Source organism: Paraburkholderia sp. BR10141, assembly GCF_056155635.1.
The window spans coordinates 1-55,010 of record NZ_JBMIQH010000024.1 but is presented as its reverse complement, the minus strand read 5'-3'; the positions used below and the strand labels follow the sequence as shown (position 1 = coordinate 55,010).

Below are 55,010 nucleotides of genomic sequence, written 5' to 3'. Positions count from 1 at the left end.
GGCGCCACCCGTCTTCCGCCGTACCGGCCGCAGCCGCATGCGTGAAGGGATCGCGAGCCGCCGCTCCCGGAGCCACCGCCAGCGGCACGGCGGGCAGCGCATCGTACACACGCAACGTTGCCGAGACCGACAAACCGGTTCCCGTGCGCCGGACTGCAAGCTCGGATGGCACCGTGAGCGCCGGCTCGCGCGCCAACCCTTCGAGCAGTCCACGCAGTTGCGCGAAGCTGCCTTGCGCGACCAGCTTGATCGACCGGGACGCCTCGGCTTGTGCGCCGCTCGCAACGCCAGGCTCCAGCGCATGCAGCACGAGGCCCGATTGCGCGGCGAGCTGCGAGATGCGGCGAATATCGTCGGCGGAATTGCCGGCACGCGGCGCACCCGAAGCCGTTCGCGCCGCAGCGTCGCGCAGCGCGGGCAGGCGCGCCAAGACTTGCTGCGCATCGCCGTAGCGCTTTTGAGCGGCTTGCAGCTCGGCGCGAGCTGCATTCACACCGAGTGGATCTCCGACGATGCAGGCGACGCCCGCGGCGGCGAGAGCCAGCACGGCAATCATCGACGCGACAGCCCGGCGGCGGCGCGTGCTCCACGCGTGAAGCGGCGGCCATCCGCGCAATGCGCTGCCCCTGCCTGACTGCGGCGAAACAAGCCCCCGCTCCTGTCCAGCGTGCGCAGGCATCGTGCTCATGTCGCCTCCTTCGCGGCGGCGCCGCTCGACGCTCGGGACGCCTCGCGCACTCGCGGTGCGCCGCCCTGCGGCACAGTGCTCGCGCCTTGCCAGACGAGATGAGCTGCCACGCGAATCGGTTCGCCATCGGGCACACGCTCGCGTGCAGCGCCAGCCGGCACGCCGCGCTTGAGTTCGCGCACGCTCAAGGCCTCGACGTCGGGCAGCGAGCGTAGGCGTCCGAGCCAGGCCGCAGCCGCCGATTCGTCCGCCGCGCTCGCCTGTAGATCGGTTTCATCGGCGGACTGCGCAAGCTGCTGCAAGCCGACGCCTGGAGCAGGCTCACTCGCCAACGCGTCCGCAAGGGCGAAAAAGCGCGCCGTCGCCTGCGCGTGCTGTCGGGCGAGTCGATCGCCGATGCGGCGCGCTTCGATCTCCCGCGTGAGGCGCTGCGCCTCGGCGAGCGGTGCGCGCCACTGCGCCAGTGGCCGCTCCAGCGCCTCGCGCCGAGCCTCGAGCGTGCTGCATTCGATGCGCTGCCAAAGCACGACACCCAGCGCACACGCGCATCCGCCAAGCGCCGCGGCGCCCCATTCGAGCAGGCGCCAGCGGAGCCTCCTGCGGATGGCGCGGCGCCGCCACGGCAGCAAGTTGAAACCGCCGACGGCCCGGCCCGGAAAGCCGCGCACAGCGCGCGCGAGCGTCATTCCGCCACCCCGCGCAGCGCGAGCCCGAAGGCCACCGCGCACGCCGGATCGTGCAACAGCGTCGCCGCGAGCGGCCACTCGACGTCGGCCAGCGGTGCGCATTCGAACGGCAGCACTGGCGCACCCAGCGCGTCGCCGATGTCGGCCATCGTGAAGTTTGCGCCGCGAAGCATGGCAAGCTCGCCCGAGACCTGCACGCAGCCGGCCTGCTCGCCGTCGACGAGGTCGTGCAGCGCCTCCACGAGATCGGCATGTTCGAGCGCGGGAAAGCGCATGTGCCGGATGACCGAGTCGTCGACGAGCAACCAGCCGTGCACGCCTTCCGGGCCGACCCAGATCGCCACCCAGGGTTCGTGCGGCGGCAACTCGTACACCGCCGCGTGCCGCATGGCGCGCAACGCGGCGTGCGCCTCGCCGTCCACGGCGCACAGCGTGATGCCCGCCATTGCCGCGCATTCGATGCGCGATTCGAGATGCTGCCGCGGCGTCGCCGCGATCGTCACCTGTGCTTCGCGGCTGCGCGGGGTGGCCGGCAGCACGCTCCAGTCGACCGCCAGCTCGCCGCGCTCCACGCCCGCCGTGCGCTCCGCCTCCGCCAGCACGAACGGCTCCAGCGCTGCGTGAATACCCGATTCGTCCATCGCGCCCGCCGGCGCCAGACGCGCAAGCGGCACGGTCGCGACGAGCGTCGCGCTCGTGGGCAGCGCCATGGCGCAACGCAGCGACGCCGCCGCGCTGGCGCGCGGCAACTCGCCAAACACGCAGCGAAGCGCCGCGACGATGGCCGCCCGGTCGACGATCTCCGCGCCGGCGAGCGCCTCGCGCGCGAGCGGCGCGCTCGCCAGCCATTCGAGGCGGACCGGCCCCGCCCCGACAATGCGCTGGCTCAACACCACCAGCGTGACCCCGCGCGCGCTTAAATCCACACCCGCGGCAAACCGGCGAGCGCCCAACAACAGCGGATTCCCGAAACCCATCGCATCCCTCCCGTACGTCCGCGCGCCGCAAACCGTTCGCAGCGCGTCGATGGAGAAATTGTGCGAATCGCGGTGGCGCACGAATACTCGGCCGAACGGCCAACGGTCGCCGCCAGCGCTATCCACGCGCCAGGGGCGCGTCTACAGTGCGAATATCAGCAGAGGCGTCAGCGGACGCATCGACAGAAACAGCGGATCGCGTGCTCGCCCGCGCCGTCCATGTAAGCGTATCGAAAGCCAGCGGGCGAGCGGCGGCTATAATCGCGGGACTGTTTTTCTGGTGTTCGTATGCAAGATCAGCTTCCTTCGTCCGTACCGCCTTCCACGCCGCCCGAGCCGCCCCGGCGGCGCAAGCGCCCGTGGTGGGCCACGCTGCTGATCGCCTTTTTCGGCCTCATTTTCGCCGGCGTGGTGTGTGTGGCGCTCGTACTCGGCTACGCGCTCGTCGTGGCGACACCGAACCTGCCGTCGCTCGAGGCGCTCACCGACTATCGCCCGAAGGTGCCGCTGCGCATCTACACGCGCGACCATGTGCTGATCGGCGAATTCGGCGAGGAGCGGCGCGACATCGTCCATTTCAAGGACGTGCCGGACAACCTCAAGAAGGCCATTCTCGCCATCGAAGACGCGCGCTTCTACGATCACGGCGGCGTCGACCTCGCCGGCATTGCGCGCGCGGGCTTTGTCGCGCTCACCAATGGCCATGCCACCCAGGGCGCCAGCACGATCACCATGCAGGTGGCGCGCAACTTCTTCCTTTCGAGCGAAAAGACCTACACGCGCAAGATTTACGAGATGCTGCTCGCCTATAAGATCGAGTCGAAACTCTCGAAGGATCAGATTCTCGAGGTGTACATGAATCAGATCTATCTGGGCCAGCGCGCATATGGCTTCGCGAGCGCCGCGCGCGTGTACTTCGGAAAGGATCTGAAAGATCTCACACTCGCCGAGTGCGCGATGCTGGCCGGGCTGCCCAAGGCGCCGTCGGCCTACAACCCGGTCGTCAATCCGAAGCGGGCGAAGGTGCGCCAGGAGTACATTCTCCAGCGCATGCTCGAGCTGCATTACATCACCCAGCAGCAGTACGACGAGGCCGCGGCGCAGCCGCTCGTCGTCAAGGGTGCGGGCAAGGAATTCAGCGTCCACGCCGAGTACGTCGCGGAAATGGTGCGCCAGATGATGTACGCGCAGTACCACGAGGAGGCGTACACGCGCGGACTGAACGTCGTCACCACCATCGACTCCGCCGATCAGGATGTCGCCTATCGCGCGCTGCGCAGGGGACTGATGGACTACGAACGGCGCCACGGCTATCGCGGGCCCGAGGCGTTCATCGACCTGCCCACGGACAGCGACGAGCGAGAGCAGGCCATCGACGACGCGCTCGTCGAGCACCCCGACAACGGCGAACTCGTGGCGGCGGTCGTCACGGCGGCGAGCCCGAAGGAAGTGCGGGTCACGTTCATGGACGGCAACACCACGAGCGTCACTGGCGACGGGCTGCGCTTCGCGCAGTTCGCGCTCTCCGCGCGCGCGCAGCCGTCGCAGAAGATCCGGCCGGGCGCGATCATCCGCCTCGCGCGCAACAACGCAGGCGACTGGTCGATCACGCAGCTGCCGCAAATCGAAGGCGCATTCATCTCGATCGTGCCGCAGGACGGCGCGATCCGCGCGCTCGTGGGCGGCTTCGACTTCAACAAGAACAAGTTCAACCACGTCACCCAGGCGTGGCGTCAGCCGGGTTCGAGCTTCAAGCCGTTCATCTACTCGGCGTCGCTCGACAAGGGGCTCGGGCCGGCGACGGTCATCAACGACGCGCCGCTCTTCTTCAGCGCCGCCGAAACGGGCGGCCAGCCGTGGGAGCCGAAGAACTACGGCGGCGGCTTCGACGGCCCCATGAGCATGCGTACGGCGCTCATGAAGTCGAAGAACCTCGTGTCGATCCGTATCCTCAACCACATCGGCACGAAGTACGCGCAGCAGTACATCACGCACTTCGGCTTCGACGCCGACCGGCATCCCGCCTACCTGCCGATGGCGCTCGGCGCGGGTCTCGTCACGCCCCTGCAGATGGCCGCCGGCTACTCGGTGTTCGCCAACGGCGGGTATCGCGTGAATCCGTATCTGATCGCCGAAGTCACCGACCAGCGCGGCATGGTGGTCGCCCAGGCGCAGCCGCTCGTGGCCGAGCAGAACGCGCCGCGCGCCATCGACCCGCGCAACGCGTTCATCATGAACAGCCTCTTGCAGAGCGTCGCGCAGCGCGGCACGGGCGCGAAGTCGAACGTCCTCAAGCGCACCGACCTGGGCGGCAAGACCGGCACGACCAACGACTCGCGCGACGCGTGGTTCGCGGGCTATCAGCACACGCTGGCCGCGATCGCCTGGATCGGCTACGACAACCCGCGCAGCCTCGGCGACAAGGAAACGGGCGGCGGTCTCGCGCTGCCGGTCTGGATCGACTACATGCAGAAGGCGCTCAGCGGCGTGCCCGAGTACAAGATGGCGATGCCGGACGGCATCGTTACGCTCGGCGACGAGCTCTACTACGCCGACGCCACGCCGGGCCACGGCTTCGTCTCGACAGTGGGCATCAGTCAGGCGGCGCTCGAGGCGTCGGCTGGCGGCGCATCGGGCGCCGACGATGCCGGTGCAGATCCGACGCCCGAGCACGTGAATGCGAAGGAGAAGGAAGACATCATGAATCTGTTCCGCGGGCACTGAGGCACTCCGCAGCAATGGCCATGAAAAAACCCCAAGGGTCGGATCTATGTCCAACTCTTGGGGTTCAGTTCACAGTCTTGCGACTCGCGCCCGTTTCTTTTATGAGCTCACGCTTGGGCGCTTATGGCTCGAACCGTACCGGCTCGCCCGCCTGCTCCGTTGCATAGGCCGTGAGCGCCGAGAAGAATTCGGTGCCCGTGCGCGTGTCGCGCCATTTGTCGTCGATGAAGCGATAGTGGAAACCGCCCGCCTTCGCCGCGATCCAGATTTCGCGCATCGGCGGCTGCAGGTTCACGATGATCTTCGTGCGATTCTCGAATTCGAGCGTCAGAACGTTGCCGCTGCGCTCGAGTTCGATGTCCGCTTCGGCCTCGTCCACGGCCCGCTCTACGGCCGCCAGCACGGCCTCCGCGCGGCTCAGGTAGTCATTGTCTGGCATGCTAAACTCCACCGGTTATTCATTCAGGGACAATTATGCGTGTCATTTCCCGGACGCGCGCAGCGGCCCCCAGCGCATGGACGCCCCGCGCGATTCTAGCGGCTTTTGCGATCGGCGCCGTCGCGCTCGCAGGCTGTGGCCAGCGCGGCGCGCTCTACATGCCCACCGTGCCGCCGCTTCCGCCCAAGCCCAATTTCGAAACCACGCAGCCGGAAACCGGCGCGACGCCCGCGAGCGCTCCCGAGTCTGCATCGGCGCCCATCGGCACGATTCCGGACACCTCCGGCACGCCGCTGTCGTTGTCCCCGGACACCGAACTCGGCACCCCACCCGCGACCACCGGCAGCCCGCAGGCGGCTTCCGACGCCACGCCAACCCAGTAAAAACGCTCGCATGACCCAGTCCGCTTTTCACCGCGATAACGGCACGCTCTTCGTAGAAGGCGTCTCGGCCGCAGATCTCGCCGCACAGTACGGCACGCCGCTTTATGTGTATTCGCGCGCGGCGCTCACCGCTGCATGGCACGCCTACGCCGACGCCTGCGCCGGCCGCCGCGCCAAGGTGCACGTCGCGGTCAAGGCGAACAGCAATCTCGCCGTGCTCAACGTGTTCGCGCGCGAAGGCGCGGGCTTCGACATCGTTTCGGCGGGCGAGCTCGCCCGCGTGCTCGCGGCAGGCGGCAAAGCGCAGGACGTGGTGTTCTCGGGCGTCGGCAAGACCGCCGGCGAAATGCGCGAGGCGCTCGAAGCGGGCGTGAAGTGCTTCAACGTCGAATCGATTCCCGAACTCGACCGCCTCAACGAGGTGGCGGGCAAGCTCGGCAAGAAGGCGCCGGTTTCGCTGCGCGTGAATCCGGACGTCGATCCGAAAACGCATCCGTACATTTCCACCGGCCTGAAGGCGAACAAGTTCGGCGTGGCATTCGACGAAGCGCGCGCGACCTATCGCGCGGCCGCGGCCATGGCGCACCTGGACGTGGTCGGCATCGACTGCCATATCGGCTCGCAGATCACCGAAATCGCGCCGTATCTCGACGCCATCGACAAGCTGCTCGAACTCGTCGACCAGATCGAAGCCGACGGCGTGAGCATCCGCCACATCGACGTGGGCGGCGGCCTCGGCATCACCTACGACGACGAAACGCCGCCCGACATCGGCGAGTTCGTGCGCACGGTGCTCGACCGCATCGAGGCGTATGGCGCAAAAACGGGCAAGGCGCGCGAGGTGTACTTCGAGCCGGGCCGCTCGCTCGTGGGCAATGCGGGCATCCTGCTCACCACGGTCGAGTTCCTGAAGCCAGGCTCGGAGAAGAACTTCGCGATCGTCGACGCCGCGATGAACGACCTCGCCCGTCCCGCCATGTACGACGCGTATCACGCGATGGAGCCGGTCGTTGCGCGCCAGTCGGCACCGCAAACCTACGACGTGGTCGGCCCCGTGTGCGAAAGCGGCGACTGGCTGGGCCGCGCACGCTCGCTCGCGATCGAACCGGGCGACGTGCTCGCGATCCGCTCCGCGGGCGCCTACGGCTTCGTGATGAGCTCGAACTACAACACGCGTGCGCGCGCCGCCGAAGTGATGGTCGACGGCAAGCGCGTGCATCTCGCGCGCGAGCGCGAAAACGTGGCGGAGTTGTTCGCCAGTGAGCGCGTGCTGCCGGACTGAGTCTTTCGTCCGCCCCCCATGAAAAAAGCGACGCCTCGGCGTCGCTTTTTATTTGCCTGCCTGCGTGCTCTGCACCTACGCGGCGCCCGCATCCGCGCGCGCGGCACGCCAGCGCGCAAGCAGCCACACGGCCGCGCGCCAGCCGAGCAGCGCCAGCATGATCGCGCCGTAGAGCTTGGGCAGCACGAGGTCGTGCTTGCCCGCCTTCATCCACCAGAAGTGCAGGATCGCCAGCACGCCGATCGCGTAGATGAGCCGATGCAGCGTCTGCCAGCGGCGTCCGAGCCGGCGCGCCATCGCGCGCGTGGACGTCACGGCGAGCGGAATGAGCAGCACGAACGCGGCAAAACCCACCGTGATGAACGGCCGCTTGCCCACGTCCTTGAACATCGCGGCGACATCGAACCACTTGTCGAACCAGATGTAGGTCGTGAAGTGCAGCGTCGCGTAGAAAAACGCGAAGAGGCCCAGCATGCGTCGAAAGCGGACCAGCGTATTCCAGCCCGTGATTCGTCGCAGCGGCGTGACCGCGAGCGTGATGCAGAGGAATACCAGCGTCCACAGGCCCGTGGAACGCGTGATGAACTCGATCGGATTCGCACCGAGCCCGTCCGTGAAGCCGAACAGCACGAGGCGCGCAAGCGGATACAACGCCGTGACGAACACCGCCACCTTCGCCCACGGCAGCCAGCGCGGGCCCGTCACGCTCGCCACACCCGCCTTTCGCGCAGGGCGCGCCTGGCCCGCCCCCACGCGCGCGGCGGCCTGTGGTGTCGTCGTCGATTCCATCTCTCGCTCCATCAAGCTCGTTGCTCAGAAGTTCTTGCGCAGATCCATGCCCTGATACATCGACGCGACGAGGTCGCCGTAGCCGTTGTACATGAGCGTCTTGCGCTTGGGCTGGAAGAAGCCGTCTTCGCCGATGCGCCGCTCCGTGGCCTGGCTCCAGCGCGGGTGATCGACGTTCGGATTCACGTTCGAATAAAAGCCGTATTCGTTCGGCGCGTACTTGTTCCAGCTCGTGGGCGGCTGGTTCTCGACGAAGCGGATCTTCACCAGCGACTTCGCGCTCTTGAAGCCGTACTTCCACGGCACCATCACACGCACGGGCGCGCCGTTCTGGTTCGGCAGCACCTGGCCGTAAAGGCCGACCGTGAGCAGCGTGAGCGGATTCATCGCTTCGTCCATGCGCAGGCCTTCGGAATACGGCCAGTCGAGAATCGGCTCGGCGAGACCCGGCATTTGCGAGGGGTCGGCGAGCGTGATGAACTGCACGTAGCGCGCGTTGCCCGTGGGCTGCGCGCGGCGGATCAGTTCGGAAAGCGAAACACCGATCCACGGCACGACAATCGACCAGCCCTCCACGCAACGATGCCGGTACACGCGCTCTTCGAGCGGCGCGAGCTTGAGAATCTCGTCGATGTCATAGACCTTCGGGTTCTTCACCTCGCCCTCGACGCTGAGCTTCCACGGACGCGGCCGCAGCGTGTGCGCGTTTTGAGCCGGATCGCCCTTGTCGGTGCCGAACTCGTAGAAGTTGTTATAGGTCGTGATGTCCTTGTAGGGCGTGACCTTGTCGAGCGCGACGAACTTCGTGTTCGTCTGCGCGGCGAGCTTCTGCGCCTTCGGGTCGCCGGGGGCGTATTCCGCAAGCGCCTCTCTTGCACCGAACGGCCCCGCAATGCCGCCGAGCGCAAGCGCGCCCGCTGCCCGCAGAATGCGCCGACGCTGTTCGTACACCTTTTGCGGCGTGATTTCGCTCGCGGGGATGTCGTCACCGTTGAGCAAGATCCTGCTGCTCCGCTTGATCCACATATCGCTGCTCCTGCTTCTTGCGTGGCGTGCGCCGCCAGCACATTGATCGTATCTCGACCCGTCCAGCCGTGCTGTGCACGACGTGGATCGACGGGATGACCTCAAGCGGGCAAACGCGCAATTCGCAGAAAACTTCCCGGCGGACGAAAAAAAACCGTCGGAGCGCGAGGCATCCGACGGTTAGTTCGTCTTGCAGGCCGATTCGGTTACAGCTTGCCGTAGCTGTGCAGGCCCGAAAGGAACATGTTCACGCCGAGGAATGCGAAGGTCGTGACGAGCAGCCCGGTAAGTGCCCACCAGGCCGCCACGCCGCCTCGCAGGCCCTTCATGAGGCGCATATGCAGCCAGGCGGCGTAGTTGAGCCACACGATCAGCGCCCAGGTTTCCTTCGGGTCCCAGCTCCAGTAGCCGCCCCAGGCCTGCGCCGCCCACAGCGCGCCGAGAATGGTCGCGATGGTGAAGAACGCGAAACCCACGGCGATCGACTTGTACATGACGTCGTCGAGCACCTCGAGCGCGGGCAGACGGTCCGCCAGCACGCCGCGCTCCTTCATGATGTACGCCACGCCCACCATGGCCGAAAGCGCGAAGCTGCCGTAGCCGATGAAGTTCGCCGGCACGTGGATCTTCATCCACCAGCTCTGCAGCGCGGGCACGAGCGGCTGGATCTGCTGCGCGTCGCGCGAGATCGAGTACCACATCAGGAAGCCCACGGCCGCGCTGATCACGAGCAGCACGAACGCGCCGAGCGCGCGCGTGTTGTAGTGCCTTTCGTAATACAGATAGAAGAGCGCGGTGATGAGACTGAACAGCACGAACACTTCGTAGAGGTTCGAGATGGGAATGTGCCCGACGTCCGCGCCGATGAGATAAGACTCGTACCAGCGCACCATCAGGCCGACGAAGCCCATGAGCACCGCCGCCCATGTGAGCTTCGAGCCGATCGAGCCGCCCGAGGGCGAGCGTGAGAGCAGGCCGATCCAGTAGAACAGCGTGGCGAGCACGAACAGCGCGCTCATCCACAGAATGGCCGACTGGCTGGAGAGGAAATACTTGAGAAAGAACGCCTGATCCGCGCGCGCGAGGTCGCCCTGGTAGATCTGGATCGCGAACAGCGCAAGCACCGCGATACCGGCCATGAGCAGCCGCGCCGGTTTCCAGCGCCAGCCCAGCACGACGAGCGCCGGCGTCGTGCCGCACAGCACCAGCTTGTCGTAGTAGTTCATATGCGCGTGGTAGCGCGAGAGCGCGAAGCCCGCGCCCGCCACGAGCGCCAGTGCGAACAGCCAGTCCACCGCCGTCAGGCGGCGCAGGAAAGGGCGTTCGTCGAACAGGACGTCGGCGAGCGGATCACGGGCAGTCGCGGCGCCGTGCGCCACAGCGGCATTGGCCACCTGCGCACGTTCGGCGCGGCGAGCCTTCGCGGAGGAGGAAACCTGAGACAAGTCCATGGGCTTACCGGTGTTGATCGTGAGTGGCTGCAATCACGTGCGTGAATCAGGGCGCACGGTCCGTGCCGCTGCCGTTCGTGTCGCCCGCATCGTTCGTGGCGCCCGTTTGCGGCGCCGCGCCTAGCGCACGGCCGACCGCATCGCGGGTACGGGCGAACTCCTTCTCGAAGTCGAGGGTACGGCGGGCGGTCGACATCGCCATGATGACGTCGACGCCGTGGTCCTGACCGTCCTGCCCCTTCCGGTCCTTCAGCCAGAACCACAGACGCCGCTCACGCACGTAGAACATCGAGAAGATGCCGAGCACGAGCAACAGGCTGCCAAGATACACGACTTTCTTGCCCGGCGCGCGCGTCAACTGAAATACCGAAGCTTGCACCTGCTTGAATGAATCGAGCTGTAGATAGACAGGAGATCCATACAGGAAGCTGTCGGATATCGCGTTGATCGAGTCCTGCACGAAGCGCGCGGCGTCGGCATCGGGCTTCAGATCGGGCTCGCCGGCCTGCTCGCGCGCGAGCTGCCAGAGATCCCATGTCGCACCCTCGAGCATGCGCAGCAGGAGGCTCGCGGCCTTTTCCTGCTGCTCCTTCGGCACCGACTTGTCGATGAACGCGGCCACGGCCTGGAAGCCGCCAGCGGCGCCTGCAGCAACCGCAGCACCTGCCTGCGGCGCGTCCGAGCCCGCGAAAAGGGTCAAGACGCGCTCGGCGCTGTCTTCGAGATGCTGTTGCAACTCGCGGTTCGAATCGGGGACGGAGCGCGCGGCGAAACGCTTCGCGGCCTGCGCGCGCAAGGCGGGGTCCTCGAAAGCCGCGCGCAGCATCATCCACTCCTTCGGCGTGCCGCCGGTGTCGGCGGGAATACGCAGGTAGCGGAACGGATCGTCGGGATTCTCGCGCATGCCCGCGAGGAACATGCGGTCGCCGCCGCCCACTTCCACGGGCAGCATGTAGTTGTTGTACTCGCGCGCCTGGCCGTTCTTGTCGCGCACCTTGTACTGCACCGAGGGGCCGACGTTATGCAGATCGAGCGGCTTCGAGCTCTTCGCACCGGAGCCGAGGCGCTCGTCGAACGCTTCCTTGAGCGACTGGTGGGCCACACCGCGCGCGTCGTTCGCGCCGCTGCCGTTCGAGATGTTCTCGACGTTGATCGCCCGGAAGTCCGCGAATTCGATCGTCTGCCCATCCACGCCCGGCACCGTCTGGCCGGCGGGCACCGCGAGGGGCGCCGAATTGCCGATCGTGCCGCCGAACGGGAAGTGCTTCGCGCTCGCTCCCGACATGGGCCACGCCGTCATCGACATCTGCGAGCCGCCGTCCTGGAAGCTCGACTGATAGATCGACACGCCGTCGTACTCGAACGGCTCGTTCACCTCGATGCGCGCCGGAACGCGCTGGCCCGTCTTGTGGTCGATCACGACGATGTCGCTCGCAAAGAGCTTGGGCATGCCGGTCGAGTAGTAATCGACGATGAACTTGTTGAGCTGGATGGAGAACGGCAGGTCCTGGATCAGCGAGCCGTCGGGCTGGTTGAGGATGGCCGTGGAAACGAACTGGCCCTCGGGCACCCAGGCGTAGCCGCGGAACGTCGGGTTCGACTGCGAGAGCCGATGCTCGGGCGCAATGTCGTTGATGACTGCGTTGCTGCGGATGGGCGTCTTGTCGAACAGCCACATCTGGAATTTGATCGGCAGATTGCTGTCGAGCAGGCCGCCGAGGCAGATGATCACGATCGCGAGGTGGGCGAAGATATAGCCGATCTTCGTGAGCGCACCGCGCTTGGCCGCGATGAGCGTGGCCCCATCGCTCTCGCGCGTGACGAACCGATAGCCCATGCGCCCCGCCAGCTTGCCGAGCGTGGCGGCCGTTTGCTCGCGCGTGCCGCCCTCCACCGCGAACTCGCCCTTGTGATGGAACGCGCGCAGGCTGCCTTCGCGGACCTTGTCCTTCCAGCTCTTCATGTCGGCGATCATCTTCGGCGCGTTGCGGATCACGCACAGCGAAACCGACACCACGAGAAAGCCGAGGATCGTCATGAACCACCACGCGCTGTAGACCGTGTAGAGGCTCAGCGAGCGGAAGATGTCGGCCCAGAAGGGGCCGAACTGGTTGACGTAGTTCGGGTACGGGTCGTCCTGCGTGAGCACCGTGCCGATGATGCTCGCGATGGCGAGCACGACGAGCAGCGCAATCGCGAAGCGCATCGAACTGATCAGCTCGACGGCGCTTTTCACGGCCTTCTGGCGAACATTCAACTGCAAACCCTGCGTGGTGACGCTCATTCAAACTCCGCTTTTTCGCTCTTGCTGCTTTCTTGCCGATGAGGCGCTACAGCAAAAAAGGGTGCAGGCGCGCCGTCAGCGTGACGACGCCCTCACCCTTTTCTTGTTTTCCGGCCAGCCGCGCCGTGAGACTGCTGATCACACGCGCGGCGAAACTGCTGCGCTCAATGCAGGCCGGCGGCGTAATCGGCGACCGCCTTGATCTCGTCGTCCGAGAGCCGGTGCGCGATGGTTCGCATCGGATCGTTATTGTTACGCGTGCCCTGCTGGAAAGCATTGAGTTGTGCAACGACATATTCCGACCACTGGCCAGAAAGGCGCGGAAACTGGATCGGAATTCCCTGTCCCGTGGGTCCGTGGCACGCTGCACAGGCTGGCACGCCCTTGTCGGCAATGCCGCCGCGCCAGATCGACTGGCCAAACGGCACGGTCTTCGCGTCGTGCGCGTAGCCGGGCTTGGGTGTCTGGGAGGCGAACCAGGCTGCGACGTTGATCATATCCTGGTCTGACAGCGCGGCAGCGAAGCCGGCCATGATGGGGTTTGCGCGCGCCGCCGGCTTGCCGCCGGGCTGCGGTTTGAAGTCCTTGAGTTGCTTGACGAGATAGTCGGCGTGCTGCCCGGCGAGCTTGGGATACGCGCCGCCGGAGCTGTTGCCGTCGGCCGCGTGACAGGCCGCGCAGACCTGCGCCGCAATGGCTTGCCCCCGGGCGACGTCGGGCTTGGCCGGCGTTCCCTGATCCGCCGCGCTTGCCTGCCCCGCCATCATGAATAAACCTGCTGTAAGACCTGACGCTATCGCACTCTCGAATACCTTCAAGCACTTGCCCAGTCGATTCATTCGCGCACCTTGTTTCGTCTTGTGGGAATCAGGTTCTGCAATGTACGACAGCGACCGATCTACCTCGAAAGGCCCGCGCTGGCCTTGCTGGTATTCAGTAAACCATCGCATTGTACAATAGCGCGCAAGGCGCCACGGCGCCAGTCGGGCCTGCCCCCGATATCCCAGAATCCATCCCGGGCGCGTCCGGGCCCGGCGGGCCACCCGCCGCGTTGTCTCACATTGTGGTCCTTTTCCGATGGCCTTCCTGCTGCACCAAGCCCGCTTCTTCACGACGGTAAATCATCTGCGCGACCTGCCCGCTACGGCGCGGCCCGAGGTCGCGTTCGCCGGCCGTTCGAACGCCGGCAAGTCCACCGCCATCAATCTGCTGTGCAACCAGAAGCGGCTCGCCTTCGCCTCGAAGACGCCGGGCCGCACCCAGCACATCAACTACTTCTCGGTCGGCCCCGCCGACGAACCCGCGGGCTATCTCGTCGACCTGCCCGGCTACGGCTATGCCGAGGTGCCGGCCGCCGCGAAGGCGCACTGGGAGCAACTTCTCTCGCTGTATCTGCAAACGCGCGCGCAGCTCTCGGGCCTCATTCTGATGATGGATGCCCGCCGCCCGCTCACCGACCTCGACCGCCGCATGATCGAGTGGTTTGCACCGACGGGCAAGCCGATCCACGCACTCCTCACAAAGTGCGACAAATTGACGCGCCAAGAAAGCCTGCTCGCGCTGCGCACGACGAACAAGGCGTTCGACGAGTACAGCAAGCAAGGCTACGAAGGGAAGCTGAGCGCTCAGCTTTTTTCGGCGCTCAAGCGCGTGGGGCTCGACGAGGCGCATGCCGTAATCGAGAGCTGGATTGTGCCGCGGGAAGCTGTCGGCGAAACCGACACGCAAGCGGAATAGCGCACCTCGGGCCAGTCGCTTCGGGCAGGCCCTCCGTCGTCTGAAAGCCCACACTGTCGGGCTTTTCATGCGCTTTCATCATATCTTTTCGCAAGGCCGGCGCGGCATTTTCCGCGTTATGTGCGCTACCGCATACAGACCACGCCAAACGCTGGCACAAGCGCCCGTTCCGGCTTGCGCCGCGGGGCCTTGCCACGCGCCCTTTCGGCGCACATAAAAAAACCCGCCGTGATTTCCGGCGGGTTAAACAGCCTTATCGAAAAACGACAGGCACCCGCTCAGGGAGGAGAAGCGGGGAGCTCGGCGCCAGGCGCCTCGCTCGATCGGTATGATATACCATTGTCCCGAAAAGTTTCCTGCGCCCCGGGACCCATCCCGTTTCAAGATATCCGCCGACATGAGCTTCTATCCGCATCATCGTCCGCGCCGCATGCGACGTGACGATTTCTCGCGCCGTCTGATGCGCGAAAACCTCCTCACCACGAACGACCTGATCTACCCCGTATTCGTCATCGCGGGCAACAACGTGCGCGAAGCCGTGCCGTCGATGCCCGGCGTCGAACGCGTGTCGATCGATCTGCTGATGGGCGTCGCCGAGCAGTGCGTCGAACTCGGCATTCCGGTGCTTTCGCTCTTCCCCGTTGTCGATCCGGCGCTCAAGACGCCCGATGGCATCGAGGCGACGAACCCCGACGGCGTGATTCCGCGCGCCGTGCGAGAACTGAAGAAGCGTTTCCCCGACCTCGGCGTGCTTTGCGACGTCGCGCTCGACCCGTACACGAGCCACGGCCAGGACGGCGTGCTCGACGAGAACGGCTACGTCATCAACGACGAGACCATCGAGATCCTCGTCGCGCAGGCGCGCGCGCAGGCGGAAGCCGGTGTCGATATCGTCGCGCCTTCGGACATGATGGACGGGCGCATCGGTGCGATCCGCGAGATGCTCGAAAGCGAGAACCACATCCACACGCGCATCATGGCGTACTCGGCCAAATACGCCTCGGCGTTCTATGGTCCGTTCCGCGATGCCGTGGGCTCGGCGTCGAATCTGGGCAAGGGCAACAAGATGACCTACCAGATGGACCCGTCGAACTCCGACGAGGCGCTGCGCGAAGTGCGCCTCGACATCGAGGAAGGCGCCGACATGGTGATGGTGAAGCCCGGCATGCCGTATCTCGACATCGTGCGCCGCGTGAAGGACGAATTCCGCTTTCCGACCTACGTGTACCAGGTGAGCGGCGAGTACGCCATGCTCAAGGCCGCCGCGCAAAACGGCTGGCTCGATCACGACAAGGTGATGATGGAATCGCTGCTCGCGTTCAAGCGCGCGGGCGCCGACGGCATCCTCACGTATTTCGCGCTAGACGCCGCGCGTTTGCTGCGCGCACAGAAGTAAGCACTGCACGCGTCGCATGAAAAAAGGCACGTCCATGGACGTGCCTTTTTGCTTTTGGGCCGAGGCGCGTTCTCACGCGCGCGCCTTGCCGCCGATCAGGCCGATGGCGCTGCCGGCGTCTGCGGCGCCGGCGCCGTCACGCGATCGAGACGCGCGAGGAACCGGTCGGCATTTTCGTAGCCGACCACGCGCAGCACTTCGCGCCCTTGCGTATCGAAGAAGATGATGCCCGGCGGTCCGAAGAGGCCGAAGCGCTTGAGCAGTGCCTGGTCGTCCGAATTGTTGGCGGTCACATCGGCGCGCAACAGGCCCAGCTCCGCGAGGCGCGCCTGCACGCGCGGGTCGCTGAAGGTGAACTTCTCCATTTCCTTGCAGCTCACGCACCAGTCGGCGTAGAAGTCGAGCATCGACGGCTTGCCCGCGGTCTTGAGCGCCGCATCGAGTTGCGCGGGCGAGCGCACGGGCGCGAACACCAGCGCGTTCGCTTCGTTGGCGCCGCCGGACTGCGCCGCGCCTGCAGCGGCAACATCGCTCGCGCCGCCCACGCGCGCGGCCAGCACCGCGAGCGGACGCAGCGGATCCGTCGAACCCGCCGCAAGACCGACGATCAGCGTCGCCGCCCAGATCGCGAACGCAGCGCCGAGGCCACGCCCGAGGCGCCGCCACACATTGGCCGCACCCGCGTTCGGCGTGAAGAGGCCAAGCACGGCGGCCGCGAGCAGCAGCCAGAGGGCGGCGAGCAGCATCTGCGCGGTGGCGCCGAGCACCGGCCAGACGATCCAGAGCGCGGCCGCGAGCAGCACGACGCCGAAGAACACCTTCACGCCATCCATCCACGTGCCCGCACGCGGCAGCAGCGAGCCCGCGCCGAGGCCGAGGACCATCAGCGGGACGCCGAGACCGAGGCCCATCGCAAAGAGCGCCGCGCCGCCGAGTACGGCGTTGCCCGTGTGCGCGATGAACGCCAGCACCGCGAAGAGCGGCGCGGTCATGCAGGCCCCCACCACGAGCGCGGAAAGCGCGCCCATCACGGCGACCGCGGCGAATTTGCCGCCGGAACGGCCCTGGGTGGCGCGCGAGGCGCCGTCCTGCCAGCGCTGCGGCAGGGCGATGTCGTAGCCCGCGATCAGCATGACGGCGAATGCGGTGAGGAGCACTGCGAACACGCCCAACACCCACGGGTTCTGCAGCCAAGCGCCAAGGCTCTGGCCGACCAGCGCAGCGGCAATGCCCAGCACCGTGTAGACGAGCGCCATGCCGAGCACGTAGACGAACGAGAGCGCGAAGCCGCGCGAGCGCGTGACGCGAGCGCCCTCACCGACGATGATCGCCGACAGTATCGGGATCATCGGGTACGAGCAGGGCAAGAGGCTCAGCACCATGCCGGCTACGAAGTACAGGCCGACCACGGCGAAAAAGCCGCCGCCTTGCAACAGCGATTGCGCGTAATCGGCGCTCGTGGCGCGCTCGTACCAGGGTTCTTCGGTGTCACCTGCTGCGGGTACCGCGGTGGTTTGCGGCTGAGGCGCGGGCGTCGGGTTCGCTGCGCCCGGCACGGCGCTCTGGCCAGCCGTCGCGGCCTGCAAAGCGGCGCCGCTCACGTGGAACACGTGTTCCGCGGGCGGATAACAGATGCCAGCATCGGCGCAGCCCTGCGATGTCACCGCAAGATCGAACGGACCGCTCGCCTTCTGCACCGGCACGCGGATCGTCAGCTCGCTGCGATAGGTTTCGACATTCTTCTGGAAGGTCGGATCGAACTTGACGTGGCCGGGCGGGATTTGCGCCTCGCCCAATTGCGCCGTGCCGTTGCGGACTGCGAAGGCGAAGCGCTCGCGGTACATGTAGTAGCCGTCGGCGATCTTGAAGTGCACGTCGACCATGCCCGGCGCCTCGCTCGCACTGAACGTGAAGGCCTGGTCGGGCGGCAGGAAGTCGTCGTCGGCCGCACGCGCGAGCGACGCACCGAGCAGCATCGGCAGCAGAGCGCAGACGAGCAGGAGAAAGCCGGACAGCGTAGCGTACGGCGCGGCGCGCAAGCGCCGATCGAAGCGGTTAGACATGAAGGGTGCGCTGAGTCTCGGCATTGACCCATTGCCCGTAGGCGTTCGACGCCATGGCTTGCCACGAGAGAATCTCGGGCGTCTCGTAGGGATGCTGGGTCTGGATGAACTGTTCGAGCTCGGCCGCGCGGGCGAGACTCGTCTTGAAGAGCAGCTGGATCTCGTTGCCCGACTCGATGTTGCCCTGCCAGTGATACTGCGAGTGCACGGCGCCCAGGCGCGTCACGCACGCGGCGAGACGCTGCGCGAGCGCTCCGGCAGCGAGCGTTTCGGCGGTGCCCTCATCGGGCACCGTAGTCAGCATCAGGGTCACATTGAGGGTCACGACGAACTCCGGCGTGGTGCCCGCGTGCGACGGCAAACGGGCTTCGGGGCAGAACGTAATCGTACCATCGGCGCCGATCGGCTTCTCTCGTGCACCGTGTGGCAAAGGGGGACTGCAACCGGCAAACACGGTACGGCGCGCTTTCATCCACGCCGGAAAACAAAAAAGCCAGGCTAGGCCTGGCTTTTTCGCATGCCGCTCAATCCGGGGATCGAGCGACGGAAAGCTTATTCCGCTTCCTGGACGTTCTCTTCCGCGACTTCCGGACGGTCGAGCAGTTCGACCAGTGCCATCGGTGCGTTGTCGCCAACACGGAAACCGAACTTCAGGATACGCAGGTAGCCGCCCGGACGGTTCGCGAAACGCGGACCGAGCACGTCGAACAGCTTCGTGACCGAGTCACGATCGCGCAGGCGGTTGAACGCCAGACGACGGTTTGCGAGCGACGGCTTCTTGCCCAGCGTGATGAGGGGCTCGACAACCTTACGGAGTTCCTTCGCCTTCGGCAGCGTCGTCTTGATGACTTCGTGCTCGATGAGCGAGTTGGACATGTTACGGAGCATTGCCAGACGGTGGCTGCTCGTGCGGTTCAGTTTCCGCAGACCATGACGGTGACGCATTTCAATTTCCTTGAAACAAAGTTTTGGTCCAGCTCTTCTATCGCCCTGCAACTACCAGGGCACGGGCCGGTACGTGAAAAAGGCAAGACGCGGATTTTAAAGGAAAATCCGCGTCCGTGCCAGACTTCTTACTTGTCGAGACCAGCCGGCGGCCAGTTTTCGAGCTTCATGCCGAGCGTGAGACCGCGCGAAGCGAGCACTTCCTTGATCTCGTTGAGCGACTTGCGACCCAGGTTCGGGGTCTTGAGCAGCTCGTTCTCGGTGCGCTGGATCAGATCGCCGATGTAGTAGATGTTCTCGGCCTTCAGGCAGTTCGCCGAGCGAACCGTGAGTTCGAGATCGTCCACCGGACGCAGCAGGATCGGGTCGATCTGCGGGGCGCGCGAAGGCGCTTCCGCGGCCGTTTCCGTGCCTTCCAGAGCCGCGAACACCGACAGCTGATCCACGAGGATGCGGGCCGACTGGCGGATCGCTTCCTCAGGCGAGATCACGCCGTTGGTTTCGATGTTCATCACGAGCTTGTCGAGGTCGGTACGCTGCTCGACACGCGCGCTTTCCACGGCGTAGCTCACGCGGCGAACCGGCGAGAACGACGCGTCCAGCACGATGCGGCCAATGATCTTGGCCGACTCTTCGCCGTAACGGCGCACGTTGCCCGGCACGTAGCCACGGCCCTTTTCGATCTTGATCTGCACGTCGAGCTTGCCGCCCTTCGTCAGATGCGCAACCACGTGATCGGGGTTGATCACTTCGCAGTCGTGCGAGAGTTCGATGTCGCCAGCGGTGACAACGCCTTCGCCTTCCTTGCGCAGCGTAACCGTCACTTCGTCACGGTTATGCAGCTTGAAAACGACACCCTTCAGGTTCAGCAGCAGGTTGACCACATCCTCTTGCACACCATCGAGCGTCGAGTATTCGTGCACGACGCCTGCGATCGTCACTTCGGTCGGCGCGTAGCCCACCATCGACGACAGCAGCACGCGCCGAAGCGCGTTACCCAAGGTGTGGCCATAACCGCGTTCGAACGGCTCCATGACCACTTTCGCGTGGTTGTCGCCGAGCGATTCCACAGCGATGATCTTGGGTTTCAACAAACTGGTTTGCATAGGTTTTCCTTTTCAATACCCTCGGCTCGTTACACCGATAAGGCTGAGATGGCAACAACCTGAAAAAAACGGCCGAGGCCGCCTCCTGCGCGAAGCACAGAGGTTACCCCGGCCGTCAATCCGATTACCGCGAATACAATTCGACGATCAGGCTTTCGTTGATGTCGCCAGCGATGTCGCTGCGCTCAGGCATGCTCTTGAACGTGCCTTCGAACTTCTTCGCGTCGACCGACACCCAACCTGCCATGCCGCCTTGCTCTGCGAGCGAGAGGGCTTCGACGATACGCGCCTGCTTCTTCGCCTTTTCGCGAATCGCGACGACGTCGCCTGCCTTCACTTGCATCGACGGGATGTTCGAAACGACGCCGTTCACCGTGAGAGCCTTGTGGCTCACGAGCTGACGCGCTTCAGCGCGGGTCGAAGCGAAGCCCATGCGGTACACGACGTTGTCGAGACGCGATTCGAGCAGTTGCAGCAAGTTTTCGCCGGTGTTGCCCTTGATACGGTCAGCTTCCGCGAAGTAGCGGCGGAACTGGCGCTCGAGCACGCCGTAGATACGCTTCACTTTCTGCTTTTCGCGAAGCTGCGTGCCGTAGTCGGACGTACGTGCGCCCGAGGTGCGGCCGTGCTGACCCGGCTTGCTGTCGAGCTTGCACTTGTCGGCGAGCGAGCGGCGTGCGCTCTTCAGAAAGAGGTCGGTGCCTTCACGGCGGGACAGCTTGGCCTTCGGGCCGATATAACGTGCCACGTTGCTTTCCTTCGATAATTGATCACGCGAGGGCTAAACGCCGGCCTTCGCGCTAGTCCGGCTCTTTGAACCGAACGGTGGGCTTAGTCAATTCAATAACGCCGAGAGCCTGGGTCGCCGTTTCCGGCGGCTCAGGCGTTCGGCTAAAGCGACGCCTTAGATACGGCGGCGCTTCGGCGGACGGCAGCCGTTGTGCGGGACCGGCGTAACGTCGGAGATCGCGGTGATCTTGATGCCAAGACCATGCAGCGCGCGCACCGCCGATTCGCGACCCGGGCCGGGGCCCTTGATACGCACTTCGAGGTTCTTGACGCCGTATTCCATTGCAACACGGCCAGCCGATTCAGCTGCGACCTGAGCTGCGAAGGGCGTCGACTTACGCGAACCCTTGAAGCCCTGACCGCCCGACGTTGCCCAGGCAAGCGCGTTGCCTTGACGGTCGGTGATCGTGATGATCGTGTTGTTGAACGACGCGTGAACGTGAACCACGCCCTCGGCGACGTTCTTCTTAACCTTCTTGCGAACGCGTTGCGCCGCGGAGTTGTTCGAAGCCTTAGCCATTACGTTTTCCTGTAACTTTCAGTTCCGCTTACTTCTTCAGCGACTGTGCTGCGCGGCGCGGACCCTTACGCGTACGTGCGTTGGTACGCGTACGCTGGCCACGCAGGGGCAGGCCCTTGCGATGGCGCACGCCGCGGTAGCAGCCGAGGTCCATCAGGCGCTTGATGTTCATCGTCACTTCACGGCGGAGATCGCCTTCGACGACAAACTTGCCCACTTCCTCACGCAGCTTTTCCAGATCCGCGTCGTTCAGGTCCTTGACCTTCTTGTTGAACGGCACACCGGCGGCCACGCAGATGTTGCGCGAACGCGTGCGGCCAACACCAAAAATTGCCGTCAGGCCGATTTCGGTGTGCTGGTGGTTCGGGATGTTAACCCCTGCAATACGAGCCATTGTTTTTCCTCAAACAAAAAGCGCAAGCGCGCTAATCAGCCTTGGCGCTGCTTGTGGCGCGGGTCCGAGCTGCAGATCACGCGAACGACGCCGTTGCGCTTGATGATTTTGCAGTTGCGGCAAATGCGCTTTACCGATGCCATCACTTTCATGATATTACCCTTTTTCCTAAATCACTTCGCCCGGAACACGATCCGCGCACGCGACAGATCGTAAGGCGTCAACTCAACCGTCACCTTGTCGCCCGGGAGAATGCGGATGTAGTGCATCCGCATTTTTCCGGAAATATGTCCCAGAACGACATGGCCGTTTTCCAGCTTCACCCGGAAGGTTGCGTTGGGGAGGTTTTCGATAACCTCGCCTTGCATCTGGATTACATCGTCTTTGGCCATAGGTCCTTTTAACGCATCGGGACGCCGCCGCCCTTGAAGTTAGCCTTCTTGAGCAGCGATTCATATTGTTGCGACATCACGTACGACTGCACCTGCGCCATGAAGTCCATTGTGACGACGACAATGATCAGCAGCGACGTTCCACCAAAATAAAACGGCACATTCCAGCGCAGCACCAGAAACTCCGGCAGCAGGCAAACAAACACGATATAGATCGCACCGGCCAGCGTCAGACGCGTGAGGATGCGGTCGATATAGCGTGCCGTCTGATCGCCCGGACGGATGCCAGGTACGAACGCGCCACTCTTTTTCAGGTTGTCGGCCGTTTCCCTGCTGTTGAACACCAGTGCGGTGTAGAAGAAGCAGAAGAACACGATCGCCAACGCGTACAGCAACACGTACACGGGCTGGCCAGGCTTGAGGGCTTCGGCCACGTTGTGCAGCGTGTCCGCAAACCAGCCGGTTCGCGAACCCGAACTGAACCAGTTCAGGATGGTTGCCGGGAACAGGATGATCGACGACGCGAAGATCGGCGGAATCACACCCGACATGTTCAGCTTGAGCGGCAGGTGGGACGACTGCCCGCCGTAAATCTTGTTACCGACCTGGCGCTTCGCATAGTTCACGAGGATCTTGCGCTGGCCGCGTTCGATGAACACCACCAGGTAAGTCACGGCTGCGATCAGAACGACCACGATGATCGCCGAGATGATGCTCATCGAGCCGGTGCGAACCAGTTCGAAAAGCCCACCGAGCGCATTCGGGAAGCCTGCCGCGATCCCGCCGAAGATGATGATCGAGATACCGTTGCCAAGCCCGCGTTCCGTGATCTGCTCACCAAGCCACATCAGGAACATCGTGCCCGTTACGAGCGTCACGACCGTCGTCAAGCGGAACACCATGCCCGGATCGATCACGAGGCCAGGCTGGTTTTCCAGCGCGACCGCGATGCCGAACGCCTGAAACGTCGCCAGCACCACCGTGAAGATCCGCGTGTACTGCGTGATCTTGCGTTGTCCAGCCTGCCCTTCCTTCTTCAGCGCTTCCAGCTGCGGCGAGACGATCGCCATCAGCTGCAGGATGATCGACGCCGAAATATACGGCATCACACCCAGCGCGAAGATCGTGAACCGAGACAGTGCGCCACCCGAGAACATGTTGAACATGCCAAGGATGCCGCCCGACTGGCTCTGAAAGAGCTTCGCCAGTTGGTCCGGATCGATACCCGGAACCGGAATATGCGCGCCGATACGATAAACGACCAACGCCAGCAGCAGGAACACTGCACGCCGGCGCAGGTCGCCGAACTTCGGAGCGCTGCGACCGGTTTTTGCGAGACTCGGGCTGTTAGCCAAGTAGCTTCTCCGATGCAGATGCTAGTGACGGCGGGCAAGCCCGCACGCACCACTCACAATCACTCGGCAAAAGAACCGCCTGCTGCTTCAATCGCAGCACGCGCATTCTTCGTCGCACCCAGACCCTTCACGACGACCTTACGCTTGATCTCGCCGGTAGCGATGATCTTCGCGCTCCTGGTCAGTTCGCCCACGAGGCCTGCCTGCTTGAGAGCCAACAGATCGATTTCGTCGACCGGCAGCTTCTCGATGTCGGCGAGGCGCACTTCACCAACGAATTCCTTCGTCAGCGAGGTGAAGCCACGCTTGGGCAGACGACGCTGCAGAGGCATCTGACCGCCTTCGAAGCCGACCTTGTGGAAGCCGCCCGAACGCGATTTCTGACCCTTGTGACCACGGCCAGCGGTCTTGCCGAGGCCGGAGCCGATGCCGCGGCCGACGCGACGCTTTGCGTGCTTCGCGCCTTCTGCCGGCTTCAGGTTATTCAATTCCATTTTCAACTCCTGGAGTCTTTGGTCGACCGCTTAGCCGATGACCTTAACGAGGTACGAGACCTTGTTGATCATGCCGCGCACAGCCGGCGTGTCCTGCAGCTCGGAGACCGAGTTCAGGCGGCGCAGGCCGAGACCGCGCACAGTGGCACGGTGCGTTTCGCGGGTCCCAATCAGGCTCTTGACGAGCTGAACCTTGACAGTTTTTTCAGACATGGTACCCACCCTTAGCCCAGAATGTCTTCGACGGACTTGCCGCGCTTCGCCGCGATGTCAGCCGGGGTCGACTGCTTGCGCAGACCGTCCAGCGTGGCGCGAACGAGGTTGTACGGGTTCGTCGAACCGTGGCTCTTGGCCACGACGTTCTGCACGCCCATCACGTCGAACACTGCGCGCATCGGGCCGCCGGCGATCACGCCCGTACCTGCCTTCGCCGGAGCGAGGAGGACGACCGATGCGCCATGCTTGCCGTGCACTTCGTGTTGCAGGGTGCCGTTCTTCAGAGGCACCTTGAACATGTTGCGGCGAGCTTGTTCCATCGCCTTCTGGACAGCGACGGGCACTTCCTTCGACTTGCCCTTGCCCATACCGACGCGGCCATCACCATCGCCAACCACGGTCAGAGCGGCGAAGCCGAGAATACGGCCGCCCTTCACAACCTTGGTCACGCGATTGACCGAAATCATTTTTTCGCGGAGGCCGTCGTCGCGTTCGTCAGCCTGAACTTTCGCTTGCATCTTTGCCATGACGAATTCCTTCCTTAGAACTTGAGCCCGGCTTCGCGCGCAGCATCAGCCAGCGCCTTGACGCGGCCGTGATAGCGGAAACCCGAGCGGTCAAAGGCGACGGATTCGATGCCGGCGGCCTTAGCCTTTTCTGCAATACGCTTGCCGATCAGCGAGGCTGCAGCGACGTTGCCGCCCTTGCCCGACTGGTCAGCCAGTTGCGCACGCACTTCAGCTTCAAGCGTCGACGCGCTGGCCAGCACCTTGGTGCCGCAGGGCGAGAACACTTGCGCATAGATGTGCGTGTTCGTGCGATGCACGGCCAGACGCGCGACCTGCAGCTCAGCGATCTTGAGACGCGTCTGACGAGCGCGGCGCAGGCGAGATTGAGTCTTATCCATGATTGCGCACCCTTACTTCTTCTTCGTTTCTTTGAGGATCACAACCTCGTTGGCGTAGCGCACACCCTTGCCCTTATAGGGCTCCGGCGGGCGGTAGCCGCGGACTTCCGCAGCGACCTGGCCAACTTGTTGCTTGTCGATCCCCTTGATCACGATTTCCGTTTGCGACGGGGTTTCAGCCTTCACGCCTTGCGGCATCTGGTGCACCACCGGGTGCGAGAAACCCAGCGACAGGTTCAGCTTGTCGCCTTGCGCTTGAGCACGATAACCAACGCCAACCAGCGTCAGCTTGCGCTCGAAACCCTTCGTCACGCCTTGCACCATGTTCGCGACAATCGCGCGCATCGTGCCCGACATCGCATTGGCTTCGCGGCTTTCGTCGGTCGGCTCGAACTTGAGCGTACCGTTGTCGTTCACCACCTTCACGAGGCGGTTCGCAGCTTGCGAAATCGTACCCAGCGGGCCCTTGACGGTAATCTTCTCGTCGCTGAGCGTCGCTTCTGCGCCTTGCAGCGCGATCGGGCTCTTACCTACTCGAGACATGTTTCTTCTCCTTAGGCCTTAAGCGACGTAGCAGATAACTTCGCCGCCGACGCCAGTAGCGCGCGCCTTGCGGTCCGTCATCACACCCTTCGGCGTCGAAACGATCGCCACACCAAGGCCGTTCATGACCTGGGGGATTTCGTTGCGGCCGCGGTACACGCGCAGACCCGGCTTCGAGACGCGTTCGATGCGCTCGATAACGGGACGGCCAGCGTAGTACTTCAACGCGATGTTCAATTCCGACTTCGCACCTTCGGTCTTCACCGCGAAGTCGTCGATATAACCTTCGTCCTTCAGAACCTGCGCAATCGCAATCTTCACTTTCGACGAGGGCATAGCAACCGAAACCTTCTCGACCATCTGCGCATTGCGGATGCGAGTCAGCATATCGGCGATAGGATCACTCATGCTCATTTATGTTTCTCCTATTACCAGCTCGCCTTGGTGATGCCAGGGATCTCACCACGGAACGCGATTTCACGAATCTTGTTACGTGCGAGACCGAATTTGCGGAACGTGCCACGCGGACGACCCGTGAGTGCGCAGCGGTTACGCTTGCGAGTCGGGTTCGAGTTGCGGGGCAGTTGTTGCAGTTCCAGGCGAGCCGAATAGCGCTCTTCTTCCGACTTGCTTTGGTCGTCGATGATCGCCTTCAGCGCTGCGCGCTTCGGCGCGAATTTCGCTGCCAGACGAGCGCGCTTCTTTTCACGTTCGATCAGTGCCAGTTTAGCCACGGTAACCTCAGTTTCTGAACGGGAACTTGAAGCCGGCGAGCAGTGCCTTTGCTTCTTCGTCGGTCTTCGCGGTCGTCGTGATGCTGATGTTCAGCCCACGCAGCGCGTCGATCTTGTCGTAGTCGATTTCGGGGAAAATGATCTGCTCTTTCACACCGATGTTGTAGTTACCACGGCCGTCGAATGCCTTGCCCGACACGCCACGGAAGTCGCGCACGCGGGGCAGCGCAACCGTCACGAAACGGTCCAGGAATTCGTACATGGCATTGCCACGCAGCGTAACCATCGTGCCGATCGGGTAGCCTTCGCGAATCTTGAAGCCGGCGATTGCCTTGCGCGACTTCGTGATAACGGGCTTCTGGCCGGCGATCTTCGTGAGGTCGCCAACGGCGTGCTCAAGGACCTTCTTGTCAGCGACGGCTTCACCAACACCCATGTTCAGGGTGATCTTGGTGAGGCGCGGCACTTCCATGACCGACTTGTAACCGAACTTCTCGATCAGGCCAGGAACGACCTTCTCTTTATAAAATTCTTGCAAACGTGCCATTTTTTACTCCGCAGCGTCAGGCGCTCAGAACAGCACCGGTCGTCTTCAGGAAACGAACCTTCTTGTCCCCTTCGACCTTGATGCCCACGCGCGACGGCTTACCGTTCGCGTCGACCAGTGCGACGTTCGAGATAGCCAGGGGCATTGCCTTGGCTTCCACGCCACCCGTCGTACCCTTCATGGGGTTCGGCTTCACATGCTTCTTCGCGATGTTGATGCCTTCGACAGTGACGCGCTCTTCGCCGATGGCCAGCACGACGCCGCGCTTGCCCTTGTCTTTGCCGGTAACGACGATAACTTCGTCACCCTTGCGAATCTTGTTCATCGCGGCTCCTTACAGCACTTCCGGCGCCAGCGAAACGATCTTCATGAATCGTTCGCTACGCAGCTCACGCGTAACCGGCCCGAAGATACGGGTGCCGATCGGCTCAAGCTTGGTATTCAAAAGCACGGCGGCGTTGCCATCGAACTTGATCAGCGAGCCGTCTTGACGGCGCACGCCCTTCGCAGTGCGAACCACAACAGCGTTGTAGATTTCGCCCTTTTTCACGCGCCCGCGCGGCGTTGCTTCCTTGACGCTCACCTTGATGATGTCGCCAATGCTGGCATAACGACGCTTCGAGCCGCCGAGCACCTTGATGCACAGAACTTCGCGTGCACCCGTGTTGTCGGCTACTTCAAGCCGAGTTTCGGTCTGGATCATGGTTTATCTTTCCCAACTTAATCCGGTCGCGCCACCATGGCACATCCGGTCAGTCTTGGTCCCGTCAGCCGCGCCGCCACTAGAACGACCGCTCAGCTGCTTGGGTAAGAACAGCAGCGACGGCAAACGAAACCGGCCATCGCATTCCGGTGAATCTTGCTAACCCGGACTGGCGCCCGAATCTGCTTCCCCACCTACATCCGCCTGCTGCTTTGCCAACAGCAAACCCATAAGCAGGGAAGACCAAGACTATAACTCGATAATCTTGGTCTAGCAAGCGAAATCTTCAGCGATTTCAATTACTTCTACACCCCGGGAAATGGCTCCCCGGGGTGTTGCGTCACTTTTAGATGACGCGTGCTGCTTCGATCAGCTTCGACACGGTCCAGGCCTTCGTCTTCGAGAGAGGACGGGTCTCCTGGATTTCAACGAGGTCACCCTCGTTGTACGTGTTCGCTTCGTCGTGCGCGTGGTACTTCTTCGACTGCACAACGTACTTGCCGTAGATCGGGTGCTTGACGCGGCGCTCGACCAGGACGGTGACCGTCTTGTCCATCTTGTTGCTGACGACTTTGCCGACCAGCGTCCGCTTAAGCGAGGTTTTCACGCTTTCGTTCATTTCTGGTTCGCCTTCTGAGTCAGGACGGTCCGCACACGTGCGATGTCGCGACGAACCTTCTTCAGCTGGCTCGTGTTGGTGAGCTGCTGGGTCGCGAGTTGCATGCGCAGGCCGAATTGCGCCTTCAAGAGGTCCGACAGCTCTTTGTCGAGCGCGGCCTTGTCTTTCTGAAGAAGTTCAGATGCCTTCATCAATCACTCCTTAGGCGCCGAGCTGGCGAACCATGAAGACCGTCTTCAGCGGCAGCTTGGCTGCAGCCAGACGGAAGGCTTCACGGGCCAGTTCTTCGGACACACCATCCATTTCATACAGCATCTTGCCCGGCTGAATCTCGGCGACGTAGTACTCAGGGTTACCCTTACCGTTACCCATACGCACTTCCGCCGGCTTTTGCGAGATCGGCTTGTCCGGGAAGATACGGATCCAGATGCGGCCGCCACGCTTGATGTGACGCGTCATTGCACGACGTGCTGCTTCAATCTGACGCGCGGTCAGGCGACCACGACCGATAGCCTTCAGACCGTATTCACCGAACGAAACTGCGTTGCCGCGCGTTGCGACGCCGGTGTTACGACCCTTCTGCTCTTTGCGATACTTCCTGCGTTTCGGTTGCAGCATCGTTATTCTCCACTCTTGCCGTCACCGCCGGCGCCACGGCGCGGTGCGCCACGACGGGCACCCGGTGCGCCTTCGCCATCACGGCGCGGACGACGATCGCCCGGACGCGCGTTGCGGCGCGGACGCTTTTCTTCGGCGACTTCTTCCACCACCGGTGCGTCGTTGCGGCCGAGCGTGTCGCCCTTGTAGACCCAAACCTTCACGCCGATGATGCCGTACGTCGTCTTCGCTTCCGAGGTTGCGTAGTCGATGTCAGCACGCAGCGTGTGAAGCGGCACTCGACCTTCGCGGTACCACTCGGTACGTGCGATTTCGATACCGTTCAGACGGCCGGCGCTCATGATCTTGATGCCCTGGGCACCCAGACGCATCGCGTTCTGCATCGCGCGCTTCATTGCGCGACGGAACATGATGCGGCGCTCGAGCTGCTGCGTGATCGAATCGGCGATCAGTTGAGCATCGGTTTCCGGCTTGCGGATTTCTTCGATGTTCACGTGAACCGGAACGCCCATGCGCTTCTGGAGTTCGGCCTTGAGGAGTTCGATGTCCTCGCCCTTCTTGCCGATCACCACACCCGGACGCGAGCTGTAAATCGTGATGCGAGCGTTCTTTGCCGGACGCTCGATCACAACACGGCCCACCGAAGCGTTCTTCAGCTTCTTCTTCAGGTATTCACGAACACCGATGTCTTCCTTCAACATCGCCGCGAAATTGTTGTTGTTCGCGTACCAACGCGAAGCCCAATTGCGGCTGACGGCCAAACGGAAGCCAGTCGGATGAATTTTCTGTCCCATCGTATGGCTCCTTAATTCCCGACCGTCACAGTGATGTGACAGGATTGCTTCTCGATGCGGTTGCCGCGGCCCTTGGCGCGCGCGGTGAAACGCTTCAGCGAAGCTGCCTTGTCGACGTAAATGCTCTTGATCTTGAGCTCGTCGATGTCAGCACCTTCGTTGTGTTCCGCGTTTGCGATCGCCGAGAGCACAACCTTTTTCACGATGCCAGCCGCTTTCTTCGGCGAGAACGTCAGAACGTTCAGTGCCTTGTCGACCGGCAGACCGCGGATCTGGTCAGCCACAAGGCGCGTCTTCTGCGCCGAGATGCGGGCACCGCGATGAATTGCCTTCACTTCCATCTTGATTGCCCCTTATTTCTTGGCCTTCTTGTCGGCCGCGTGACCCTTGAACGTACGGGTCAATGCGAACTCGCCAAGCTTGTGGCCGACCATGTTTTCCGTGACATACACCGGAACGTGTTGACGGCCGTTGTGCACGGCAATCGTCAGACCGATGAAGTCCGGCAGGATCGTCGAACGACGCGACCAGGTCTTGATCGGTTTCTTGTCGCGCGTAGCTGCAGCCGCCTCAACCTTCTTCAGCAAATGGGCGTCGCAGAACGGACCTTTCTTAATAGAACGTGCCATTGCCTACTCCTTAACGCTTGTGACGGCGCTGGACGATCATGCTCGTCGTGCGCTTGTTGCTGCGGGTGCGATAGCCCTTCGTCGGCGTGCCCCACGGGCTCACCGGGTCGCGACCAGCCGCAGTCTTGCCTTCGCCACCACCGTGCGGGTGGTCGACCGGGTTCATTGCAACGCCACGGACCGTCGGGCGGATACCGCGCCAGCGGTTCGCGCCAGCCTTACCGATTTGACGGAGGCTGTGCTCTTCGTTGCCGACTTCACCGATCGTTGCGCGGCATTCAACGTGCACGCGGCGGATTTCGCCCGAACGCAGACGAACCTGCGCGTAGACGCCTTCACGTGCCAGCAGCATTGCCGACGTGCCAGCCGAACGCGCCATTTGCGCGCCCTTGCCCGGCAGCATTTCGATGCAGTGGATCGTCGTACCGACCGGAATGTTGCGGATCGGCAGCGTGTTGCCTGCACGGATCGGCGCTTCCGAACCCGACATCAGCTGCGTGCCAACCGTCACGCCCTTCGGCGCGATGATGTAGCGGCGCTCGCCGTCTGCGTAAAGAACCAGCGCAATGTTCGCGCTACGGTTCGGGTCATACTCGAGACGCTCCACCTTCGCGGGGATGCCATCCTTCGTACGACGGAAATCGATCACACGGTAGTGCTGCTTGTGACCGCCACCCTGGTGACGCGTCGTGATGCGACCGTTGTTGTTACGGCCGGCCGTCGAGGACTTCTTTTCGAGCAGTGCCGCGAACGGCGCGCCCTTATGGAGGTCCTTGTTGACGATCTTGACCATCGCGCGGCGACCCGGCGAGGTCGGCTTAACTTTCACGATTGCCATGATTACTTGGCCTCCGCTTCAAAGTTGATTTCCTGGCCGGGCTTCAGGCAGACATACGCCTTCTTCACGTCCTTGCGCTTGCCGTTGAAGCGGCCAAAGCGCTTGGCTTTGCCCTTCTGGACCAGCACGTTGACGGACTCGACTTCCACCTTGAACAGCAGCTCGACAGCAGCCTTGACTTCCTGCTTGTTCGCGTCCGGCGCGACTTCGAAGACGACTTGTTCGTTCTTCTCCGCAACCAGCGTCGCCTTTTCGGAGATCACCGGTGCGAGCAGGACCTGCATCAAACGATGATCGTTCTTGCGAATCTCGCTCATGACAGCAACTCCTCGATCTGGGCGACCGCTGCCTTCGTGATCAGGATCTTCTTGAAGTAGATCAGCGAGAGCGGGTCGGCAAAACGCGGCTCAACGACTGCCACGTGGGGCAGGTTGCGCGACGCGAGATACAGGTTCTCGTCGACCGTGTCGGTGATGACCAGCACGGATTCGAGACCCATGGCCTTGAACTTTTCGGCCAGCAGCTTCGTCTTCGGCGCTTCGAGCGAGAGCTCTTCGACGACCGAGATGCGGCCTTCGCGGGCCAGCTGCGAGAAGATCGAGCAGAGGCCTGCGCGATGCATCTTCTTGTTGACCTTGTGCGAGAAGTTTTCTTCCGGCGAATTCGGGAAGATGCGACCACCGCCACGCCACAGCGGGCTCGACGACATACCGGCACGAGCGCGGCCCGTACCCTTCTGACGCCACGGCTTCTTGGTGGTGTGCTTGACCTGTTCGCGGTCCTTCTGCGCGCGGTTGCCGCTGCGCGCGTTCGCCTGGTAGGCGATAACGATCTGGTGGATCAGCGCTTCGTTGTAGTCACGGCCGAACACGACGTCCGACGCGTTAACAGCTGCGCCTTCCTGACCATTAGCGTTCAGGAGCTTCAGTTCCATTATTGCGCTCCTTTCTTGGCGCGCGCCTTGACGGCGGGCGTCACGAAAACCTTGCCGCCCTTTGCACCCGGCACGGCACCCTTGACCAGCAGCAGCTTGCGCTCTGCGTCGATACGGGCGATTTCGAGGTTTTGCACCGTCACGGTTTCGTCACCCATGTGACCGGTCATGCGCTTACCCGGGAACACGCGACCCGGATCCTGCGCCATACCGATCGAGCCCGGCACATTGTGCGAGCGCGAGTTACCGTGCGAAGCACGACCCGAAGCGAAGTTGTAACGCTTGATGGTACCGGCGTAGCCCTTACCGATCGAGGTGCCTTGCACGTCGATCTTCTGGCCTTCTTCGAAGAGTTCCACACCGATCACGGCGCCAGCGGACAGTTCGGCGGCCTTAGCGGCGTCGATCTGGAATTCCTTGAGGATTTCACCGGCTTGAACGCCAGCTTTGGCGAGATGACCTGCGAGCGGCTTCGTCACGCGCGATGCGCGGCGAGTACCGAAAGCAACCTGCACGGCCGTGTAGCCGTCGGTTTCAACAGTCTTGATCTGCGTCACGCGGTTGTCGGACACGTCCAGCACGGTCACGGGAATCGAATCCCCTTCGGCCGTGAAGATACGGGTCATGCCAACCTTGCGACCTACGAGTCCAAGGCTCATCGTTTTCTCCATTCCCGACTGCGATTGGTCGGGGCTAATTTACAAAGTACCGGCATGTTTTCGAGGTAAAGGCTCGAAGGGGACACACCGATTTTTTGCGCAAACGCGCGAAAAGACGTCAAGTATAACGTCCTTTCTCGTTTTCCGCAAGCAATCAAAGACTTAGCGCCCCCCGAAGATTCTGGCGACGCTGGAGGCTCTTACTGCAGCTTGATTTCGACGTCCACGCCAGCCGGGAGGTCCAGCTTCATCAGCGCGTCAACGGTCTTGTCCGTCGGGTCGACGATGTCCATCAGGCGCAGGTGCGTGCGGATTTCGAGCTGATCGCGCGACGTCTTGTTGACGTGCGGCGAACGCAGGATGTCGAAACGCTGGATACGCGTGGGCAGCGGCACCGGGCCACGAACGATTGCACCCGTACGCTTCGCCGTGTCGACGATTTCAGCAGCCGACTGGTCGATCAGGCGGTAGTCGAAAGCCTTCAGGCGGATACGGATTTTTTGGTTCTGCATGATGATTCCTTGAAAAGAGCGAGGCGGACTTGCGCCGCCAGACGATATAAAGAGCGCAGGACCACCCCGCGGCAAGGCGCCGCGAGGTGGTCCCTGGGTACATCAACTTCTACAGCAAGCCGGGTATTCTACCCGATTTACTCGATGATCTTTGCAACCACGCCGGCACCGACGGTACGGCCACCTTCGCGGATTGCGAAGCGCAGACCTTCTTCCATCGCGATCGGAGCGATCAGCTTCACCGTGATCGACACGTTGTCGCCCGGCATGACCATTTCCTTGTCCTTCGGCAGCTCGATCGAGCCCGTCACGTCCGTCGTACGGAAGTAGAACTGCGGACGGTAGTTGTTGAAGAACGGCGTGTGACGGCCGCCTTCGTCCTTGCTCAGCACGTACACTTCAGCCGTGAAGTGCGTGTGCGGCGTGATCGAGCCCGGCTTGGCCAGCACCTGGCCACGCTCCACGTCTTCACGCTTCGTGCCGCGCAGCAGGATACCCACGTTGTCGCCTGCCTGACCCTGGTCGAGCAGCTTGCGGAACATTTCCACGCCCGTGCAGGTCGTCTTCACCGTCGGCTTGATACCGACGATTTCGATTTCCTCGCCGACCTTGACGATGCCGCGCTCGACGCGACCCGTCACCACCGTGCCGCGACCCGAGATCGAGAACACGTCTTCCACCGGCATCAGGAACGCGCCGTCAACGGCACGCTCCGGCGTCGGGATGTACGTGTCCAGTGCGTCGGCCAGGTTCATGATCGCCACTTCACCCAGTTCGCCCTTGTCGCCTTCCAGCGCCAGCTTGGCCGAACCCTTGATGATCGGCGTGTCGTCGCCCGGGAAGTCGTACTTCGACAGGAGCTCGCGCACTTCCATTTCGACCAGCTCGAGCAGCTCGGCGTCGTCGACCATGTCGCACTTGTTCAGGAACACGATGATGTAAGGCACGCCAACCTGACGGGCGAGCAGGATGTGCTCACGCGTTTGCGGCATCGGGCCGTCAGCGGCCGAGCACACCAGGATCGCGCCGTCCATCTGTGCCGCGCCCGTGATCATGTTCTTCACGTAGTCAGCGTGGCCCGGGCAGTCGACGTGTGCGTAGTGGCGGTTAGCCGTTTCGTACTCGACGTGCGCGGTGTTGATGGTAATGCCACGCGCCTTTTCTTCCGGCGCTGCGTCGATCTGGTCGTACGCCTTCGCTTCGCCGCCGAACTTGGCGGTCAGAACCGTCGTGATCGCTGCCGTCAGCGTGGTCTTGCCGTGGTCAACGTGACCGATCGTGCCCACGTTCACGTGCGGCTTGGTCCGTTCGAATTTACCTTTTGCCATGTTTCTCTTCTTTCAAAAAAGTGGTGAATCGGTGACTGAGCGATGCGAACCAGACCCATGCCTGGTTCGCCGCATGGTCAACTGAATGCCGATGCTTACTTCGCCTTCGCGCTGATGATCGCGTCGGCCACGTTACGCGGTGCTTCTGCGTAGTGCTTGAATTCCATCGTGTACGTTGCGCGGCCTTGCGACAGCGAGCGCAGCGACGTCGAATAGCCGAACATTTCCGACAGCGGCACTTCGGCGCGAACGATCTTGCCGCCGCCAACCATGTCTTCCATGCCCTGGACGATACCGCGACGGCTCGACAGGTCGCCCATCACGTTGCCCATGTAGTCTTCCGGCGTTTCGACTTCCACAGCCATCATCGGTTCGAGGATGACCGGGCTTGCCTTGCGCATTGCTTCCTTGAAGGCCATCGAGCCGGCCATGCGGAACGCGTTTTCGTTCGAGTCAACGTCGTGGTACGAACCGAACGTCAGGTGAACCTTCACGTCGACGACCGGGAAGCCCGCCAGCACGCCAGCCTTCAGCGTTTCCTGGATACCCTTGTCCACCGCCGGGATGAATTCGCGCGGAATCACACCGCCCTTGATCTCGTCCAGGAACTCGTAGCCCTTGCCCTGCTCGTTCGGCTCAAGCGTGATGACAGCGTGACCGAACTGGCCGCGACCGCCCGACTGCTTGACGAACTTGCCTTCGACGTCCTTCGCCGTAGCGCGGATCGTTTCGCGGTATGCAACCTGCGGCTTGCCGACGGTCGCTTCCACGTTGAATTCGCGCTTCATGCGATCGACCAGAATTTCGAGGTGGAGCTCGCCCATACCCGAAATGATGGTCTGGCCCGATTCCTCGTCCGTCTGGACGCGGAACGACGGGTCTTCCTGCGCCAGGCGGTTCAGGGCGAGGCCCATCTTTTCCTGGTCAGCCTTGGTCTTCGGCTCGACGGCCTGCGAAATCACCGGCTCCGGGAACACCATGCGCTCCAGGATGATCGGGTTCGCCGGGTCGCACAGCGTGTCGCCCGTGGTTGCTTCCTTCAGGCCAACGGCTGCAGCGATGTCGCCTGCACGAACTTCCTTGATTTCTTCGCGGTTGTTCGCGTGCATCTGCAGAATACGGCCGAGGCGTTCCTTCTTGCCCTTGGTCGAGTTCAGCACGGTGTCACCCGAGTTGACGACGCCCGAGTACGCGCGGAAGAAGATCAGCTGGCCGACGAACGGGTCGGTCATGATCTTGAACGCGAGTGCCGAGAACTTCTCGTCGTCGGATGCGCGGCGCTCTGCCTTCTCGCCGTTTTCGAGTTCGCCCGTGACCGGGGGAATGTCCACCGGCGACGGCAGGAAGTCGATCACGGCGTCGAGCATACGCTGCACGCCCTTGTTCTTGAACGCGGTGCCGCACAGCATCGGCTGGATTTCGCAAGCGATGGTCCGGTCGCGGATCGCCTTGACGATTTCCGCTTCGGTCAGCTCTTCGCCGCCGAGGTACTTTTCCATCAGCTCTTCGCTGGCTTCAGCAGCCGACTCGATCATCTTTTCGCGCCACTCGTTGCACGTATCAACGAGTTCGGCCGGGATGTCGACGTAGTCGAACTTCGTGCCTTGCGAGGCCTCGTCCCAAATGATCGCCTTCATCTTCAGGAGGTCGACGACGCCCTTGAAGTTTTCTTCAGCGCCGATCGGCACCACGACCGGAACCGGGTTTGCCTTCAGGCGGTTCTTCAGCTGGTCGTAGACCTTGAAGAAGTTCGCGCCGGTACGGTCCATCTTGTTGACGAACGCGAGACGGGGAACCTTGTACTTGTTCGCCTGACGCCACACCGTTTCCGACTGCGGCTGCACGCCGCCCACTGCGCAGTAGACCATGCACGCGCCGTCGAGCACGCGCATCGAGCGCTCGACTTCAATCGTGAAGTCGACGTGGCCCGGGGTGTCGATGATGTTGATGCGGTGCTCGGGGTAGTTGCCGCCCATGCCCTTCCAGAACGCGGTCGTAGCAGCGGACGTGATCGTGATGCCACGCTCCTGTTCCTGCTCCATCCAGTCCATGGTCGCGGCGCCGTCGTGAACTTCACCAATCTTGTGGTTCACGCCGGTGTAAAACAGAATGCGCTCGGTCGTCGTCGTCTTGCCGGCGTCGATGTGAGCGCTAATACCGATGTTACGGTAGCGCTCGATAGGAGTCTTGCGAGCCACTTTGATCCTCTATCGGGAGGTGCGCGCCGGATCGATCCCGACCGGGTTGATCCCAACGCGCCTGAACACAAACGGGCGAGGCGCTCGATAAGCGCACCCGCCCGGAATTTTTTCCGTTTTTTGAGCAAACCCCGGTAGGGGTTTTCTCTTAGAAGCGGAAGTGCGAGAACGCCTTGTTCGCTTCTGCCATCCGGTGAACTTCGTCGCGCTTCTTCATCGCGCCGCCACGGCCTTCGGCCGCTTCGGAGAGTTCACCTGCCAGACGCAGGGCCATCGACTTCTCGCTGCGCTTCTTCGCGGCTTCACGCAGCCAACGCATCGCCAATGCCATACGACGCGAGGGGCGCACTTCGACCGGAACCTGATAGTTCGCACCACCAACGCGGCGGCTCTTCACTTCCACCACCGGCTTCACGTTGTTGAGCGCGACAGTGAACACTTCCAGCGGGTCCTTGCCACCCTTGGTCTGGATCTGTTCGAAAGCGCCGTACACGATACGCTCGGCAACCGATTTCTTGCCGGAGAGCATCAGCACGTTCATGAACTTGGCTACATCAACGTTGCCGAACTTCGGATCCGGCAACACTTCCCGCTTGGGGACTTCGCGACGACGCGGCATGTTTCTTCCTTTAACTTTTCAGTTGAAGCGCGGGTTCATACCTTGCGCTCCGCGGCCACCAACTAACCCGATTCATCCATTACGACTTACCAGCCTGGTCGGGTGACCACTTACTCGACAGCACCGGCCAATCCGGCACCTGTCGCTTTTATCGCCGGCACTCTCGCGAGCACGACGACACCTGACTCTTACTTCGCAGCCTTCGCGCGCTTTGCGCCGTACTTCGAACGAGCCTGCTTACGATCCTTGACGCCCTGGGTATCCAGCGAGCCACGAACCATGTGGTAACGCACACCCGGCAAGTCCTTCACACGGCCGCCGCGGATCAGCACGACCGAGTGTTCCTGCAGGTTGTGGCCTTCACCACCGATGTACGAAATGACTTCGAAGCCGTTCGTCAGGCGCACCTTGGCGACCTTACGGAGTGCCGAGTTTGGCTTCTTCGGCGTCGTCGTGTACACACGGGTGCACACGCCGCGACGCTGCGGGCAGTCCTGCAGGGCCGGCGACTTGCTCTTCGTAGCTTCCGAAGCGCGGCCTTTGCGAACCAGTTGATTGATGGTTGGCATTGTTTATTCCTGAAATTGAACAAAATCGACGCATTTATTTCCGGGCAAAGCGGAAAACCATACGTATCGAACTCCGGACTGGGTATTTGACGTTAGTTTTCGTCAAATCAATCGACGAGCACAGACATCCCAAAGACCGGAACCCAGCATGATATTCCGAAAAGACCAAGCGAGTCAATGGCTTGCGACATTTCGGACGACGGAGGAAGCGACAGCGCCGTGACAATCCGGCGGCGTCCGGAATACCCGGTGCGGGAACAGCGCGCCTTATTCGTCGCCGACGACCTCGACGAGTTCCTCGCCGAAGCGCTCGAGCTTGCGCGCGCCGATGCCGGGGATGTCACGCAATTCGTCCACCGACTCCGGGCCGTTGCGCGCGATTTCCGCCAGCGTAGCGTCGTGGAAGATGACGTAGGCCGGCACGCCCTCGCTCTTCGCGGTTTCGGTGCGCCACAGGCGCAGGCGCTCCCAGCGCGAGCGCTGACGCGGGCTCATGCCAAGGGTCGGATCGGCCCGCTCGCTGGTGCGGCTTGACGAAGTCCGCGTACGCGTGGGTTTCACGTAACGACGCATCGTGACATTCTGCTCGCCCTTGAGCACCGCCTTGCTCGCCTCGGTGAGCACGAGCGAGCCGTAGCCGTCGTGGTCGACGGTGAGATAGCCGAATGCCACCAGTTGCCGGAAGATCGCGCGCCATTCCGGCTCGGAAAGCGCGGAGCCGATGCCGAAGGTAGAGATTTTCTCGTGCCCGCGCTGCAGGATCTTCTCGTTGCGGTTGCCGCGCAAGATGTCGATCAGGTGGCCGGCGCCGAAATTGAAGCCGCTCGCGCGCTGCGCGCGGAACACACACGAAAGCGCCATTTGCGCCTCACGCGTGGCGTCCCACGTGGCGGGCGGCTCGAGACAGGTATCGCAGTTGCCGCACGGCTTGCTCTCTTCGCCAAAGTACGCGAGCAGGCGCACGCGCCGGCATGTGGCCGCTTCGCACAGGCCGAGCAGTGCGTCGAGCTTGCCTGTTTGCACGCGCTTGTGCTGCTCGTCGGCTTCGGACTCGTCGATCATCTTGCGCTGCTGTACCACGTCGCCCAGACCGTAGGCCATCCATGCGTTGGCCGCCAGCCCGTCGCGCCCCGCGCGGCCGGTTTCCTGGTAGTAGCCTTCCACGCTCTTGGGCAAATCCAGATGCGCGACGAAACGCACGTCCGGCTTGTCGATGCCCATGCCGAATGCGATGGTGGCGCACATCACCACGCCTTCTTCGCGCTGGAACAGCTCCTGGTGCTTCTGGCGTACCTCGAATTCCATGCCGGCGTGGTACGGCAGCGCGCGCAAGCCCTGCCCTTTCAGCCACTCGGCCGTTTCCTCGACCTTGCGGCGCGAGAGGCAATACACGACGCCGGCATCCGTGGTGCCGTCGGCGCGCGTATGCTCCGCGCGGATGAAGTCGAGCAACTGCGAGCGCGCGTTGTCCTTCTCGACGATGCGGTAGCGGATATTCGGCCGGTCGAAGCTCGAAACGAACACACGGGCGTCGTCGAGCGCGAGACGGTGCGCGATCTCGTCGCGCGTGATGGCGTCCGCGGTTGCCGTGAGCGCGATGCGCGGCACGTTCGGAAAGCGCTCGTGCAGCACCGAGAGCTGGATGTATTCGGGCCGGAAGTCGTGGCCCCATTGCGAGACGCAGTGCGCTTCGTCGATGGCAAAGAGGCCAATGCGCGTGCGCTCGAGCAGGTCGAGGAAGCGCGACGTCATGAGGCGCTCGGGCGCGACGTAAAGCAGGTCGAGATCGCCCTCGCGCAGCGCCCGCTCGGTCGCCGCCGCTTCGGCGCCGCTCAGCGTCGAGTTGAGATACGCGGCGCGCACGCCCACTTCCGTGAGTGCGGCCACCTGGTCCTGCATGAGTGCGATGAGCGGCGACACGACGATGCCGGCACCGAGCCCGGCTTCGTGCCGCACGAGTGCGGGAATCTGATAGCAGAGCGATTTGCCGCCGCCGGTCGGCATGAGCACCAGCGAATCGCCGCCCCCTGCGACGTGCTCGACGATTTCGGCTTGCTGCCCTCTAAACGCGGGATAGCCGAAGACTTCGTTGAGGATTTCGAGGGAACGGGACATGAAGGCGGTGAGCGTGCGGAGCAAAGGCGGTGGGCCGGATTTTACCAACCCGGACGCGCCTTGACCGCCGCTACCGTGAAGATTGGCCATTCGGCCAGGAGAAACCGCGGAAATCGCGCGCAGATTGCGAACGCGAACAACCAGGATGAAGCGGGCTCGTCAGGCAGCGAGGCGCCGGCGCGCGATCCGAAACGCACCGACGATCGTCACGACGGCCACGACCGCGGCGGCGATCGTGAATGCGCTCGCCCCGAAGAGCACGACGTTGGCGCCGACGAACATGAGTGAGCCGATCGTGAGCAGCGCGGCGCCGCCCTTGATCCTGCCCGCCAGCAGCATGATGAAACCGATGATCAGGAAAGCCCACATCACGAGGAAGGTCGCGAAGAAGTTCGCCGCGGACTGATTGCTGACGTGATGCAGCAGCTGCGAAAAGCTGGCGACACATGCCACCAGATTCAGGATGAGACCGACCCCGACCACCCACATGATTACCGCCTCCAGATTCATATAAACGCCGCCAGCGTCGTAAGAAAGGACCCATACAGGCGGACTTGGCGCGCTACGTTAGCACGCCTCACCGATGTGCGCAGCGAGCGGGCCGGCACTGCGGCACGAGGCCGCAGGCGTAAGCGAGAAACGCGCGCGCCAATAAAAAAGCCGCCCGGTGAAAACCAGGCGGCTTTTGCGAGGGCATGGGAGCCCGCAGCGAAAGGCGGCTTGCGCCGCCCCGCGCTTACTCGTCCGTCGTATGCGGCTGTTGCGGCTGCGGCTCGGCGGCCGGGGTTTCCGGCGTACCGAACTCGAACGCTTCTTCCGCTGCGATCTGGTCGAAACGCTCGCGATCCGACGATTCCTTCGCACGGCGCGCCTTGTGGAAGGCGAGACCCGTACCAGCCGGAATCAGACGACCGACGATCACGTTTTCCTTCAGGCCACGCAGATCGTCGCGCTTGCCCATGATCGCCGCTTCGGTCAGCACGCGGGTCGTTTCCTGGAACGATGCCGCCGAGATGAACGAATCGGTCGAGAGCGATGCCTTCGTAATACCGAGCAGCACGTTCTCGTACGTTGCCGGGCGCTTGTCCTCGGCGTTCATCTTGTCGTTTTCGTCCAGCATGTCCGAACGCTCGACCTGCTCGCCCGGGATGAAGCGCGTATCACCGTTGTCGGTGATCTGCACACGACGCAGCATCTGACGCACGATCACTTCGATGTGCTTGTCGTTGATCTTCACGCCCTGCAGACGGTACACGTCCTGCACTTCGTCCACGATGTAACGCGACAGCGCTTCGATACCCTGCAGACGCAGGATGTCGTGCGGATCGGCCGGGCCGTCCACGATCATTTCGCCCTTGTTGACGACCTGACCGTCGTGGACCAGCACCTGCTTTTCCTTCGCGATCAGGAACTCGTGCTGATTGCCTTCGAGGTCCGTGATAACGAGACGCTGCTTGCCCTTCGTGTCCTTACCGAACGACGTCGTACCCGTGACTTCCGCCAGGATACCTGCGTCCTTCGGCGAACGTGCTTCGAACAGTTCCGCCACACGCGGCAGACCACCGGTAATGTCACGCGTCTTCTGGGCTTCGGTCGGGATACGTGCGAGCACTTCACCGACCTGCACCTGCTGACCGTCCTTCACGGTGATCAGTGCGCCGACCTGGAAGCCGATCTGCACCGAATGCTCCGTGCCCGGGATCTTCACTTCGTCGCCGTTCGCGTCGAGCAGCTTGACCTGCGGACGCACGCTCTTCGCCGCCTGCGAACCGCGGCGCTTCACGTCGATCACGACGAGGGTCGACAGACCCGTGACGTCGTCGATCTGCTTGGCCACGGTCACGCCTTCCTCGACGTTCTCGAACTTCACCGTACCGCCGTACTCGGTGATGATCGGACGCGTGAGCGGATCCCACGTTGCGAGCTGCGTGCCGGCCTTGATCGCTGCGCCATCGAGCTGCAGCAGCGTCGCGCCGTACGGCACCTTGTGACGCTCGCGCTCGCGGCCGTGATCGTCGGCGATGATGGCTTCGCCCGAACGCGAGATGACGACCTGCTCGCCCTTCGCATTCGTGACGTAACGCATCGTCGCCGTGAAGCGCACGGTACCGTTCGACTTGGCTTCCACCGACGAGGCCACTGCCGCACGCGACGCCGCACCACCGATGTGGAACGTACGCATCGTGAGCTGCGTGCCCGGTTCGCCGATCGACTGTGCCGCGATCACGCCGACGGCTTCGCCGACGTTCACGCGCGAGCCGCGGCCGAGGTCGCGGCCATAGCAGGCTGCGCACAGGCCATAACGCGTTTCGCAGGTGAGCGGCGTGCGCACGCGCACTTCGTCGATGCCGAGGCTTTCGATCGTTTCGACCGCGTCTTCGTCGAGCAGGTCGCCCGAAGCGTAGATCGTTTCCTGCGTTTCCGGATTGACGACGTCCGCCACCGCAACACGGCCGAGAATACGGTCGCGCAGCGCTTCGACGACTTCACCGCCTTCCACGAGGGCCTTCATCGCCACGCCGTTCGACGTGCCGCAATCGTCCTCGACGACCACGAGATCCTGGGTCACGTCGACGAGACGACGCGTCAGGTAACCCGAGTTCGCGGTCTTCAGTGCCGTATCAGCCAGACCCTTACGTGCACCGTGGGTCGAGATGAAGTACTGCAACACGTTCAGACCTTCGCGGAAGTTCGCGGTAATCGGCGTTTCGATAATCGAGCCGTCCGGCTTCGCCATCAGGCCGCGCATACCCGCGAGCTGGCGAATCTGGGTTGCGGAACCCCGCGCGCCCGAGTCGGCCATCATGTAGATCGAGTTGAACGATTCCTGACGCGTTTCCTTGCCGTCGCGGTCGATGACCGGTTCCGTCGCGAGCTGCTCCATCATCGCCTTGCCGACCGCTTCCGACGTGTTCGACCAGATGTCGACCACGTTGTTGTAGCGTTCCTGCGCGGTGACGAGACCCGACATGTACTGACGGTCGTACTCCTTCACCTTCTTCGCGGCTTCGCCGACGATGGTTTCCTTCTGCGGCGGCACGAGCATGTCGTCCACGCAGATCGAAATACCGGCGCGCGTTGCCAGGCGGAAGCCCGACTGCATCAGCTGGTCAGCGAAGATCACCGTTTCGCGCAGACCGCACTTGCGGAACGCGGTGTTGATCAGACGCGAAATTTCCTTCTTCTTCAGCGGCTTGTTCAGCACCGAGAACGGCAGACCCGGCGGCAGAATTTCCGACAGGATCGAGCGGCCAACGGTCGTTGCGTACAGCGAGATCTTCGGCACGAATGCCGGTGCGCCTTCCGACTTGTCCTCGTTGTGGACCATTTCGGTAATACGCACGTTCACGCGCGAGGCCAGCTCGACTTCCTTGTTCTCGTACGCGCGGAGCACTTCCGACACGCCCGTGAACGTCATGCCTTCGCCCTTGCCGTTGATCGCTTCACGCGTGGCGTAGTACAGGCCCAGCACGATATCCTGCGACGGCACGATCGACGGATCGCCGTTGGCCGGGAACAGGACGTTGTTCGACGCGAGCATGAGCGTACGCGCTTCCATCTGCGCTTCGAGCGACAGCGGAACGTGAACAGCCATCTGGTCACCGTCGAAGTCGGCGTTGAACGCCGCGCAAACGAGCGGGTGCAGCTGGATTGCCTTACCTTCGATCAGCACCGGCTCGAAAGCCTGAATGCCAAGACGGTGCAGCGTCGGCGCACGGTTGAGCATCACCGGGTGCTCGCGGATCACCTCTTCGAGGATGTCCCACACCACCGGCGTCTGGTTCTCGACTTCCTTCTTCGCAGCCTTGATGGTCGTGGCAACGCCCATCGTTTCCAGCTTGTTGAAGATGAACGGCTTGAAGAGTTCGAGCGCCATCAGCTTCGGCAGACCGCACTGGTGCAGCTTGAGCGTCGGACCCACCACGATGACCGAACGGCCCGAGTAGTCCACGCGCTTGCCCAGCAGGTTCTGACGGAAGCGGCCGCCCTTACCCTTGATCATGTCGGCGAGCGACTTCAGCGGACGCTTGTTCGCGCCCGTCATCGCCTTGCCGCGACGACCGTTGTCGAGCAGCGAGTCAACCGCTTCCTGGAGCATCCGCTTTTCGTTGCGGACGATGATCTCCGGCGCCTTGAGCTCGAGCAGACGCTTCAGACGGTTGTTACGGTTGATGACGCGGCGATACAGATCGTTCAGGTCCGAAGTCGCGAAACGGCCACCGTCCAGCGGCACCAGCGGACGCAGTTCGGGCGGCAGCACCGGCAGCACTTCGAGCACCATCCATTCGGGCTTGATGCCCGAACGCTGGAAGGCCTCGAGCACCTTCAGGCGCTTCGCGTACTTCTTGATCTTCGCTTCCGAGCCGGTGTTCTTCAGCTCGGTGCGCAGCGTTTCGACCTGCTCGTCGATGTTGATCGCGCGCAGGAGTTCACGCACGCCTTCCGCGCCCATTTCGGCACGGAATTCGTCGCCGTACTCCTCGACCTTGTTGTAGTAATCCTCTTCGGTCATGATCTGACGCGCCTTCAGCGGCGTCATGCCCGGTTCGATCACCACGTATGCCTCGAAGTACAGCACGCGCTCGATGTCGCGCAGCGTCATGTCGAGCACCATGCCCAGACGCGACGGCAGCGACTTCAGGAACCAGATGTGCGCGACCGGCGAGGCCAGCTCGATGTGGCCCATGCGTTCGCGACGCACCTTCGCCAGCGTGACTTCAACGCCGCACTTCTCGCAGATCACGCCACGGTGCTTCAGGCGCTTGTACTTGCCGCACAGGCACTCGTAGTCCTTGATCGGCCCGAAGATCTTCGCGCAGAACAGACCATCCCGTTCCGGCTTGAAGGTACGGTAGTTGATCGTCTCCGGCTTCTTCACTTCGCCGAACGACCACGAGCGGATCTTGTCCGGCGAGGCCAGACCGATCTTGATCGCGTCAAAAACTTCTTCTTGTTGGACTTGCTTGAATAGATCGAGCAGAGCTTTCATTGCCTTCTCTCCGTAGTCCGATTAGTTGCGGTCGAGGTCGATGTCGATGCCGAGCGAGCGGATTTCCTTCACCAGCACATTGAAGGATTCCGGCATGCCCGCGTCGATCACGTGGTCGCCCTTGACGAGGTTTTCGTACACCTTCGTCCGGCCCGTCACGTCATCGGACTTCACCGTCAACATTTCCTGCAGCACATACGAAGCGCCATACGCTTCGAGCGCCCACACTTCCATTTCACCGAAGCGCTGACCACCGAATTGCGCCTTACCACCCAGCGGCTGCTGCGTAACGAGCGAGTACGGACCCGTCGAACGCGCGTGCATCTTGTCGTCGACAAGGTGATGCAGCTTCAGGTAGTGCATGTAGCCCACGGTGACCGTACGTTCGAACATCTCGCCCGTGCGGCCGTCGTACAGACGCACCTGGTTCTTCGACGGCGTCATGCCGAGGTTCTGGGCGACGTCGTCCGGGAATGCCAGATCGAGCATCTTGCCCATTTCCTCTTCGGTCGCACCGTCGAACACCGGCGTTGCGAACGGCACGCCTTCGCGCAGGTTCTTCGCGAGTTCGAGGATCTCGTCGTCGCTGAAGCTGTCGAGGTCTTCCTTGTGGCCCGATTCGTTGTAGATCTTCGTGAGGAATTCACGCAGCTCTGCAACCTTCGTCTGACGCGCAAGCATCTCGCCGATACGCCAGCCCAGACCCTTCGCGGCCCAGCCCAGGTGCACTTCGAGAACCTGACCCACGTTCATCCGTGACGGCACGCCGAGCGGGTTCAGCACGACGTCTGCCGGACGGCCATCGGCCATGTACGGCATGTCTTCGATCGGAACGATCTTCGACACCACACCCTTGTTACCGTGACGGCCTGCCATCTTGTCGCCAGGCTGCAGACGGCGCTTCACCGCGAGGTACACCTTGACCATCTTCAGCACGCCCGGCGGCAGTTCGTCGCCTTGCGTGAGCTTCTTGCGCTTCTCTTCGAAGGCCAGATCGAACTGGTGACGCTTCTCTTCGATCGAGTTCTTGATCGCTTCGAGCTGCGCCGCTGCTTCTTCGTCCGCGAGGCGGATGTCGAACCAGTGGTAGTGATCCAGATCTTCGAGGTACGCGCGCTCGATCTTCGTGCCCTTCGCGAGCTTCTTCGGACCGCCGTTCGCGACCTTGCCTTCGAGCATGCGTGCGAGACGCTGGAACGCGTCGCCTTCCACGATGCGCAGCTGGTCGTTCAGGTCGAGGCGATAGCGCTTCAGTTCATCGTCGATGATCTGTTGTGCACGCTTGTCGCGCTGGATGCCTTCACGCGTGAACACCTGCACGTCGATGACCGTACCGCTCATGCCCGAGGGCACGCGCAGCGACGTATCCTTCACGTCAGAAGCCTTCTCGCCGAAGATCGCGCGCAGCAGCTTTTCTTCCGGCGTGAGCTGGGTTTCGCCCTTCGGCGTGACCTTGCCCACGAGCACGTCGCCCGCTTCGACTTCCGCGCCGATGTACACGATGCCCGACTCGTCGAGACGGCCAAGCTGCACTTCCGCGAGGTTCGAAATGTCGCGCGTGATTTCTTCCGGCCCGAGCTTCGTGTCGCGTGCAACGACATTCAGTTCTTCGATGTGGATCGACGTGTAACGGTCGTCCGCAACCACCTTCTCCGAGATCAGGATCGAGTCTTCGAAGTTGTAGCCGTTCCACGGCATGAACGCGATCAGCATGTTCTGGCCGAGCGCGAGCTCGCCCAGATCGGTCGATGCGCCGTCAGCCAGCACGTCGCCGCGCGCAACCTTGTCGCCCATCTTCACGATCGGACGCTGGTTGATGTTCGTGTTCTGGTTCGAACGCGTGTACTTGATGAGGTTGTAGATGTCCACACCCACTTCACCAGCAACCGCTTCGTCGTCGTTCACACGAATCACGATACGGCCTGCGTCGACGTAGTCGACCACGCCGCCACGCAGCGCCTGAACCGTCGTACCCGAGTCGACCGCAACCGTGCGCTCGATACCCGTACCGACGACCGGCTTTTCCGGACGCAGGCAAGGCACGGCCTGACGCTGCATGTTCGAGCCCATCAGTGCACGGTTCGCGTCGTCGTGCTCGAGGAACGGGATCAGCGAGGCTGCAACCGAGACGATCTGCGACGGCGCCACGTCCATGTACTGGATGCGGTCCGGCGTGACCATCAGCGTTTCGCCCGCTTCGCGCGACGAAACCAGTTCGTCGGTCAGCGTGCCGTCTTCCGCCACTGCCGCGTTCGCCTGAGCGATCACGTAACGGCCTTCTTCGATCGCCGACAGGTAGTCGATCTGGTCGGTCACCTTGCCGTCTGCAACCTTGCGATACGGCGTTTCGAGGAAGCCGTATTCGTTCAGGTGCGCGTACAGTGCGAGCGAGTTGATCAGACCAATGTTCGGACCTTCCGGCGTCTCGATCGGACACACGCGGCCGTAGTGGGTCGGGTGCACGTCGCGGACTTCGAAGCCTGCGCGCTCACGCGTCAGACCGCCCGGGCCCAGTGCGGAAACACGACGCTTGTGCGTGATTTCCGAGAGGGGGTTGGTCTGGTCCATGAACTGCGACAGCTGCGACGAACCGAAGAACTCGCGAATCGCCGACGAAATCGGCTTCGAGTTGATCAGGTCGTGCGGCATCAGGTTTTCGCTTTCGGCCTGGCCGAGGCGTTCCTTCACTGCACGTTCGACGCGCACGAGACCCGCGCGGAACTGGTTTTCCGCGAGTTCGCCCACGCAACGCACGCGACGGTTGCCGAGGTGGTCGATGTCGTCCACTTCGCCCTTGCCGTTGCGCAGCTCGACGAGGATCTTGATGGTCGCGAGGATGTCGTCGTCCTGCAGCGTCATCGGGCCGACGATTTCGTCACGGCCGACGCGGCGGTTGAACTTCATACGACCCACCTTCGAGAGGTCGTACGCTTCTTCGCTGTAGAACAGGCGATTGAACAGCGCCTCGACCGCTTCTTCGGTCGGCGGCTCGCCCGGACGCATCATGCGGTAGATCGCGATGCGCGCGGCCATCTTGTCGGCGGTTTCGTCGATACGCAGCGTCGACGAGATGTACGGACCCTGGTCCAGATCGTTCGTGTAGAGCGACTGGATGTCCTTGATCTTCGCTTCGCGCAGCTTCTCGAGCACGCTTTCGGTGATCTCGTCGTTCGCGTTCGCGATCACTTCGCCCGTGTCGCCGTCGACGACGTTCTTCGCGAGAACGCGGCCGAGCAGATAATCTTCGGGGACCGAAATGTACGTCGTCTTCGCGCTTTCGAGATCGCGAATGTGCTTCGCGTTGATCCGCTTGTCCTTCTGGACAATGACCTTGCCTTCGCGATCGCTGATGTCGAAGCGCGCGACTTCACCGCGCAGACGCTCCGGCACGAACTCCATCTGCGCGCCTTCCGGCATCAGCGTGAAGTTGTCGAACACGAAGAAGTTCGCGAGGATCTGTTCCGGCGTGAGGCCGATGGCCTTCAGCAGGATCGTGACCGGCATCTTGCGGCGACGGTCGACGCGGAAGTACAGCACGTCCTTCGGGTCGAACTCGAAGTCGAGCCACGAACCGCGGTAGGGAATGATACGGGCCGAGAAGAGCAGCTTGCCCGAGCTGTGCGTCTTGCCCTTGTCGTGTTCGAAGAACACGCCAGGCGAGCGATGCAGCTGCGAGACGATGACACGCTCGGTGCCGTTGATGACGAACGAACCAGTCGGCGTCATGAGCGGAATTTCGCCCATGTACACTTCCTGCTCCTTCACTTCCTTCACGACCGGCTTGCTCGGCGATTCCTTGTCAAGCAGGACGAGACGGACCTTGGCGCGCAGCGCCGAGCAGTACGTCAAGCCGCGTTGCTGGCATTCCTTGATGTTGAATGCCGGCGACGACAGCATGTAGCTGACGAACTCTAGACGAGCAAAGCCGTTATGGGAAACAATAGGAAAAACGGACGAAAACGCTGCCTGCAGACCTTCCGGTTTGCGTTGTGCGGTCGCCGTTTCTGCTTGCAGGAATGTGCTGAATGATTCAAGCTGGGTAGCCAGCAGGAAAGGAACCTGGTGAACGATGGGGCGTTTCGCGAAACTCTTGCGAATACGCTTCTTCTCGGTGAAGGAATAGTGCATACGATCTCCGAATCACGGCGGGTAGGACGACCCGAGTGTTCACCGACTGAGACCCGATGGCTTCGCGAGCCCTGGAAGCTTGGTGGTTGGCCTCTACCAACCGCTGGCTGACGGCAACGGATTTCGGCTTGTCATAACGTGCCCGCTGCCCGACCAAACTTGCCTTCTGCAGTCGCTTCAGAAGACAAAGAGAAGCATCGTGCGCAAGGATCGTGCCCTTGAGGCACTCACCCGGCGAAAGACGTTTTTCTTTGGCTTCTGGGTCCCGCATCCCGCCTCCGACTTCTAAAAAATCGAACACAAAAACGCAGAACCCACAAAGCACAAAAAGGCCGGCGGTGTAAAAACCGCCAGCCTTCGCACAGCGCGCTGAAACTTACTTGATTTCAGCCTTCGCGCCGGCTTCTTCCAGCTTCTTCTTCGCTTCTTCAGCAGCAGCCTTGGGCACCGCTTCCTTCACGGGCTTCGGTGCACCGTCGACCAGGTCCTTCGCTTCCTTCAGGCCGAGACCCGTCAGTTCACGAACGGCCTTAATGACCGAAACCTTGTTTGCGCCGGCTTCGAGCAGGTTGACCGTGAATTCGGTCTGCTCTTCAGCAGCAGCAGCAGCGCCGCCGCCTGCCGGGCCAGCGACTGCCACAGCAGCTGCCGACACGCCAAACTTCTCTTCGAACGCCTTGACCAGTTCGTTCAGTTCAAGAACCGACATCGAGCCAACGGCTTCGAGGATGTCTTCTTTTGCGATTGCCATTTGAAATTACTCCAGATTTGAATTCGGAAACAGCTAGCGATCTTTCTCGCTTGCTCTTGCTCGTTCGTCTGCCTGAAATCAGGCAGCTTCTGCTTGCTTCTTCTCCGCCAGCGCGGCCAGAGCACGCGCGAAGCCGGAAACAGGAGCTTGCATAACGAACAGCAGCTTCGAGAGCAGTTCTTCGCGGCTCGGGATGTTGGCCAGCGCTTGCACGCCTGCCACGTCCATCACCTTGCCTTCGTAGGAACCAGCCTTGATGACCAACTTGTCATTGCCCTTCGCGAAGTCATTGACGACCTTCGCAGCAGCAATTGCATCTTCCGAGATGCCGTAGATCAGGGGGCCAGTCATCTGCTCTGCCAGCGGAGCAAACGGGGTACCTTCGACAGCGCGACGCGCCAGCGTGTTCTTCAACACGCGGAGGTACACCTGCTGCTCACGCGCTTTCGCGCGCAGCTTGGTCAGATCGCCAACCGCGATTCCACGATACTCGGCCAGCACCATGGTCTGAGCCTTCGCGACTTGCGCGGAGACTTCAGCCACGACGGCCTGCTTACCTTCTTTGTTCAGTGGCACGGTTAACCTCCAGATTCGACACACTTCGCTTTCGCATCATGTGCCGCGTTCAACAACGGCGACCGACCAGTCCGGAGTAAATCAGTTTGCATCGTCAGGCGTTACCGCCTGCATCCGCTCACATCAGCACTTCAAAACCTTTTCGGGTTCGCCATCTGCGTTGGCTTTGCATTAAGGAAGCACCCAACTGCTGCACTTCCGCCAACGGTCTTTGACAACCGGTTGCACCGCGCTTACTGCCGCTGCGCAACCGCCCAAAGCCCTTTAAATCCGCGCTGCCGCCCTTTTGAGCCTCAGCGCGGCAAAACCATTACGCTGCGAGCGACGTCTGGTCGACGCGAACGCCAACACCCATCGTGCTCGAGACAGCGATCTTGCGCAGGTACACGCCCTTGCTCGTTGCCGGCTTCGCCTTGGTCAGCGCGTCGAGGAGCGCGTCCAGGTTGGTGCGCAGCGCGGTCGGCTCGAACGATGCACGGCCGATCGTGGCATGGATGATACCGGCCTTGTCGACACGGAATTGCACCTGACCAGCCTTCGCGTTCTTGACCGCGGTCGCCACGTCCGGCGTCACGGTGCCGACCTTCGGGTTCGGCATGAGGCCGCGCGGGCCGAGGATCTGACCGAGCGTACCGACGACGCGCATCGTGTCCGGCGAAGCGATCACGATGTCGAAGTTCAGGTTGCCGCCCTTGATCTGCTCGGCGAGGTCTTCCATACCGACGATCTCTGCGCCTGCTGCCTTGGCTTGTTCAGCCTTTTCACCTTGCGCGAACACTGCGACGCGGACCGACTTGCCGGTACCAGCGGGCAGAACGACCGAGCCGCGAACGACCTGGTCCGACTTCTTCGCATCGATGCCGAGCTGCACTGCAACGTCGATCGACTCGTCGAACTTCGCCGTGGCGCATTCCTTCACGAGCGACAGAGCATCGCCGATCGGGTACTGTTTTTGGCGGTCGATCTTGGCAGCCAGTGCCTTTTGACGCTTCGAAACCTTAGCCATTTACACGCCCTCCACGATAATGCCCATCGAGCGGGCGCTGCCAGCGATCGTGCGGACCGCTGCGTCCATATCGGCTGCCGTGAGGTCCGGCATCTTGGTCTTGGCGATTTCCTCGGCTTGCGCGCGGGTGATCGTAGCGACCTTGTCGGTGTGCGGCTTGGCCGAACCCTTGTCGACCTTCGCTGCCTTCTTGATCAGAACCGTAGCCGGCGGCGTCTTCAGGATGAACGTGAAGCTCTTGTCCGCGAATGCCGTGATCACGACCGGAACCGGCAGACCCGGTTCCATGGCTTGAGTCTGCGCGTTGAACGCCTTGCAGAACTCCATGATGTTCAGGCCGCGCTGACCCAGTGCCGGGCCGACCGGCGGCGACGGATTGGCTTTACCTGCAGGAATCTGCAGCTTGATAAAGCCGATGATTTTCTTTGCCATGTTGAAAACCTCTTTGGAACGCGTGAGCGTTCTGGTGAGTGGTAGCGCGCGTTCACCACAATCTTCGCTGTGCCAACTGCTTTGGCGACATCTACAGCCGACTGGACTACTGGCGCTCCTCTACGGCCATAACGCGGACCGTAAGCGCGGAAAAACGGATCGCACTCGAGGCGCGATCCGTAGTATTCGATTTACAGCTTTTCGACCTGGCCGAATTCGAGTTCGACCGGTGTGGCGCGACCGAAAATGGTGACGGAGACCCGGACGCGCGACTTTTCGTAGTTGACTTCTTCGACGCTGCCGTTGAAGTCCGTGAACGGACCTTCCTTCACGCGGACCATCTCGCCGACTTCGAACAGGGTCTTGGGGCGCGGCTTCTCAACGCCTTCCTGCATCTGCGACATGATCTTTTCGACTTCGCGCGGCGAAATCGGGCTCGGGCGATTACGCGCCCCGCCGACGAAACCGGTCACCTTTGCCGTGTTCTTCACGAGGTGCCACGTTTCGTCCGTCATTTCCATCTCAACCAGGACGTAGCCCGGGAAGAAACGACGTTCGGTCACCGATTTGTGACCGCCCTTCACCTCGACAACTTCTTCAGTCGGAACGAGGATCTGGCCAAACTTGTCCTGCATGCCAGCACGTTCGATACGCTCTTGAAGCGCACGTTGCACGCTCTTCTCCATGCCGGAGTAGGCGTGCACAACATACCAACGTTTTCCGCTCGGGGATGCCGGTGTATCGCTCATATCATTTCCAACCCAGAATCGCCGAGAAAATCACCCACTCGATGGATTTGTCGCAAACCCACAGAATGATGGCCATGGCCAGCACAAAACCGAAGACCACCAGGGTCGTTTGCGTGGCCTCTTTGCGAGTCGGCCAGACGACCTTGCGAACTTCCTTGTACGAGTCTTTGGCAAACGCGATGAAGCTCTTGCCGGGCGCCGAGAGAAGACCGACTACCACCCCCGCGATCACGCCCACTGCGAGCGCTGCACCGCGGACATACCACTCCTGGCTACCGAGCCAGTAGAACCCTACGAACCCGGCCACAACCAACAATACGCCCGCCGCAAGCATCAGCTTGTCGCTGGAAGTATTAACAGTTTCGACGGAAGGATTCGCCATAACACCTTAAAGAACAACGCGCCGAGGCGCGAGAAGTTGGCAGGGGCAGAGGGAATCGAACCCCCAACCTTCGGTTTTGGAGACCGACGCTCTGCCAGTTGAGCTATACCCCTAAACCATTTTGGGGTTGACGGCATCGCCAACCCCGAAACCACTTAGTCGATCAACGAGACTGGCAAAAACTTACTCGATGATCTTTGCAACCACGCCGGCGCCGACGGTACGGCCACCTTCGCGGATTGCGAAGCGCAGACCTTCTTCCATCGCGATCGGAGCGATCAGCTTCACCGTGATCGACACGTTGTCGCCCGGCATGACCATTTCCTTGTCCTTCGGCAGCTCGATCGAGCCCGTCACGTCCGTCGTACGGAAGTAGAACTGCGGACGGTAGTTGTTGAAGAACGGCGTGTGACGGCCGCCTTCGTCCTTGCTCAGCACGTACACTTCAGCCGTGAAGTGCGTGTGCGGCGTGATCGAGCCCGGCTTGGCCAGCACCTGGCCACGCTCCACGTCTTCACGCTTCGTGCCGCGCAGCAGGATACCCACGTTGTCGCCTGCCTGACCCTGGTCGAGCAGCTTGCGGAACATTTCCACGCCCGTGCAGGTCGTCTTCACCGTCGGCTTGATACCGACGATTTCGATTTCCTCGCCGACCTTGACGATGCCGCGCTCGACGCGACCCGTCACCACCGTGCCGCGACCCGAGATCGAGAACACGTCTTCCACCGGCATCAGGAACGCGCCGTCAACGGCACGCTCCGGCGTCGGGATGTACGTGTCCAGTGCGTCGGCCAGGTTCATGATCGCCACTTCACCCAGTTCGCCCTTGTCGCCTTCCAGCGCCAGCTTGGCCGAACCCTTGATGATCGGCGTGTCGTCGCCCGGGAAGTCGTACTTCGACAGGAGCTCGCGCACTTCCATTTCGACCAGCTCGAGCAGCTCGGCGTCGTCGACCATGTCGCACTTGTTCAGGAACACGATGATGTAAGGCACGCCAACCTGACGGGCGAGCAGGATGTGCTCACGCGTTTGCGGCATCGGGCCGTCAGCGGCCGAGCACACCAGGATCGCGCCGTCCATCTGTGCCGCGCCCGTGATCATGTTCTTCACGTAGTCAGCGTGGCCCGGGCAGTCGACGTGTGCGTAGTGGCGGTTAGCCGTTTCGTACTCGACGTGCGCGGTGTTGATGGTAATACCACGCGCCTTTTCTTCCGGCGCTGCGTCGATCTGGTCGTACGCCTTCGCTTCGCCGCCGAACTTGGCGGTCAGAACCGTCGTGATCGCTGCCGTCAGCGTGGTCTTGCCGTGGTCAACGTGACCGATCGTGCCCACGTTCACGTGCGGCTTGGTCCGCTCAAACTTACCCTTGGCCATTTTCGACTCCTAAGAGGATTTTTCCGTACGTTGCGCGGGGCGCGCAAACAATCACTGGCTTGCTGCTGCCTGCTCGATGCGAGGCTTCTGAGGCCCGCTAGATACCGGCTGGTGCCCATGGGCAGGATCGAACTGCCGACCTCTCCCTTACCAAGGGAGTGCTCTACCACTGAGCCACATGGGCGAAAACTGCTCTGAACCGCTTTAAAGCTTCGCTGGAGCGGGTGAAGGGAATCGAACCCTCGTCGTAAGCTTGGAAGGCTTCTGCTCTACCATTGAGCTACACCCGCGAGGTTCGCCGGCTACTGCCGACCCAACACTAACTGCTACAGCTGAATTCTGGTGGAGGAGGTTGGATTCGAACCAACGTAGGCGTAAGCCAACAGATTTACAGTCTGCCCCCTTTAGCCACTCGGGCACCCCTCCGCAGAGAACTGATGATTATGGGGGAACATCCGATAAGTGTCAAGCACTTTGTTCGGAGCAGAACCCACAACGCTCTCACTTATAGGGAGAGCGGAAAAGCAAAAACCCCGGCTTTTTAGGGCCGGGGTCTCGCTTGTAGAGGAGCCTGACGATTACCTACTTTCACACGGGCAATCCGCACTATCATCGGCGTG

Annotated in this window: 60 protein-coding genes and 4 tRNA genes (1 of these 64 running past the window's edge); 5 read left to right on the top strand and 59 right to left on the bottom strand. The window is 62.3% G+C overall.

Annotation, left to right across the window (positions count from 1 at the left end):
• The 3 genes in view from ACOJB8_RS28325 to pilM are tightly spaced (each overlapping or abutting the next) and all read right to left on the bottom strand, a layout consistent with a single transcriptional unit that may run on beyond the window.
• Nucleotides 1–688, bottom strand: partial view of a hypothetical protein gene (locus tag ACOJB8_RS28325; protein ID WP_342949815.1) — the 5' portion only. The gene continues 185 nt to the left of window position 1, outside the view; the window shows 688 of its 873 coding nt (coding positions 1–688); its start codon is at nt 686–688; its stop codon lies beyond the left edge, outside the window.
• Entirely contained in the window at nt 685–1,374 is a 690-nt protein-coding gene (locus tag ACOJB8_RS28320) for a fimbrial assembly protein (protein WP_342949814.1), read from the bottom strand. The genes ACOJB8_RS28325 and ACOJB8_RS28320 overlap by 4 nt, the downstream gene beginning before the upstream one ends.
• Nucleotides 1,371–2,351 (bottom strand): type IV pilus biogenesis protein PilM, encoded by a 981-nt coding sequence (pilM, locus tag ACOJB8_RS28315; RefSeq protein WP_475015580.1) that lies wholly within the window; start codon nt 2,349–2,351, stop codon nt 1,371–1,373. Before pilM ends, ACOJB8_RS28320 begins: the two co-directional genes overlap by 4 nt.
• A 288-nt stretch (nt 2,352–2,639) precedes the next feature.
• On the opposite strand from pilM, the gene ACOJB8_RS28310 reads away from it, so the two are divergent.
• Nucleotides 2,640–5,075 (top strand): penicillin-binding protein 1A, encoded by a 2,436-nt coding sequence (locus ACOJB8_RS28310; RefSeq protein WP_475015578.1) that lies wholly within the window; start codon nt 2,640–2,642, stop codon nt 5,073–5,075.
• Nucleotides 5,076–5,196: 121 nt separating this feature from the next.
• Here ACOJB8_RS28310 and cyaY read toward each other — a convergent pair whose 3' ends face one another.
• Complete coding sequence (gene cyaY / locus ACOJB8_RS28305; RefSeq protein WP_342949811.1) at nt 5,197–5,514, bottom strand: iron donor protein CyaY; 318 nt, start codon at nt 5,512–5,514, stop codon at nt 5,197–5,199.
• A 35-nt stretch (nt 5,515–5,549) separates the two neighbouring features.
• Between cyaY and lptM the strand changes: the two genes are divergently transcribed.
• Together lptM and lysA are read left to right on the top strand one after the other, a co-directional pair.
• Nucleotides 5,550–5,897 carry an LPS translocon maturation chaperone LptM gene (gene lptM / locus ACOJB8_RS28300; RefSeq protein ID WP_069268227.1) on the top strand — a complete coding sequence of 116 codons (348 nt, stop codon included), beginning with the start codon at nt 5,550–5,552 and terminating at the stop codon, nt 5,895–5,897.
• A 10-nt stretch (nt 5,898–5,907) separates the two neighbouring features.
• Complete coding sequence (lysA, locus tag ACOJB8_RS28295; RefSeq protein ID WP_069268226.1) at nt 5,908–7,179, top strand: diaminopimelate decarboxylase; 1,272 nt, start codon at nt 5,908–5,910, stop codon at nt 7,177–7,179.
• Nucleotides 7,180–7,254: 75 nt separating this feature from the next.
• On the opposite strand, the gene msrQ is transcribed toward lysA, so the two are convergent.
• The 5 genes from msrQ to ACOJB8_RS28270 form a co-directional block, all read right to left on the bottom strand.
• Entirely contained in the window at nt 7,255–7,980 is a 726-nt protein-coding gene (msrQ, locus tag ACOJB8_RS28290; protein ID WP_475015576.1) for a protein-methionine-sulfoxide reductase heme-binding subunit MsrQ, read from the bottom strand.
• A gap of 12 nt (nt 7,981–7,992) precedes the next feature.
• On the bottom strand, nt 7,993–8,994 hold the full coding sequence (gene msrP, locus ACOJB8_RS28285) for a protein-methionine-sulfoxide reductase catalytic subunit MsrP (protein ID WP_342949809.1): 1,002 nt from the start codon (nt 8,992–8,994) through the stop codon (nt 7,993–7,995).
• Between the two features lie 206 nt (nt 8,995–9,200).
• Nucleotides 9,201–10,445, bottom strand: coding sequence for a c-type cytochrome biogenesis protein CcsB (ccsB, locus tag ACOJB8_RS28280; RefSeq protein WP_342949808.1), 1,245 nt, complete (start codon nt 10,443–10,445; stop codon nt 9,201–9,203).
• A gap of 46 nt (nt 10,446–10,491) precedes the next feature.
• Nucleotides 10,492–12,729, bottom strand: coding sequence for a cytochrome c biogenesis protein ResB (locus tag ACOJB8_RS28275; RefSeq protein WP_342949807.1), 2,238 nt, complete (start codon nt 12,727–12,729; stop codon nt 10,492–10,494).
• Nucleotides 12,730–12,893: 164 nt separating this feature from the next.
• Entirely contained in the window at nt 12,894–13,568 is a 675-nt protein-coding gene (locus ACOJB8_RS28270; RefSeq protein ID WP_069268222.1) for a c-type cytochrome, read from the bottom strand.
• Between the two features lie 238 nt (nt 13,569–13,806).
• Here ACOJB8_RS28270 and yihA point away from each other — a divergent pair, with 238 nt between their 5' ends.
• Together yihA and hemB are read left to right on the top strand one after the other, a co-directional pair.
• Nucleotides 13,807–14,466, top strand: coding sequence for a ribosome biogenesis GTP-binding protein YihA/YsxC (gene yihA, locus ACOJB8_RS28265; RefSeq protein ID WP_069268221.1), 660 nt, complete (start codon nt 13,807–13,809; stop codon nt 14,464–14,466).
• A gap of 397 nt (nt 14,467–14,863) precedes the next feature.
• A complete protein-coding gene (gene hemB, locus ACOJB8_RS28260) occupies nt 14,864–15,862 on the top strand; it encodes a porphobilinogen synthase (protein ID WP_028206531.1) in 999 nt (332 codons plus the stop codon).
• Between the two features lie 95 nt (nt 15,863–15,957).
• On the opposite strand, the gene dsbD is transcribed toward hemB, so the two are convergent.
• The 50 genes from dsbD to ACOJB8_RS28010 form a co-directional block, all read right to left on the bottom strand.
• Complete coding sequence (dsbD, locus tag ACOJB8_RS28255) at nt 15,958–17,925, bottom strand: protein-disulfide reductase DsbD (protein ID WP_475015573.1); 1,968 nt, start codon at nt 17,923–17,925, stop codon at nt 15,958–15,960.
• The gene (gene cutA / locus ACOJB8_RS28250) at nt 17,918–18,229 is read right to left on the bottom strand and encodes a divalent-cation tolerance protein CutA (RefSeq protein WP_176732981.1); all 312 of its coding nucleotides are present in this window, start codon (nt 18,227–18,229) and stop codon (nt 17,918–17,920) included. Before cutA ends, dsbD begins: the two co-directional genes overlap by 8 nt.
• Before the next feature lie 248 nt (nt 18,230–18,477).
• The gene (gene rplQ, locus ACOJB8_RS28245) at nt 18,478–18,870 is read right to left on the bottom strand and encodes a 50S ribosomal protein L17 (protein WP_027797304.1); all 393 of its coding nucleotides are present in this window, start codon (nt 18,868–18,870) and stop codon (nt 18,478–18,480) included.
• A 128-nt stretch (nt 18,871–18,998) separates the two neighbouring features.
• Nucleotides 18,999–19,976 carry a DNA-directed RNA polymerase subunit alpha gene (locus tag ACOJB8_RS28240; RefSeq protein ID WP_069268218.1) on the bottom strand — a complete coding sequence of 326 codons (978 nt, stop codon included), beginning with the start codon at nt 19,974–19,976 and terminating at the stop codon, nt 18,999–19,001.
• Between the two features lie 124 nt (nt 19,977–20,100).
• Nucleotides 20,101–20,724: a 30S ribosomal protein S4 gene (gene rpsD, locus ACOJB8_RS28235; protein ID WP_069268217.1), complete on the bottom strand. Its 624-nt coding sequence runs from the start codon at nt 20,722–20,724 to the stop codon at nt 20,101–20,103.
• A gap of 156 nt (nt 20,725–20,880) precedes the next feature.
• Entirely contained in the window at nt 20,881–21,285 is a 405-nt protein-coding gene (gene rpsK / locus ACOJB8_RS28230) for a 30S ribosomal protein S11 (RefSeq protein ID WP_006052224.1), read from the bottom strand.
• A gap of 28 nt (nt 21,286–21,313) precedes the next feature.
• Nucleotides 21,314–21,679 carry a 30S ribosomal protein S13 gene (gene rpsM, locus ACOJB8_RS28225; RefSeq protein WP_028213337.1) on the bottom strand — a complete coding sequence of 122 codons (366 nt, stop codon included), beginning with the start codon at nt 21,677–21,679 and terminating at the stop codon, nt 21,314–21,316.
• Nucleotides 21,680–21,714: 35 nt separating this feature from the next.
• The gene (rpmJ, locus tag ACOJB8_RS28220) at nt 21,715–21,831 is read right to left on the bottom strand and encodes a 50S ribosomal protein L36 (protein WP_027819338.1); all 117 of its coding nucleotides are present in this window, start codon (nt 21,829–21,831) and stop codon (nt 21,715–21,717) included.
• Between the two features lie 21 nt (nt 21,832–21,852).
• Nucleotides 21,853–22,071 (bottom strand): translation initiation factor IF-1, encoded by a 219-nt coding sequence (infA, locus tag ACOJB8_RS28215; RefSeq protein ID WP_004521905.1) that lies wholly within the window; start codon nt 22,069–22,071, stop codon nt 21,853–21,855.
• A gap of 8 nt (nt 22,072–22,079) precedes the next feature.
• Nucleotides 22,080–23,426: a preprotein translocase subunit SecY gene (gene secY / locus ACOJB8_RS28210; protein WP_028206524.1), complete on the bottom strand. Its 1,347-nt coding sequence runs from the start codon at nt 23,424–23,426 to the stop codon at nt 22,080–22,082.
• Nucleotides 23,427–23,485: 59 nt separating this feature from the next.
• Nucleotides 23,486–23,920, bottom strand: coding sequence for a 50S ribosomal protein L15 (gene rplO, locus ACOJB8_RS28205; protein ID WP_028206523.1), 435 nt, complete (start codon nt 23,918–23,920; stop codon nt 23,486–23,488).
• A gap of 30 nt (nt 23,921–23,950) precedes the next feature.
• Nucleotides 23,951–24,133: a 50S ribosomal protein L30 gene (gene rpmD / locus ACOJB8_RS28200; RefSeq protein ID WP_010106952.1), complete on the bottom strand. Its 183-nt coding sequence runs from the start codon at nt 24,131–24,133 to the stop codon at nt 23,951–23,953.
• Between the two features lie 11 nt (nt 24,134–24,144).
• Nucleotides 24,145–24,663: a 30S ribosomal protein S5 gene (gene rpsE, locus ACOJB8_RS28195; RefSeq protein ID WP_028206522.1), complete on the bottom strand. Its 519-nt coding sequence runs from the start codon at nt 24,661–24,663 to the stop codon at nt 24,145–24,147.
• A gap of 14 nt (nt 24,664–24,677) precedes the next feature.
• Nucleotides 24,678–25,043, bottom strand: coding sequence for a 50S ribosomal protein L18 (gene rplR / locus ACOJB8_RS28190; RefSeq protein WP_027819343.1), 366 nt, complete (start codon nt 25,041–25,043; stop codon nt 24,678–24,680).
• A 12-nt stretch (nt 25,044–25,055) separates the two neighbouring features.
• On the bottom strand, nt 25,056–25,586 hold the full coding sequence (rplF, locus tag ACOJB8_RS28185) for a 50S ribosomal protein L6 (RefSeq protein WP_069268216.1): 531 nt from the start codon (nt 25,584–25,586) through the stop codon (nt 25,056–25,058).
• Nucleotides 25,587–25,604: 18 nt separating this feature from the next.
• Nucleotides 25,605–26,000 carry a 30S ribosomal protein S8 gene (gene rpsH / locus ACOJB8_RS28180; protein WP_069268215.1) on the bottom strand — a complete coding sequence of 132 codons (396 nt, stop codon included), beginning with the start codon at nt 25,998–26,000 and terminating at the stop codon, nt 25,605–25,607.
• Nucleotides 26,001–26,014: 14 nt separating this feature from the next.
• Nucleotides 26,015–26,320 (bottom strand): 30S ribosomal protein S14, encoded by a 306-nt coding sequence (gene rpsN, locus ACOJB8_RS28175; RefSeq protein ID WP_069268214.1) that lies wholly within the window; start codon nt 26,318–26,320, stop codon nt 26,015–26,017.
• Between the two features lie 7 nt (nt 26,321–26,327).
• Nucleotides 26,328–26,867 carry a 50S ribosomal protein L5 gene (gene rplE / locus ACOJB8_RS28170; protein ID WP_069268213.1) on the bottom strand — a complete coding sequence of 180 codons (540 nt, stop codon included), beginning with the start codon at nt 26,865–26,867 and terminating at the stop codon, nt 26,328–26,330.
• A gap of 16 nt (nt 26,868–26,883) precedes the next feature.
• A complete protein-coding gene (gene rplX / locus ACOJB8_RS28165) occupies nt 26,884–27,192 on the bottom strand; it encodes a 50S ribosomal protein L24 (protein ID WP_069268212.1) in 309 nt (102 codons plus the stop codon).
• A 9-nt stretch (nt 27,193–27,201) separates the two neighbouring features.
• Nucleotides 27,202–27,570, bottom strand: a complete 369-nt coding sequence (gene rplN, locus ACOJB8_RS28160) for a 50S ribosomal protein L14 (RefSeq protein WP_028206517.1) — start codon at nt 27,568–27,570, stop codon at nt 27,202–27,204.
• 346 nt (nt 27,571–27,916) lie between these two features.
• Nucleotides 27,917–28,189, bottom strand: coding sequence for a 30S ribosomal protein S17 (gene rpsQ, locus ACOJB8_RS28155; RefSeq protein WP_028206516.1), 273 nt, complete (start codon nt 28,187–28,189; stop codon nt 27,917–27,919).
• Nucleotides 28,186–28,380, bottom strand: coding sequence for a 50S ribosomal protein L29 (gene rpmC, locus ACOJB8_RS28150; RefSeq protein WP_028206515.1), 195 nt, complete (start codon nt 28,378–28,380; stop codon nt 28,186–28,188). Before rpmC ends, rpsQ begins: the two co-directional genes overlap by 4 nt.
• 10 nt (nt 28,381–28,390) lie before the next feature.
• Entirely contained in the window at nt 28,391–28,807 is a 417-nt protein-coding gene (gene rplP, locus ACOJB8_RS28145; protein ID WP_027797288.1) for a 50S ribosomal protein L16, read from the bottom strand.
• Nucleotides 28,808–28,809: 2 nt separating this feature from the next.
• Entirely contained in the window at nt 28,810–29,601 is a 792-nt protein-coding gene (rpsC, locus tag ACOJB8_RS28140) for a 30S ribosomal protein S3 (protein ID WP_027797287.1), read from the bottom strand.
• A gap of 11 nt (nt 29,602–29,612) precedes the next feature.
• Nucleotides 29,613–29,942 (bottom strand): 50S ribosomal protein L22, encoded by a 330-nt coding sequence (gene rplV / locus ACOJB8_RS28135; protein ID WP_004199272.1) that lies wholly within the window; start codon nt 29,940–29,942, stop codon nt 29,613–29,615.
• A gap of 12 nt (nt 29,943–29,954) precedes the next feature.
• Nucleotides 29,955–30,230 carry a 30S ribosomal protein S19 gene (gene rpsS, locus ACOJB8_RS28130; RefSeq protein ID WP_027797286.1) on the bottom strand — a complete coding sequence of 92 codons (276 nt, stop codon included), beginning with the start codon at nt 30,228–30,230 and terminating at the stop codon, nt 29,955–29,957.
• 10 nt (nt 30,231–30,240) lie between these two features.
• On the bottom strand, nt 30,241–31,068 hold the full coding sequence (rplB, locus tag ACOJB8_RS28125; RefSeq protein ID WP_069268211.1) for a 50S ribosomal protein L2: 828 nt from the start codon (nt 31,066–31,068) through the stop codon (nt 30,241–30,243).
• Between the two features lie 2 nt (nt 31,069–31,070).
• Nucleotides 31,071–31,385 (bottom strand): 50S ribosomal protein L23, encoded by a 315-nt coding sequence (gene rplW / locus ACOJB8_RS28120; RefSeq protein WP_028206513.1) that lies wholly within the window; start codon nt 31,383–31,385, stop codon nt 31,071–31,073.
• Complete coding sequence (gene rplD, locus ACOJB8_RS28115; RefSeq protein WP_028206512.1) at nt 31,382–32,002, bottom strand: 50S ribosomal protein L4; 621 nt, start codon at nt 32,000–32,002, stop codon at nt 31,382–31,384. Before rplD ends, rplW begins: the two co-directional genes overlap by 4 nt.
• Complete coding sequence (gene rplC, locus ACOJB8_RS28110) at nt 32,002–32,661, bottom strand: 50S ribosomal protein L3 (protein WP_052406167.1); 660 nt, start codon at nt 32,659–32,661, stop codon at nt 32,002–32,004. Before rplC ends, rplD begins: the two co-directional genes overlap by 1 nt.
• Nucleotides 32,662–32,861: 200 nt before the next feature.
• The gene (gene rpsJ, locus ACOJB8_RS28105) at nt 32,862–33,173 is read right to left on the bottom strand and encodes a 30S ribosomal protein S10 (protein ID WP_017777154.1); all 312 of its coding nucleotides are present in this window, start codon (nt 33,171–33,173) and stop codon (nt 32,862–32,864) included.
• Between the two features lie 137 nt (nt 33,174–33,310).
• On the bottom strand, nt 33,311–34,501 hold the full coding sequence (gene tuf, locus ACOJB8_RS28100; protein ID WP_028371383.1) for an elongation factor Tu: 1,191 nt from the start codon (nt 34,499–34,501) through the stop codon (nt 33,311–33,313).
• A 95-nt stretch (nt 34,502–34,596) separates the two neighbouring features.
• The gene (gene fusA / locus ACOJB8_RS28095) at nt 34,597–36,699 is read right to left on the bottom strand and encodes an elongation factor G (protein WP_069269330.1); all 2,103 of its coding nucleotides are present in this window, start codon (nt 36,697–36,699) and stop codon (nt 34,597–34,599) included.
• A 148-nt stretch (nt 36,700–36,847) separates the two neighbouring features.
• Complete coding sequence (gene rpsG / locus ACOJB8_RS28090; RefSeq protein ID WP_006053291.1) at nt 36,848–37,318, bottom strand: 30S ribosomal protein S7; 471 nt, start codon at nt 37,316–37,318, stop codon at nt 36,848–36,850.
• Nucleotides 37,319–37,506: 188 nt separating this feature from the next.
• Nucleotides 37,507–37,887 carry a 30S ribosomal protein S12 gene (gene rpsL / locus ACOJB8_RS28085; protein WP_027797953.1) on the bottom strand — a complete coding sequence of 127 codons (381 nt, stop codon included), beginning with the start codon at nt 37,885–37,887 and terminating at the stop codon, nt 37,507–37,509.
• 267 nt (nt 37,888–38,154) lie between these two features.
• Nucleotides 38,155–40,002 carry a DNA helicase RecQ gene (gene recQ, locus ACOJB8_RS28080; protein WP_342949804.1) on the bottom strand — a complete coding sequence of 616 codons (1,848 nt, stop codon included), beginning with the start codon at nt 40,000–40,002 and terminating at the stop codon, nt 38,155–38,157.
• Nucleotides 40,003–40,161: 159 nt separating this feature from the next.
• Entirely contained in the window at nt 40,162–40,491 is a 330-nt protein-coding gene (locus tag ACOJB8_RS28075; RefSeq protein ID WP_368606207.1) for a hypothetical protein, read from the bottom strand.
• A gap of 247 nt (nt 40,492–40,738) precedes the next feature.
• The gene (gene rpoC, locus ACOJB8_RS28070; RefSeq protein ID WP_069269332.1) at nt 40,739–44,992 is read right to left on the bottom strand and encodes a DNA-directed RNA polymerase subunit beta'; all 4,254 of its coding nucleotides are present in this window, start codon (nt 44,990–44,992) and stop codon (nt 40,739–40,741) included.
• 21 nt (nt 44,993–45,013) lie between these two features.
• Nucleotides 45,014–49,120 carry a DNA-directed RNA polymerase subunit beta gene (rpoB, locus tag ACOJB8_RS28065; protein ID WP_475015562.1) on the bottom strand — a complete coding sequence of 1,369 codons (4,107 nt, stop codon included), beginning with the start codon at nt 49,118–49,120 and terminating at the stop codon, nt 45,014–45,016.
• Nucleotides 49,121–49,496: 376 nt separating this feature from the next.
• A complete protein-coding gene (rplL, locus tag ACOJB8_RS28060) occupies nt 49,497–49,871 on the bottom strand; it encodes a 50S ribosomal protein L7/L12 (RefSeq protein ID WP_027821097.1) in 375 nt (124 codons plus the stop codon).
• A 78-nt stretch (nt 49,872–49,949) separates the two neighbouring features.
• Nucleotides 49,950–50,447, bottom strand: a complete 498-nt coding sequence (gene rplJ, locus ACOJB8_RS28055) for a 50S ribosomal protein L10 (RefSeq protein WP_069269335.1) — start codon at nt 50,445–50,447, stop codon at nt 49,950–49,952.
• A 310-nt stretch (nt 50,448–50,757) separates the two neighbouring features.
• A complete protein-coding gene (rplA, locus tag ACOJB8_RS28050) occupies nt 50,758–51,453 on the bottom strand; it encodes a 50S ribosomal protein L1 (RefSeq protein WP_069269336.1) in 696 nt (231 codons plus the stop codon).
• Entirely contained in the window at nt 51,454–51,885 is a 432-nt protein-coding gene (rplK, locus tag ACOJB8_RS28045) for a 50S ribosomal protein L11 (RefSeq protein WP_069269337.1), read from the bottom strand. It abuts the gene before it with no gap.
• 191 nt (nt 51,886–52,076) lie between these two features.
• A complete protein-coding gene (gene nusG / locus ACOJB8_RS28040; RefSeq protein ID WP_028208939.1) occupies nt 52,077–52,634 on the bottom strand; it encodes a transcription termination/antitermination protein NusG in 558 nt (185 codons plus the stop codon).
• Between the two features lies 1 nt (nt 52,635).
• Entirely contained in the window at nt 52,636–53,016 is a 381-nt protein-coding gene (gene secE, locus ACOJB8_RS28035; RefSeq protein ID WP_028208940.1) for a preprotein translocase subunit SecE, read from the bottom strand.
• A gap of 37 nt (nt 53,017–53,053) precedes the next feature.
• Nucleotides 53,054–53,129, bottom strand: a tRNA-Trp gene (locus ACOJB8_RS28030).
• Between the two features lie 70 nt (nt 53,130–53,199).
• Nucleotides 53,200–54,390, bottom strand: coding sequence for an elongation factor Tu (gene tuf, locus ACOJB8_RS28025; RefSeq protein ID WP_028371383.1), 1,191 nt, complete (start codon nt 54,388–54,390; stop codon nt 53,200–53,202).
• A gap of 109 nt (nt 54,391–54,499) precedes the next feature.
• Nucleotides 54,500–54,574: transfer RNA gene (locus ACOJB8_RS28020), tRNA-Thr, on the bottom strand.
• Between the two features lie 32 nt (nt 54,575–54,606).
• Nucleotides 54,607–54,680 (bottom strand) — tRNA-Gly (locus tag ACOJB8_RS28015).
• 50 nt (nt 54,681–54,730) lie between these two features.
• A tRNA-Tyr gene (locus ACOJB8_RS28010) sits at nt 54,731–54,816 on the bottom strand.
• Between the last annotated feature and the right edge of the window lie 194 nt (nt 54,817–55,010).

Bases quoted from the DNA above. Each gene is read 5' to 3' on its own strand.
- ACOJB8_RS28320 (WP_342949814.1), bottom strand. From the start codon at position 1,374: ATGACGCTCGCGCGCGCTGTGCGCGGCTTTCCGGGCCGGGCCGTCGGC.
- pilM (WP_475015580.1), bottom strand. From the start codon at position 2,351: ATGGGTTTCGGGAATCCGCTGTTGTTGGGCGCTCGCCGGTTTGCCGCG.
- ACOJB8_RS28310 (WP_475015578.1), top strand. From the start codon at position 2,640: ATGCAAGATCAGCTTCCTTCGTCCGTACCGCCTTCCACGCCGCCCGAG.
- cyaY (WP_342949811.1), bottom strand. From the start codon at position 5,514: ATGCCAGACAATGACTACCTGAGCCGCGCGGAGGCCGTGCTGGCGGCC.
- lptM (WP_069268227.1), top strand. From the start codon at position 5,550: ATGCGTGTCATTTCCCGGACGCGCGCAGCGGCCCCCAGCGCATGGACG.
- lysA (WP_069268226.1), top strand. From the start codon at position 5,908: ATGACCCAGTCCGCTTTTCACCGCGATAACGGCACGCTCTTCGTAGAA.
- msrQ (WP_475015576.1), bottom strand. From the start codon at position 7,980: ATGGAGCGAGAGATGGAATCGACGACGACACCACAGGCCGCCGCGCGC.
- msrP (WP_342949809.1), bottom strand. From the start codon at position 8,994: ATGTGGATCAAGCGGAGCAGCAGGATCTTGCTCAACGGTGACGACATC.
- ccsB (WP_342949808.1), bottom strand. From the start codon at position 10,445: ATGGACTTGTCTCAGGTTTCCTCCTCCGCGAAGGCTCGCCGCGCCGAA.
- ACOJB8_RS28275 (WP_342949807.1), bottom strand. From the start codon at position 12,729: ATGAGCGTCACCACGCAGGGTTTGCAGTTGAATGTTCGCCAGAAGGCC.
- ACOJB8_RS28270 (WP_069268222.1), bottom strand. From the start codon at position 13,568: ATGAATCGACTGGGCAAGTGCTTGAAGGTATTCGAGAGTGCGATAGCG.
- yihA (WP_069268221.1), top strand. From the start codon at position 13,807: ATGGCCTTCCTGCTGCACCAAGCCCGCTTCTTCACGACGGTAAATCAT.
- hemB (WP_028206531.1), top strand. From the start codon at position 14,864: ATGAGCTTCTATCCGCATCATCGTCCGCGCCGCATGCGACGTGACGAT.
- dsbD (WP_475015573.1), bottom strand. From the start codon at position 17,925: ATGTCTAACCGCTTCGATCGGCGCTTGCGCGCCGCGCCGTACGCTACG.
- cutA (WP_176732981.1), bottom strand. From the start codon at position 18,229: ATGCTGACTACGGTGCCCGATGAGGGCACCGCCGAAACGCTCGCTGCC.
- rplQ (WP_027797304.1), bottom strand. From the start codon at position 18,870: ATGCGTCACCGTCATGGTCTGCGGAAACTGAACCGCACGAGCAGCCAC.
- ACOJB8_RS28240 (WP_069268218.1), bottom strand. From the start codon at position 19,976: ATGCAAACCAGTTTGTTGAAACCCAAGATCATCGCTGTGGAATCGCTC.
- rpsK (WP_006052224.1), bottom strand. From the start codon at position 21,285: ATGGCTAAGGCTTCGAACAACTCCGCGGCGCAACGCGTTCGCAAGAAG.
- rpsM (WP_028213337.1), bottom strand. From the start codon at position 21,679: ATGGCTCGTATTGCAGGGGTTAACATCCCGAACCACCAGCACACCGAA.
- rpmJ (WP_027819338.1), bottom strand. From the start codon at position 21,831: ATGAAAGTGATGGCATCGGTAAAGCGCATTTGCCGCAACTGCAAAATC.
- infA (WP_004521905.1), bottom strand. From the start codon at position 22,071: ATGGCCAAAGACGATGTAATCCAGATGCAAGGCGAGGTTATCGAAAAC.
- rplO (WP_028206523.1), bottom strand. From the start codon at position 23,920: ATGGAATTGAATAACCTGAAGCCGGCAGAAGGCGCGAAGCACGCAAAG.
- rpmD (WP_010106952.1), bottom strand. From the start codon at position 24,133: ATGTCTGAAAAAACTGTCAAGGTTCAGCTCGTCAAGAGCCTGATTGGG.
- rpsE (WP_028206522.1), bottom strand. From the start codon at position 24,663: ATGGCAAAGATGCAAGCGAAAGTTCAGGCTGACGAACGCGACGACGGC.
- rplR (WP_027819343.1), bottom strand. From the start codon at position 25,043: ATGGATAAGACTCAATCTCGCCTGCGCCGCGCTCGTCAGACGCGTCTC.
- rplF (WP_069268216.1), bottom strand. From the start codon at position 25,586: ATGTCTCGAGTAGGTAAGAGCCCGATCGCGCTGCAAGGCGCAGAAGCG.
- rpsH (WP_069268215.1), bottom strand. From the start codon at position 26,000: ATGAGCATGAGTGATCCTATCGCCGATATGCTGACTCGCATCCGCAAT.
- rplE (WP_069268213.1), bottom strand. From the start codon at position 26,867: ATGGCACGTTTGCAAGAATTTTATAAAGAGAAGGTCGTTCCTGGCCTG.
- rplX (WP_069268212.1), bottom strand. From the start codon at position 27,192: ATGAACAAGATTCGCAAGGGTGACGAAGTTATCGTCGTTACCGGCAAA.
- rplN (WP_028206517.1), bottom strand. From the start codon at position 27,570: ATGATCCAGACCGAAACTCGGCTTGAAGTAGCCGACAACACGGGTGCA.
- rpsQ (WP_028206516.1), bottom strand. From the start codon at position 28,189: ATGAACGAAAGCGTGAAAACCTCGCTTAAGCGGACGCTGGTCGGCAAA.
- rpmC (WP_028206515.1), bottom strand. From the start codon at position 28,380: ATGAAGGCATCTGAACTTCTTCAGAAAGACAAGGCCGCGCTCGACAAA.
- rplP (WP_027797288.1), bottom strand. From the start codon at position 28,807: ATGCTGCAACCGAAACGCAGGAAGTATCGCAAAGAGCAGAAGGGTCGT.
- rpsC (WP_027797287.1), bottom strand. From the start codon at position 29,601: ATGGGACAGAAAATTCATCCGACTGGCTTCCGTTTGGCCGTCAGCCGC.
- rplV (WP_004199272.1), bottom strand. From the start codon at position 29,942: ATGGAAGTGAAGGCAATTCATCGCGGTGCCCGCATCTCGGCGCAGAAG.
- rpsS (WP_027797286.1), bottom strand. From the start codon at position 30,230: ATGGCACGTTCTATTAAGAAAGGTCCGTTCTGCGACGCCCATTTGCTG.
- rplB (WP_069268211.1), bottom strand. From the start codon at position 31,068: ATGGCAATCGTGAAAGTTAAGCCGACCTCGCCGGGTCGCCGCGCGATG.
- rplW (WP_028206513.1), bottom strand. From the start codon at position 31,385: ATGAGCGAGATTCGCAAGAACGATCATCGTTTGATGCAGGTCCTGCTC.
- rplD (WP_028206512.1), bottom strand. From the start codon at position 32,002: ATGGAACTGAAGCTCCTGAACGCTAATGGTCAGGAAGGCGCAGCTGTT.
- rplC (WP_052406167.1), bottom strand. From the start codon at position 32,661: ATGAGCCTTGGACTCGTAGGTCGCAAGGTTGGCATGACCCGTATCTTC.
- rpsJ (WP_017777154.1), bottom strand. From the start codon at position 33,173: ATGCAGAACCAAAAAATCCGTATCCGCCTGAAGGCTTTCGACTACCGC.
- tuf (WP_028371383.1), bottom strand. From the start codon at position 34,501: ATGGCAAAAGGTAAATTCGAACGGACCAAGCCGCACGTGAACGTGGGC.
- rpsG (WP_006053291.1), bottom strand. From the start codon at position 37,318: ATGCCGCGTCGTCGCGAAGTCCCCAAGCGGGAAGTGTTGCCGGATCCG.
- rpsL (WP_027797953.1), bottom strand. From the start codon at position 37,887: ATGCCAACCATCAATCAACTGGTTCGCAAAGGCCGCGCTTCGGAAGCT.
- recQ (WP_342949804.1), bottom strand. From the start codon at position 40,002: ATGTCCCGTTCCCTCGAAATCCTCAACGAAGTCTTCGGCTATCCCGCG.
- ACOJB8_RS28075 (WP_368606207.1), bottom strand. From the start codon at position 40,491: ATGTGGGTGGTCGGGGTCGGTCTCATCCTGAATCTGGTGGCATGTGTC.
- rpoC (WP_069269332.1), bottom strand. From the start codon at position 44,992: ATGAAAGCTCTGCTCGATCTATTCAAGCAAGTCCAACAAGAAGAAGTT.
- rpoB (WP_475015562.1), bottom strand. From the start codon at position 49,120: ATGCACTATTCCTTCACCGAGAAGAAGCGTATTCGCAAGAGTTTCGCG.
- rplL (WP_027821097.1), bottom strand. From the start codon at position 49,871: ATGGCAATCGCAAAAGAAGACATCCTCGAAGCCGTTGGCTCGATGTCG.
- rplA (WP_069269336.1), bottom strand. From the start codon at position 51,453: ATGGCTAAGGTTTCGAAGCGTCAAAAGGCACTGGCTGCCAAGATCGAC.
- rplK (WP_069269337.1), bottom strand. From the start codon at position 51,885: ATGGCAAAGAAAATCATCGGCTTTATCAAGCTGCAGATTCCTGCAGGT.
- nusG (WP_028208939.1), bottom strand. From the start codon at position 52,634: ATGAGCGATACACCGGCATCCCCGAGCGGAAAACGTTGGTATGTTGTG.
- secE (WP_028208940.1), bottom strand. From the start codon at position 53,016: ATGGCGAATCCTTCCGTCGAAACTGTTAATACTTCCAGCGACAAGCTG.
- tuf (WP_028371383.1), bottom strand. From the start codon at position 54,390: ATGGCCAAGGGTAAGTTTGAGCGGACCAAGCCGCACGTGAACGTGGGC.